Origin of the sequence: Pseudomonas alkylphenolica, assembly GCF_016009175.1 — a bacterium.
Taxonomy (GTDB): Bacteria; Pseudomonadota; Gammaproteobacteria; order Pseudomonadales; family Pseudomonadaceae; genus Aquipseudomonas; species Aquipseudomonas alkylphenolica_B.
The window spans coordinates 114683-171625 of record NZ_JADUCM010000007.1; the positions used below are offsets into that span (position 1 = coordinate 114683).

51 protein-coding genes, 5 tRNA genes and 2 pseudogenes (2 of these 58 only partly in view) are annotated in these 56943 nt (G+C 62.6%); 31 read left to right on the forward strand and 27 right to left on the reverse strand.

Annotation, left to right across the window (positions count from 1 at the left end; genetic code table 11):
• Positions 1–858 carry the 3' portion of a 2-hydroxyacid dehydrogenase gene (locus tag I5S59_RS09395; RefSeq protein WP_197876343.1) on the forward strand. It extends 114 nt beyond the left edge of the window, so 858 of the gene's 972 nt are visible here — the last part of the coding sequence; its start codon lies off the left edge, out of view; it ends in the stop codon at positions 856–858.
• 144 nt (positions 859–1002) lie between these two features.
• Here I5S59_RS09395 and I5S59_RS09400 read toward each other — a convergent pair whose 3' ends face one another.
• Positions 1003–1905, reverse strand: coding sequence for a DMT family transporter (locus I5S59_RS09400; RefSeq protein ID WP_197876344.1), 903 nt, complete (start codon positions 1903–1905; stop codon positions 1003–1005).
• 137 nt (positions 1906–2042) lie between these two features.
• On the opposite strand from I5S59_RS09400, the gene I5S59_RS09405 reads away from it, so the two are divergent.
• Positions 2043–2918 (forward strand): helix-turn-helix domain-containing protein, encoded by an 876-nt coding sequence (locus tag I5S59_RS09405; RefSeq protein ID WP_197876345.1) that lies wholly within the window; start codon positions 2043–2045, stop codon positions 2916–2918.
• Here I5S59_RS09405 and I5S59_RS09410 read toward each other — a convergent pair.
• The 6 genes from I5S59_RS09410 to I5S59_RS09435 form a co-directional block, all read right to left on the reverse strand.
• Complete coding sequence (locus I5S59_RS09410) at positions 2915–5326, reverse strand: TonB-dependent receptor (protein WP_197876346.1); 2412 nt, start codon at positions 5324–5326, stop codon at positions 2915–2917. The genes I5S59_RS09405 and I5S59_RS09410 overlap by 4 nt on opposite strands.
• 103 nt (positions 5327–5429) lie before the next feature.
• Entirely contained in the window at positions 5430–6416 is a 987-nt protein-coding gene (locus I5S59_RS09415; protein ID WP_197876347.1) for a FecR family protein, read from the reverse strand.
• Positions 6413–6994, reverse strand: a complete 582-nt coding sequence (locus I5S59_RS09420; protein WP_197876348.1) for an RNA polymerase sigma factor — start codon at positions 6992–6994, stop codon at positions 6413–6415. Before I5S59_RS09420 ends, I5S59_RS09415 begins: the two co-directional genes overlap by 4 nt.
• A 4-nt stretch (positions 6995–6998) precedes the next feature.
• Complete coding sequence (locus I5S59_RS09425) at positions 6999–7325, reverse strand: DUF3325 domain-containing protein (RefSeq protein WP_197876349.1); 327 nt, start codon at positions 7323–7325, stop codon at positions 6999–7001.
• Positions 7325–8905, reverse strand: coding sequence for a PepSY-associated TM helix domain-containing protein (locus I5S59_RS09430; RefSeq protein WP_197876350.1), 1581 nt, complete (start codon positions 8903–8905; stop codon positions 7325–7327). The genes I5S59_RS09425 and I5S59_RS09430 overlap by 1 nt, the downstream gene beginning before the upstream one ends.
• On the reverse strand, positions 8905–9207 hold the full coding sequence (locus I5S59_RS09435) for a DUF3649 domain-containing protein (RefSeq protein ID WP_197876351.1): 303 nt from the start codon (positions 9205–9207) through the stop codon (positions 8905–8907). The genes I5S59_RS09430 and I5S59_RS09435 overlap by 1 nt, the downstream gene beginning before the upstream one ends.
• A 183-nt stretch (positions 9208–9390) precedes the next feature.
• Here I5S59_RS09435 and I5S59_RS09440 point away from each other — a divergent pair, with 183 nt between their 5' ends.
• The 5 genes from I5S59_RS09440 to I5S59_RS09460 all read left to right on the forward strand — a co-directional run bounded on the left by I5S59_RS09440 (position 9391) and on the right by I5S59_RS09460 (position 14331).
• Entirely contained in the window at positions 9391–9885 is a 495-nt protein-coding gene (locus I5S59_RS09440) for a sigma-70 family RNA polymerase sigma factor (RefSeq protein ID WP_197876352.1), read from the forward strand.
• Entirely contained in the window at positions 9882–10817 is a 936-nt protein-coding gene (locus I5S59_RS09445; RefSeq protein WP_197876353.1) for a DUF4880 domain-containing protein, read from the forward strand. Before I5S59_RS09440 ends, I5S59_RS09445 begins: the two co-directional genes overlap by 4 nt.
• An 89-nt stretch (positions 10818–10906) precedes the next feature.
• Complete coding sequence (fecA, locus tag I5S59_RS09450; protein WP_197876354.1) at positions 10907–13246, forward strand: TonB-dependent Fe(3+) dicitrate receptor FecA; 2340 nt, start codon at positions 10907–10909, stop codon at positions 13244–13246.
• A 178-nt stretch (positions 13247–13424) separates the two neighbouring features.
• Positions 13425–13832, forward strand: a complete 408-nt coding sequence (locus tag I5S59_RS09455) for an HPF/RaiA family ribosome-associated protein (RefSeq protein ID WP_128323815.1) — start codon at positions 13425–13427, stop codon at positions 13830–13832.
• A 208-nt stretch (positions 13833–14040) separates the two neighbouring features.
• Positions 14041–14331 carry a DUF3509 domain-containing protein gene (locus I5S59_RS09460; RefSeq protein ID WP_197876355.1) on the forward strand — a complete coding sequence of 97 codons (291 nt, stop codon included), beginning with the start codon at positions 14041–14043 and terminating at the stop codon, positions 14329–14331.
• On the opposite strand, the gene I5S59_RS09465 is transcribed toward I5S59_RS09460, so the two are convergent.
• Positions 14291–14761 carry a phosphate-starvation-inducible protein PsiE gene (locus tag I5S59_RS09465; RefSeq protein WP_197876356.1) on the reverse strand — a complete coding sequence of 157 codons (471 nt, stop codon included), beginning with the start codon at positions 14759–14761 and terminating at the stop codon, positions 14291–14293. The genes I5S59_RS09460 and I5S59_RS09465 overlap by 41 nt on opposite strands.
• A gap of 171 nt (positions 14762–14932) precedes the next feature.
• The gene (gene hmpA / locus I5S59_RS09470; protein ID WP_128323810.1) at positions 14933–16114 is read right to left on the reverse strand and encodes an NO-inducible flavohemoprotein; all 1182 of its coding nucleotides are present in this window, start codon (positions 16112–16114) and stop codon (positions 14933–14935) included.
• A gap of 153 nt (positions 16115–16267) precedes the next feature.
• On the opposite strand from hmpA, the gene norR reads away from it, so the two are divergent.
• Entirely contained in the window at positions 16268–17821 is a 1554-nt protein-coding gene (norR, locus tag I5S59_RS09475) for a nitric oxide reductase transcriptional regulator NorR (protein WP_197876357.1), read from the forward strand.
• A gap of 79 nt (positions 17822–17900) precedes the next feature.
• On the forward strand, positions 17901–18800 hold the full coding sequence (locus I5S59_RS09480) for a chemotaxis protein (RefSeq protein ID WP_197876358.1): 900 nt from the start codon (positions 17901–17903) through the stop codon (positions 18798–18800).
• Between the two features lie 10 nt (positions 18801–18810).
• Here I5S59_RS09480 and I5S59_RS26715 read toward each other — a convergent pair.
• Positions 18811–19806: pseudogene (locus tag I5S59_RS26715) on the reverse strand (methyl-accepting chemotaxis protein); the annotation flags it as partial.
• Between the two features lie 306 nt (positions 19807–20112).
• Positions 20113–20394: pseudogene (locus I5S59_RS26720) on the reverse strand (PAS domain-containing protein); the annotation flags it as partial.
• A 250-nt stretch (positions 20395–20644) separates the two neighbouring features.
• Here I5S59_RS26720 and I5S59_RS09490 point away from each other — a divergent pair.
• The 7 genes from I5S59_RS09490 (at position 20645) to I5S59_RS09520 (ending at position 30559) form a co-directional block, all read left to right on the forward strand.
• Positions 20645–21811 carry an efflux RND transporter periplasmic adaptor subunit gene (locus I5S59_RS09490; RefSeq protein ID WP_197876360.1) on the forward strand — a complete coding sequence of 389 codons (1167 nt, stop codon included), beginning with the start codon at positions 20645–20647 and terminating at the stop codon, positions 21809–21811.
• Positions 21808–24909, forward strand: a complete 3102-nt coding sequence (locus I5S59_RS09495; RefSeq protein WP_197876361.1) for a multidrug efflux RND transporter permease subunit — start codon at positions 21808–21810, stop codon at positions 24907–24909. Before I5S59_RS09490 ends, I5S59_RS09495 begins: the two co-directional genes overlap by 4 nt.
• Before the next feature lie 9 nt (positions 24910–24918).
• On the forward strand, positions 24919–25593 hold the full coding sequence (locus tag I5S59_RS09500; RefSeq protein ID WP_128323804.1) for a heavy metal response regulator transcription factor: 675 nt from the start codon (positions 24919–24921) through the stop codon (positions 25591–25593).
• Positions 25568–26947: a heavy metal sensor histidine kinase gene (locus tag I5S59_RS09505; RefSeq protein WP_197876362.1), complete on the forward strand. Its 1380-nt coding sequence runs from the start codon at positions 25568–25570 to the stop codon at positions 26945–26947. The genes I5S59_RS09500 and I5S59_RS09505 overlap by 26 nt, the downstream gene beginning before the upstream one ends.
• A gap of 196 nt (positions 26948–27143) precedes the next feature.
• Positions 27144–27368, forward strand: coding sequence for a hypothetical protein (locus tag I5S59_RS09510; RefSeq protein WP_197876363.1), 225 nt, complete (start codon positions 27144–27146; stop codon positions 27366–27368).
• A gap of 205 nt (positions 27369–27573) precedes the next feature.
• Positions 27574–28908, forward strand: a complete 1335-nt coding sequence (locus I5S59_RS09515) for an OprD family porin (protein WP_197876364.1) — start codon at positions 27574–27576, stop codon at positions 28906–28908.
• A 157-nt stretch (positions 28909–29065) separates the two neighbouring features.
• On the forward strand, positions 29066–30559 hold the full coding sequence (locus I5S59_RS09520; RefSeq protein WP_197876405.1) for a sensor domain-containing diguanylate cyclase: 1494 nt from the start codon (positions 29066–29068) through the stop codon (positions 30557–30559).
• Here I5S59_RS09520 and I5S59_RS09525 read toward each other — a convergent pair.
• Positions 30556–31032, reverse strand: a complete 477-nt coding sequence (locus tag I5S59_RS09525) for a PA2169 family four-helix-bundle protein (RefSeq protein WP_197876365.1) — start codon at positions 31030–31032, stop codon at positions 30556–30558. The genes I5S59_RS09520 and I5S59_RS09525 overlap by 4 nt on opposite strands.
• 206 nt (positions 31033–31238) lie before the next feature.
• Here I5S59_RS09525 and I5S59_RS09530 point away from each other — a divergent pair, with 206 nt between their 5' ends.
• On the forward strand, positions 31239–31469 hold the full coding sequence (locus tag I5S59_RS09530; protein ID WP_128323799.1) for a DUF3820 family protein: 231 nt from the start codon (positions 31239–31241) through the stop codon (positions 31467–31469).
• On the opposite strand, the gene I5S59_RS09535 is transcribed toward I5S59_RS09530, so the two are convergent.
• From I5S59_RS09535 to ptsP, 3 genes are read right to left on the reverse strand one after another with little or no spacing between them, the layout of a single operon-like run.
• Positions 31470–33215, reverse strand: a complete 1746-nt coding sequence (locus I5S59_RS09535; protein WP_197876366.1) for a PTS fructose transporter subunit EIIBC — start codon at positions 33213–33215, stop codon at positions 31470–31472.
• Complete coding sequence (gene pfkB / locus I5S59_RS09540) at positions 33212–34162, reverse strand: 1-phosphofructokinase (RefSeq protein ID WP_197876367.1); 951 nt, start codon at positions 34160–34162, stop codon at positions 33212–33214. Before pfkB ends, I5S59_RS09535 begins: the two co-directional genes overlap by 4 nt.
• Positions 34163–37021 (reverse strand): phosphoenolpyruvate--protein phosphotransferase, encoded by a 2859-nt coding sequence (ptsP, locus tag I5S59_RS09545; RefSeq protein ID WP_197876368.1) that lies wholly within the window; start codon positions 37019–37021, stop codon positions 34163–34165.
• A gap of 283 nt (positions 37022–37304) precedes the next feature.
• On the opposite strand from ptsP, the gene cra reads away from it, so the two are divergent.
• Both cra and I5S59_RS09555 read left to right on the forward strand, forming a co-directional pair.
• A complete protein-coding gene (cra, locus tag I5S59_RS09550) occupies positions 37305–38300 on the forward strand; it encodes a catabolite repressor/activator (protein ID WP_197876369.1) in 996 nt (331 codons plus the stop codon).
• A gap of 2 nt (positions 38301–38302) precedes the next feature.
• Positions 38303–39091: a TatD family hydrolase gene (locus tag I5S59_RS09555; protein ID WP_197876370.1), complete on the forward strand. Its 789-nt coding sequence runs from the start codon at positions 38303–38305 to the stop codon at positions 39089–39091.
• A 436-nt stretch (positions 39092–39527) separates the two neighbouring features.
• Here I5S59_RS09555 and I5S59_RS09560 read toward each other — a convergent pair whose 3' ends face one another.
• From I5S59_RS09560 to I5S59_RS09570, 3 genes are all read right to left on the reverse strand, one after another.
• Positions 39528–40169: a c-type cytochrome gene (locus I5S59_RS09560; RefSeq protein ID WP_197876371.1), complete on the reverse strand. Its 642-nt coding sequence runs from the start codon at positions 40167–40169 to the stop codon at positions 39528–39530.
• A 10-nt stretch (positions 40170–40179) separates the two neighbouring features.
• Entirely contained in the window at positions 40180–41418 is a 1239-nt protein-coding gene (locus I5S59_RS09565) for a molybdopterin-dependent oxidoreductase (protein ID WP_197876372.1), read from the reverse strand.
• A 146-nt stretch (positions 41419–41564) separates the two neighbouring features.
• Entirely contained in the window at positions 41565–42167 is a 603-nt protein-coding gene (locus I5S59_RS09570) for a hypothetical protein (RefSeq protein WP_197876373.1), read from the reverse strand.
• Positions 42168–42482: 315 nt separating this feature from the next.
• Between I5S59_RS09570 and I5S59_RS09575 the strand changes: the two genes are divergently transcribed.
• The 5 genes from I5S59_RS09575 to I5S59_RS09595 all read left to right on the forward strand — a co-directional run bounded on the left by I5S59_RS09575 (position 42483) and on the right by I5S59_RS09595 (position 45884).
• Positions 42483–43073 (forward strand): DUF6088 family protein, encoded by a 591-nt coding sequence (locus I5S59_RS09575; protein ID WP_197876374.1) that lies wholly within the window; start codon positions 42483–42485, stop codon positions 43071–43073.
• Positions 43066–44076, forward strand: a complete 1011-nt coding sequence (locus I5S59_RS09580) for a nucleotidyl transferase AbiEii/AbiGii toxin family protein (protein ID WP_197876375.1) — start codon at positions 43066–43068, stop codon at positions 44074–44076. Before I5S59_RS09575 ends, I5S59_RS09580 begins: the two co-directional genes overlap by 8 nt.
• Before the next feature lie 351 nt (positions 44077–44427).
• Positions 44428–44655: a hypothetical protein gene (locus I5S59_RS09585; protein WP_197876376.1), complete on the forward strand. Its 228-nt coding sequence runs from the start codon at positions 44428–44430 to the stop codon at positions 44653–44655.
• Between the two features lie 75 nt (positions 44656–44730).
• Positions 44731–45048, forward strand: a complete 318-nt coding sequence (locus tag I5S59_RS09590) for a DUF3077 domain-containing protein (protein WP_197876377.1) — start codon at positions 44731–44733, stop codon at positions 45046–45048.
• Between the two features lie 212 nt (positions 45049–45260).
• Complete coding sequence (locus tag I5S59_RS09595) at positions 45261–45884, forward strand: hypothetical protein (protein WP_197876378.1); 624 nt, start codon at positions 45261–45263, stop codon at positions 45882–45884.
• Between the two features lie 169 nt (positions 45885–46053).
• Here the strand turns inward: I5S59_RS09595 and I5S59_RS09600 are convergent.
• Positions 46054–46129, reverse strand: a tRNA-Thr gene (locus I5S59_RS09600).
• Positions 46130–46192: 63 nt separating this feature from the next.
• The gene (locus I5S59_RS09605; RefSeq protein WP_197876379.1) at positions 46193–46621 is read right to left on the reverse strand and encodes a pilin; all 429 of its coding nucleotides are present in this window, start codon (positions 46619–46621) and stop codon (positions 46193–46195) included.
• A gap of 220 nt (positions 46622–46841) precedes the next feature.
• Here I5S59_RS09605 and I5S59_RS09610 point away from each other — a divergent pair, with 220 nt between their 5' ends.
• From I5S59_RS09610 to yacG, 4 genes are read left to right on the forward strand one after another with little or no spacing between them, the layout of a single operon-like run.
• Entirely contained in the window at positions 46842–48050 is a 1209-nt protein-coding gene (locus tag I5S59_RS09610; RefSeq protein WP_197876380.1) for a type II secretion system F family protein, read from the forward strand.
• A 2-nt stretch (positions 48051–48052) separates the two neighbouring features.
• Positions 48053–48922 (forward strand): prepilin peptidase, encoded by an 870-nt coding sequence (locus tag I5S59_RS09615; protein WP_197876381.1) that lies wholly within the window; start codon positions 48053–48055, stop codon positions 48920–48922.
• Entirely contained in the window at positions 48922–49545 is a 624-nt protein-coding gene (coaE, locus tag I5S59_RS09620) for a dephospho-CoA kinase (RefSeq protein WP_128323785.1), read from the forward strand. Before I5S59_RS09615 ends, coaE begins: the two co-directional genes overlap by 1 nt.
• The gene (gene yacG / locus I5S59_RS09625) at positions 49542–49748 is read left to right on the forward strand and encodes a DNA gyrase inhibitor YacG (RefSeq protein ID WP_038606928.1); all 207 of its coding nucleotides are present in this window, start codon (positions 49542–49544) and stop codon (positions 49746–49748) included. The genes coaE and yacG overlap by 4 nt, the downstream gene beginning before the upstream one ends.
• Before the next feature lie 3 nt (positions 49749–49751).
• Here the strand turns inward: yacG and I5S59_RS09630 are convergent, their stop codons facing one another.
• A complete protein-coding gene (locus I5S59_RS09630; protein ID WP_197876382.1) occupies positions 49752–50441 on the reverse strand; it encodes an energy-coupling factor ABC transporter permease in 690 nt (229 codons plus the stop codon).
• Between the two features lie 119 nt (positions 50442–50560).
• Here I5S59_RS09630 and I5S59_RS09635 point away from each other — a divergent pair, with 119 nt between their 5' ends.
• The 3 genes from I5S59_RS09635 (at position 50561) to I5S59_RS09645 (ending at position 52911) form a co-directional block, all read left to right on the forward strand.
• The gene (locus tag I5S59_RS09635; RefSeq protein ID WP_038606917.1) at positions 50561–51190 is read left to right on the forward strand and encodes a DUF1780 domain-containing protein; all 630 of its coding nucleotides are present in this window, start codon (positions 50561–50563) and stop codon (positions 51188–51190) included.
• 167 nt (positions 51191–51357) lie between these two features.
• Positions 51358–51531: a DUF3094 family protein gene (locus tag I5S59_RS09640; protein ID WP_128323776.1), complete on the forward strand. Its 174-nt coding sequence runs from the start codon at positions 51358–51360 to the stop codon at positions 51529–51531.
• Between the two features lie 84 nt (positions 51532–51615).
• The gene (locus I5S59_RS09645) at positions 51616–52911 is read left to right on the forward strand and encodes an NAD(P)/FAD-dependent oxidoreductase (protein WP_128323775.1); all 1296 of its coding nucleotides are present in this window, start codon (positions 51616–51618) and stop codon (positions 52909–52911) included.
• A 161-nt stretch (positions 52912–53072) separates the two neighbouring features.
• On the opposite strand, the gene I5S59_RS09650 is transcribed toward I5S59_RS09645, so the two are convergent.
• The 6 genes from I5S59_RS09650 to pgeF form a co-directional block, all read right to left on the reverse strand.
• Positions 53073–53149, reverse strand: a tRNA-Pro gene (locus I5S59_RS09650).
• Between the two features lie 99 nt (positions 53150–53248).
• Positions 53249–53324 (reverse strand) — tRNA-Lys (locus I5S59_RS09655).
• Positions 53325–53329: 5 nt separating this feature from the next.
• Positions 53330–53406: transfer RNA gene (locus I5S59_RS09660), tRNA-Pro, on the reverse strand.
• A 10-nt stretch (positions 53407–53416) separates the two neighbouring features.
• Positions 53417–53492: transfer RNA gene (locus tag I5S59_RS09665), tRNA-Asn, on the reverse strand.
• 295 nt (positions 53493–53787) lie between these two features.
• Positions 53788–56352 (reverse strand): ATP-dependent chaperone ClpB, encoded by a 2565-nt coding sequence (gene clpB / locus I5S59_RS09670; protein WP_197876383.1) that lies wholly within the window; start codon positions 56350–56352, stop codon positions 53788–53790.
• A gap of 125 nt (positions 56353–56477) precedes the next feature.
• Positions 56478–56943 carry the 3' portion of a peptidoglycan editing factor PgeF gene (gene pgeF, locus I5S59_RS09675; RefSeq protein ID WP_197876384.1) on the reverse strand. The gene runs 275 nt beyond the window's last position, so 466 of the gene's 741 nt are visible here — the last part of the coding sequence; the start codon falls outside the window, past its right edge; it ends in the stop codon at positions 56478–56480.

Here is a 56943-nt window from a genome sequence, read left to right on the forward strand (position 1 = left end):
TTCAACGAAGCCTTGCCAGAGGCTCATGGGCTGATCGGCGTGGGGCGCAAGCTCGGTGAAGCGCAACTGGCCACGGCCAGCAAGCTGGAAGTGGTGTCGAGCGTGTCGGTGGGTTACGACAACTACGACCTGAACTACTTCAATGCGCGTGGCATCGCCCTGACCAACACCCCGGACGTGCTGACCGAAAGCACCGCAGACCTGGGCTTCGCCCTGCTCATGGGCAGTGCCCGCCGCGTGGCCGAACTGGATGCCTGGACCAAGGCCGGGCAATGGCAGGCCACTGTCGGCCCGGCGCAGTTCGGCAGCGACGTACACTGCAAGACCCTGGGCATCGTTGGCCTGGGCAACATCGGCGCTGCGATTGCCCGACGTGGCCGTTTCGGCTTCAACATGCCGGTCATCTACAGCGGCAATTCGCGCAAGACCGCGCTGGAGCAAGAACTCGGCGCCCAGTTCCGCAGCCTCGACGCGCTGCTTGCCGAAGCGGATTTCGTCTGCCTGGTGGTGCCGCTTGGCGCGCAGACCAAGCACCTGATCAGCAGCCGCGAACTGCAATTGATGAAACCGAGTGCGTTCCTGATCAACGTGTCCCGTGGGCCGGTGGTCGACGAAGCGGCGCTGGTCGAAGCGCTGCGCAACGGCACGATTCGCGGCGCCGGGCTGGACGTGTATGAGAAAGAGCCACTGGTCGAATCGCCGCTGTTCCAGCTGCCCAATGCCCTGACCTTGCCGCATGTCGGCTCGGCGACTGCCGAAACCCGCGAGGCCATGGCCAACCGTGCCATCGACAACCTGCGCAGCGCCCTGCTCGGTGAGCGCCCGCAGGACCTGGTCAACCCGCAGGTGTGGAAGTAATCTTCGCGGGTAAACCCGCTCCTGTAGGAGCCAGGCTTGCCGGCGAACCAGGCACAGAAGTGTCCCTGATGCACCGCGTCATCGCTTTTCGCGGGCAAGCCACGCTCCTACAGGTTGAGGGGCATCCCAGACCTGTAGGAGCGTCTACCTCAAAACAACGGCAGCACCCGTCACCTTGGCCTTGGGCTTCCTGAACACCAGCACATTGCCCAGCATCACCAGCACCAGCCCGCACAGTGCCGGTGCTGTCCACTGGTAGCCTTCGGCAAACGCCGACACATTCAGCGCCACCAGCGGGAACAGGACGGTGCAATACGCTGCCCGTTCCGGCCCCATGCGCCCGACCAGGGTCAGGTACGCAGTAAAGCCGATCACCGAGCCCGGAATCACTAGGTACAACAGCGAGCCGATGTAGCGCGTGTTCCATTCCATATCAAACGGAATACCGCTGAACACGCAATACACCGCCAGCATCCCGGCTCCGTAGAGCATGCCCCAGGCGTTGGTGGTCATCGGCCGCAAGCCGGCTTTCTGCTGCAGGCTGGAGAGCATGTTGCCCGCCGAGAAGCACAGGGTGCCAAGCAGGGCCAGCGCCAGGCCGATCAAGGTTTCGCGGCTGGCCGCGTGCCCCGACAGTTCAGGCCAGAACAGCAAGCCCAGACCGCCCAGGCCCAGCGCGCCACCGCCCAGCACGTTAGCCGCTATCTTCTGCCCAAAAAACACCCGCGCATTGAGCGCATTCCACAAGGTCGCAGTCGAGAACACCACGGCGATCAAACCGCTGGGAATCCACTGGCTGGCCGTCAGAAAACACATGAAATTGACACAGAACAGGCACAGCCCCTGCGCCAGACAGATGCCGTGGCCACGCCGGTTCATCGGCTGCAAACGACGGCTGAGCAGCAGGATCGCGAACAGGATCAGCCCCGCCAGGGCAAAGCGATAGACAATCGACACCGGAATGGCGACCACGCCCAGTTGCAGTTTCAGGGCAATCCAGGTGGTGCCCCAGATCAATACAGTCAACAGGTACAACGACAGGTTCATGGCAGCACTCCTCGCATCCAGGCTTTCAGTCTGTGGCCGCCGGTGCGATGCCCGCTTGCACATTCTTGCGCTTTTGCGCGGACGGCTGCTGCCGGTACGCGCGCGCCGGAGTAGGATGGGCTTGAGAGGGAGTTCAGATGACGCCGTTGAACCAGCTGCAAGTCTTCAAATCCATGCACGACTCACCCCATGCCCGCCTGGAACACAGCGCGCATCTGGGGGACGGCCTGGCAGCAGCCCTGTGGAACAACCGCCACGACGCCCGTGACTACGAGGCCACCACCCACCACACCCTGTCCTGCTACATCGCCGACGGCACCGGCACCTTTCGCCGCGACCAGCCCGCCCGCAAAGGTTCACCCGACAAGCTGTGCATCATGCCGGCCGGCGCGCCGTCACACTGGGTGGTCAATGGTTCGATTCGCCTGGCGCACCTGTACATCAGCGAAGAACAGTTCGCCCTCGGCTGTGTGCGCCTGCTTGATCGCGAGCCCCGCGAGCTGCAACTGCAGGAAGCAACCTTTCTCGATGACCCCGAACAAGCCCGGCGTTTTCGCCAGTTGATCGCGCTGAACTGGGACGAGCCCGGTGAGCGGCTGCTGACCAGCACCCTGGCCCACGCCATTCTCGACCATGCGGTGCTCAGCCAGGTCGGCCTGCGCAAGGGCCTGCGCCTGAAGGGCGGGCTGGCCGCGCATCAGCGCCGGCAACTGAGCGAATACATCGAAAGCCACCTGGACCAGGCATTGAGCCTGGGTGAGCTGGCAGCGCTGTGCAATTTGTCCGAGTACCACTTTGCGCGGATGTTTCGCGAAAGCTTCGGCCTGCCGCCACACCAGTACCTGCTGGCCCGGCGCCTGGCCACAGCCTGCCAGTTGTTGCGCGGAAGCGACCTGGCGCTGGGCGACGTTGCACTGCATTGCGGGTTTGCCAGCGCCAGCCACTTCAGCAACCGCTTCCGCCAGGCGTTGGGCGCCACGCCCGGTGCCTACCGGGCGGCGTTCCGGCGTTAGAACTCGAGGGTGCTCGACAGGCTGACCTGGCGCGAGTCGCCAATCGACACAAAATTGCGGTTCACCGCCGAGCTGTAGTAGGTCTTGTCGAACAGGTTCTTCACGTTGAGCTGAAAGCGCACCTTGTGCTCATCCAGACGGGTTTCGTAACTGGCGAAGGCATCGGCGACGGTGTACGCCGGCAATTCGAAATCGTTGACCGGATTACCGGCACGTTCACCGACATAGCGCGCACCGCCGCCCACCCGCAGACGATCACCGCCAAGCACGCTGCCGACGTCATACACCACCGACACCGCACCACTGTGGCGCGCCACGTTCTGCAGGCGCTTGCCCTTGAGCTCCGGATCTTCGGTGACCTCGGCATCAATGAAGGCATAGTTGCCGATCAGGCTCCAGCGCTCACTGAGCTGGCCGCTCAGGTCGAGCTCGACACCGCGCGAGCGCACTTCGCCGGCATTGCTGTAGAGGGTGTCGCCACTGGCCTGGTCGAAGTTGGCGACCAGCACGTTGCGTTTGCTGATGTCGAACAGCGCCAGCGTGCCGGTCACGGCGCCCGGCAGGTCGAGCTTGGCGCCCAGCTCCCACGACTTGGCTTCTTCCGGCTCGATCGCCGAGTCCAGCACCAGCCCTCCGGTCAACGGCGCAATGCTCGAGTTGGGTTTGAACGACTCGGTGTAGCTGCCATAGAACGACAGGCTGTCGTCGACCTTGTACGCCAGCCCCAGGCGCGGCACCCAGGTCTGGCCGTTATTGTTGGTGTTGGCGGTGAACGGCCGGCCGCGTCCGGCGATCTGGTCGTACATCTGATAGCGCGCACCGGCCACCAGGATCCAGTGATCATCCAGGTGCACCGAATCCTGGAAAAACAGCGAGTCGCTGCGCAGCTTGTCGGTCTGGGCGCTGTCGCTGTCGCGCACCGTGGTGCCCTCCACTTCGCGACCGTAAATCGGGTCGAGGTAGCTGAAGGTGGTCTTGCTGCTCTGGCGGATCAGGTCGTCGCGATAAATTTTGCGGTACTCGTTGTCATAACCGAACAACACGTCATGTTGCATGCCGGCCAGTTGCAGCGTGCCTTCCAGGCTCAGGGTGACAAAACGGTCGCTGCTCAGGGCACCACGGGTGCCGTCCATGCTGCGGGTCAGGGTACCTTTGGCCGGGTTCACCGCAGTCACCCGCACCTGGCTGGCGTCGTAGGTTTCGCGATTGAAGCTGTAACCGAAGTGCGCCTTCCAGTCATCACTGAGCTGGTGGTCGACTTCCAGCCGGTACAGGTCCGAGCGCCCTTCCATGTCGTTGAACGGCTCGTCCAGGCGGCGGGTACTGGGGATATCCAGCGGATGATTGGTGCGCGGATCGATCGCCGTGCCACGGTCGAAGGGATAGAGAAACTCGCGGTGCTCATACGACAGCACAACCTGGGTGGCCTCCCCGTACCAGGCCAGCGACGGTGCAACCAGCGACTCGCGGTGCACGCCAAAATTGCGCCAGTAGTCTTCGTCTTCGTGATCCAGCACCAGCCGATAGGCAAAGCCGCTGTCGCCCAGGGCACCAGTGCTGTCGAGGCCGCCGCCACTGCCATTCTTGCCGCTGCCGTAACTGGAGCCACGCAGGTTCAGGGCGTTGTAGCCCTGTAGCTGCGGGCGCTTGCTGACCACGTTGACCACCCCGCCCGGGTCCTGAATGCCGTACAACAGCGAAGCCGGCCCCTTGAGCACCTCAACCCGCTCGGTGGTGGCGTTGAGGCTGCGGCCCTGCACCAGCGGCATACCGTCACGCATGATCGAACCGTCGCGGTTGTCACCAAAGCCACGCTTCATCACCGTGTCCTGGGTGCCACCGAAGTTATTGCCCTGGGTGATGCCACTGACGTTGGCCAGGGCGTCATCGAGGTTGCGCGGCGTCTGGTCGACCAGCACCTGGGCCGGCACCACGTTGATCGCCTGCGGGATGTCCTGGATCGCTGCCTGGCTGCGCATCACCGAACTGTTCTGCGGCGGTTGATAGCTGTAGGCGGCATCCGCCCGGGAGCTGACCTGGGTCGCATCAAGGTTCAGCACGCCCTCGCTGGCGGCAGGTTCGACGGTCAGGGTGCGGGCGTTGATGCGCCGGTACACCAGTCCCGACGTACCGAGCAGTTGCTGCAACGCCTGCTCGGCACTGAGCGTACCCCTGAGTGCCGGGGCCTGTATGGCCGGCAGCTCGATGGTGTAGATCACGCTCTGGCCGGTAACCCGGCTGAAATCGTTCAAGGCCTGCACCAAGGGTTTGCCTGGCTGGGCAAAGGTGAACTGCTGCTGTTCAGTCGCCTGGGCAATCAGCGGCAGCCCGCTGCAGGTGACCAGCATCGAGGTGCCAAGCCAGAGGGAGAAGTAGCGTGCGGCAGTAGGGGGTGCCCTGAACGTCATGACCGGTGACCTGTGAAAGAATGAGTGTATGCGAATGAATCGCACTTTCACTCACTACACGGCTGCCGCCCTGGGTTACCTCACCCCCGATTGAAAATATTTTTCAGCGGATTACCGTCACTCGCCCCAACAGGGTGTGACGGCTAAAGCCAAGCACTGCGCCCAGCGAGTCCAGCGCTGCCAACGGCTGGTCGGCAGGGAAGCTGCCGCTGACCGTACGCCTCGCCAGCGCGCCGTCGAGCAGGAGGATGCGCCCCGGGTAGTATCGGGCCAGGTCATCGATCACCACGCTCAGCGGCACCTGGTAATAGTTCAGCCAGCCCTGGCGCCAGGCCAGTTGCGCTTCGCTATCCACCGTCTTGACACTGCCCAGCTGCGTGTCGTGATAGCTCAGGCGCTGGCCGCTCTGCAGAAGCTGCTGCGCCTGCCCGGACACCGCGTTCACCCCGACCCGCCCGGACAACACCGTCACCTGGGCACCGGCCGCCTCGCGGCGCCCCTCGAACTGGGTACCCAGCACGTGCACAGCGCCTTCGCCCGCTTCGACCACGAACGGCTCACCGGTGTGGGTTACCTGGAAAAATGCTGCGCCACGGAGCACCCGCACCTGACGCTGGCCGTGGCTGAACTCAACCGCCACAGCGCTGCCAGCATCCAGGGTCATGCGCGACTGATCGGCCAGGGTAATCTGCTGCACCTGCCCCGCCGCCGTCACATGGTCGGCCTGCAGGTCTTGCAGCCAGTAGGCCGGATGCCAGCCGGCCAAGGTGCCCAGTGCCAGCACCAGGCACGCCACGGCGGCGCAAACGCCACCCCGACGCCAATAGCGGCCGGACTTTGCCTGGTCCATCGTCTGCAGGTAGTGCTGCAGCGTCTGCGCCTCTTGCCCGGCAAGGTGGCGCGCCGGGCCTTCCGTCAGCCGCCACAGGGCCTGGGCCTGGGCATAGGCCTGTGCGTGCGCGGGGTCGGCCAGCAGCCAGCGTTTGAACGCGGCGCTTTCGCCCAGGGCAGGTTGCTCGTTGATCTGGCTCAGCCAGTGCAAGGCGGCCTGTTCCTGCTCGGCAGTCGGCGTGATCGATGGGCGGGTCATGGTGCATTCCCTGGCTGGCGGGCCGCGGCCGGAGCCATGGCGATACTGGCTTTGCACGCGTCCAACGCGCGCATCATGTGTTTTTCCACCGCGCTCTGGGAAATCCCCATGGCCTTGGCTATCTCGGCATACTTGCGGCCGTGCACACGGTTGAGCAGGAAAATCTGCCGGGTGCGCTCGGGCAGCTCACGCAAGGCCGCCTCGATACACTGCAGGTCGTGGTCGACTTCGAAGGCCGTGTGCGGTTCGGCACCGTAGCAATCGTCCAGGCTCCACTGCAAGGTGTCATTGACCCGCTCGCGGGCGCCCTCGCTGCGCAGGTGGTCGATGGCAATGTTGCCGGCACAGCGCAGCAGGTAGGTATCCAGCGCCTCGACCCGCACCTGGGGACGCCGCCAGAAGCGCAGGAACAACTCCTGGATCAAATCCGAGGCCGTGGCACGACAGCCAACCCGACGGCTGACCAGGGCCTCCATGCGCGGGCGCTGGGCCAGGAACACCTGAAGAAAACGCGCACGCCCGCTGGCGCCGTCAACGTCTGCGGCCGGCTCACCCGGCCCCTCGAAAGGTTCGTTCATGCGTTTACCCGGGCAACAGCGCCAGCACCGGCCCGAGAACCAGGCTGAGTGCCGCGAGCCCCAACAGCAGGCGCGGTTGATACGGCAGCATGAATACCCACAGGGTCACGCCTCCCATCAATACCGCGACGAGCTCAACCAGGCCCATCGCCCAGCCGCTGTTGCCCACGGCAAGCCACAGCGCCACCAGCAGCAACGACCAGCCACCGACCTGCAAGGTGCGCAAGCGACGCGCCGGCGGCACACGACCGAGCAGTTCCTTGTAGTGTTTTTCCATACACAGGCACAGGCCGGCAAAGCCGGCAAATCCGAACAGGGCAACTGCAAGCATCAGCCCACCTCGCTTTCAATCAAGGTGCTGCGTGCCATTTTTGCCGGTTTCGCCGCGCGCTTGCTCACCACCGGCGTACGCCACATCTTGCCCGCCGCCCAGGCCAGGAACAGGCCACTGCCCAGCGCGGTCAGGTCGAAGCCGGCCATGGCCCAGTCGCCCGCCGGAATCGAGTGCAACAGGCCCTGGCCAGTGGTGAGCTGGTTGAGCAGCGGCAAACCGGCCCACAGCACCGCCGCCAGGCTCAACTGCTCGGCCCAGGCGCGGCGCCCGGGGCGCAGCATGGCGTGCAGCAGCGACAACACCCAAAGCAGGAAGAAGCACCTGATCTCCCAGTCGGCACGTCCCGCCAGCGCCACCGGCAACAGCCGGTTGGCCCAGAAGAACGCCGCCACGCCCAGCACCAGGCCGCTCATGCTGGCGATGTTCAGCACCTCGACCAGACGCAGTTCGAACGGCTGGGCATCACGCTTGGCATGCTTGAGCTGACGCTTGCCCAGCCACATCACCAGGCCCGTGCCGATCACCGCCGTGCCAGCCAGGCCAAAGAAGAAATACAACCAGCGCAGCCAGGGGCCGGCAAACTCACCCATGTGCAAACCGTACATGCCGCCAGAGATCAGCATCGGCGTCGCCTCAAGGCTGCTTTGCGCCTGCAGCGTGCCGTTGACGCCATCGAACAGCCAGCCACCACCGCGCTGGTGGGCAATCCGCTCGCCGGCATGGCGGCTGAAGCGTACGCGGGCATTCTGGTCACCCGGGTTCTGCACTTCGATCCAGCCGACACGGCTGCCCGGTGATTGCCCCTGCACCTGGGCATAGAGCACCGGCAATGGCATCAGCGGCGCGCTCACACCGGCCGCGCTGACCTCGGCAGGCGCAGCGAACAGATCATTGAAAAAGCCCCGGGTGTCGTTGCCGTAGCTGGCGATGATGCTCGCCGGCATGACCATCGCCATGAATATCACCAGGCTGCTGTAGCTGATCATCAGGTGAAACGGCAGCACCAGCACACCAATCGCGTTGTGGCCGTCGAGCCAGGAGCGCTGGCCCTTGCCGGGGCGAAAGGTAAAGAACTCCTTGAAGATTTTCTTGTGGGTGATGATCCCGGTCACCAGCCCCACCAGCATGATGAAGGCGGCAAACGTGGTCAGCCAGCGTCCCCACGGGTGGGGCATTTCCAGCTGAAAGTGAAACCGGTAGAAGAACTCGCCGCCGCGTGTGTCCCGGGCCTGGATTTCGGCACCGCTGGCGGGGGCGAGGGTCTTGTCGACGAAATCCCTTCGCCCGCCACCGGGTGCACGCCAGCTGACACTCAGCCCGGGCTCGCGGGCATCCGGCAGGCGAATGAACCAGCTTGCCGCCTGCGGGGCATGCAGTTGCAGGTAATCCTGCGCCAGGGCCAGGCTCGCCGGCGCATCCAGCGCACGCACCGGGACTTCGGGCTGGGCCCAGTGGCTGATCTCTTCCTTGAAGTAGGACAGGGTCCCGGTCAGGAAAATCGCGAACAGCAACCAGCCGAAGATCAGCCCGGTCCAGGTGTGCAGCCAGGCCATCGCCTGGCGAAAACCCTCTTTCATCAGTTGCCTGCCCAGTAAGCCAGGCCGTTGATCGCCCCCAGCACCAGGCTCGGCAGCAGCACACCCCACCAGGCATGCCAGGCGCTGCGGCAGGCAAAGCACCAGAGAAACGCCACCAGGTAGAAGAGGAACGACAGCATCATGCCGCTGATTACCGCCTCGGCTTTGGGCATGGGCGCCAGCAAGGTCACGCAGACACTGGCCATGGCCGCCAACACATAGCCGCCCAACACTGCTGCCAGGCAACGCGATGTCACGGCCAGGCGATAACTCACGGGCAGTGCGGCGACTTTAAGGTTCATGGCGTCCATCCATATCGAAGAGACGCCAATAATAATGATTAATATTCTCATAAGCAAAGTTCAGAGTGCTGGCCCGAGTCGACATGACCTCCAGTCACCAAACGTTTGCTGATCGCTTAAAAAAAAAACTACAATGCGAACAATTCTTATTCTGTTGCGCATTGTGGCGCCGGAGTGTTCACGGTGCCCAGCGCCCCTTCTTCCTCGCTTGAAGGCCTTTACCACGCCCATCACAACTGGCTCACCAGCTGGTTGCGACAACGCCTGGGCTGCCCGGACAACGCCGCCGACCTGGCCCACGACACCTTCATGCGCCTGCTGCAGGCGCGGGAAACGCCGGTGCTCAACGAACCACGGGCGTTCCTCACCACTGTCGCCAAGCGGGTGCTGTTCAACCATTACCGGCGTCAGGATGTCGAGCGCGCCTACTACCAGGCGCTGGCCCAGTTACCCGAAGCACTGGCGCCTTCGGAAGAACACCGGGCAATCATCTTCGAAACCCTGCTGGAACTGGACCGCCTGCTCGACGGCCTGGCACCACGGGTCAAGCGCGCTTTCCTGATGGCCCAGGTCGACGGCCTGAGCTATGGCGAAATCGCTGCGCAACTGAACATCTCGCTGGCCACTGTCAAACGCGACCTGAACAAGGCGGCCATGCGCTGTTACTTCGCCCTGTGAACACCTCCCACGCGGAATTTTCCCCGCAGGTGGCCGAGCAGGCCGTGCACTGGCTGATCGAACTGCAAGGTGGCGCACTCGACCCGCGCCAGCAGCAGGCCATGCAACAGTGGCTGCAGGCCCACGAAGAGCACCGCCGCGCCTGGGAGCATATTCAGCGGGTCAACCAGCGCTTGCGGGGCCTGTCCTCGCCGCTGGCCCATGCAGCCTTGCAGGCGCCGCGTTCGGCCAGCCGCCGTCGGGCACTCAAGACCTTGCTGATTCTGGGGGTTGGCGGCGCGGCCGGTTTGACCCTGCAACAGCACAACCCGGTACCGGGCCTGCTCGCCGACTATCGCAGCCCGGTGGGCGAACGCCGCCGCCAGCAACTCGATGATGGCAGCCAGCTGCACCTGAACACCCGCAGCGCCGTTGATGTCCGCTTTGACAGCCAGCAACGGCTGATACGCCTGCTGGACGGTGAAATCCAGCTGAGCGTTGCCGAGGATGCCCGTCCGCTGCACCTGCTCACCGACTTTGGCTTGCTGCAGCTGGGCACAGGCCGCTACAACCTGCGCCAGTTCGAGCGCTACAGCCAGCTCGGGATCTACCAGGGCACCGCCCAGCTCGCCGGCAACCCGCTGGCGGCAGGCTATCAGGCGCGCTTCAATAGCCCGCAGTGGCAGGCCCGGCAAGCGCTCGACAGCAATGCCGGGGCCTGGGTCGACGGCATGCTGGTCGCCTCGCACAGGCGCCTTGACGACTTTCTTGCCGACCTCGGCCGCTACCGCCGTGGCCAGCTCAATTGCGCCCCCGAGGTGGCCGGCCTGCTGATCTCCGGCAGTTATCCACTGGCCGACAGCGAGCGCATTCTCGACCTGCTGGAGATTGCCCTGCCCGTGCGGGTGCGGCGCTTTACCCGCTACTGGGTCACGGTCGAAGCCAGGGCCTGAGTTTTTTTCAAATCTTCTGAGCCGATATTTCATCTCGCGTGACAGAGAAGGCAGAACCCTTTGCGTTGACCTTCTCAAGGACCCCTTGCATGCCCCTTCGCCCGAGTCCACTTGCCCAGTCCCTTCGTGCCGTGCTGTTTGGTGCCGGCCTGAGCTTCGCCGCCGTGCCGGCCCACGCCGACGACAGTGTTGCGCGCAGCTACCAGATCGCACCGATGTCGCTGGAAGCCGCCCTGAACCAGTTCGGTCGCGAGAGCGGTGTGTTGATTTCGTTTGGCTCTCAGGTTACCCAAGGCCTGCAGAGCCCGGGCTTGCACGGCCAGTACAGCGCGCAGCAAGCCCTCGACATTCTGCTTCAAGGCAGCGGCTTGCAAGCCCGTGCTGAAGGCGACAACGCCTACAGCCTGCAACCGGCGACGCCTGCCACTGCGCCGGTAGAGCTGGGCGTGTCGTCGGTGGTCGGTGACTGGCTGGGCGCGGCCCAGCAGGACAATGTGTTCGAACACGCCGGTGCCCGCGATGTGGTGCGCCGTGAAGAATTCGAGCGCAGTGGTGCCACCACCGCCCGTGAAGTCCTCAACCGCATTCCTGGCGTCAACGCCCCGGAAAACAACGGCACCGGCAGCCACGACATGGCGCTGAACTTCGGCATTCGCGGGCTCAACCCGCGCCTGGCATCGCGCTCGACGGTGCTGATGGACGGCATTCCGGTGCCTTTCGCCCCGTACGGCCAGCCGCAGCTGTCGTTTGCGCCCATCAGCATGGGCAACATGGATGCCGTGGATGTCGTGCGCGGCGGTGGTGCCGTGCGCTACGGCCCGCAAAACGTCGGCGGTATCGTCAACTTCGTGACCCGGGCGATTCCCGACGAGCCTACAGTCAAGGCCGGTTTCCAGACCCAGACCAGCCCGTCCTCCAGCCATGACGGTTTCAAGACCAGCGCCAACCTGCTGGCCGGCGGCACCAACGACAACGGCCTGGGCGGCGCCCTGCTCTACTCCGGCACCCGCGGTGGCGACTGGCGCGAGCACAGCGACACGCAGATCGACGACCTGATCCTCAAAGGCAAACTGCAGCTCGACGAAGCCAACAGCCTGCACGCCATGGCCCAGTACTACGAAGGCGAAGCACAGATGCCCGGTGGCCTGAGCGTTGCCGACTACGATGCCGACCCGTACCAGTCGACCCGCTTGCAGGACAAGTTCTGGGGCCGCCGGACCATGTTCAATCTCGGTTACGACTACAAGGAAGATGCCCGCCAGTTCAGCGTCAACAGCTTCTTCACCAAGACCCTGCGCAGCGGCTACCTGGACCAGGGCAACTTTATCTCGCTGTCACCCCGCGAATACTGGGTGCGCGGCATCGAAACCCGCCTGTCGCAGGGCTTTGCCATGGGCGAAAGCTGGCATGAAGTCGGGGTGGGCTACCGCTACATCAACGAGGCCAGCCACGAACTGCGCTACCGCGAACCGCTCAGCGCCGACCAGTTGCCCACCACCGCCAGCCGCAAAGACCGCGACACCCGTGGCAGCACCGACGCCCATGCGATTTTCCTCGATGACCGCATCGACATCGGCCAGTGGACCATCACACCGGGCATCCGCTACGAGATGATCGACTCGGAGCAGACCAACAAGATCAACGGCGTGCGCTACCAGGGCGACTACAACACCGCGTTGCCGGCCCTGAACGTCATGTACCACCTGACCGACAGCTGGAACCTGTATGCCAACACCGAAGGCTCCTTCGGCAGCGTGCAGTACAGCCAGATGCCCAACCGGGTCAGCAGCGGCGAAGTCAAACCGGAAAAGGCGCGTACCTGGGAACTGGGCACGCGCTACGACGATGGCCTGCTGCAGGCCGAAATCGGTGCGTTCCTGATCAACTTCGACAACCAGTACGAAAGCAACCAGACCAATGATTCGGTGATTGCCCGCGGCGAAACCCGTCACCAGGGCATCGAGACCAGCGTCAAGTACGCCCTCGAAGGTTTGAACCCTGCGCTGGCCGGTTTCGACGTTTACGCAACCTACGCCTTTGTTGACGCTAAAATCCGCGAAGACGGGCCGAACAAGGGCAATCGCGTGCCCTTCTCCTCGCGCCACAAAGGCACCTTGGGGGTTGGTTACACCGAGGGCCCGTGGCAGCTCAACCTGGACAGCACCTACCAGAGCGACCAGTTCGCCGACAACGCCAACACCACCCGCGAAAGCGCCGACGGCAGCACCGGCCGCATCCCTGGCTACATGCTGTTCAGCAGCCGTGCCGCCTATGATTTCGGCCCGCAGCTGTCCAACCTGAACGTCGCCGTCGGGGTGAAAAACCTCTTCAATCACCAGTACTACACCCGCTCGTTTGACGACAACAACAAGGGCAAGTACGTGGGTGAACCTCGTACGGTATACCTGCAGACCTCGGTCGCGTTCTGATCCAGCGCATGCAAAAGCCCGGCCGCCGCCGGGCTTTTTGCTACAAGATATTTTTCTTCTTCAAGGGGTTGAAATGTTGCGCCAAGTGCCTGACCTTGTAGTCAAGAGGCGATGAGTTCCACCGGCCGCAACGGCCCCATCGATTCTCTTGCGAGCTAGCTGAATAAGGGATTGAACTATGCAAATCCAAGTCAATAGCGACAACCATATTCAAGGCAACATTCGACTGGAAGAGTGGGTCCGCAGCACACTGGAAAGCACGCTCGAACGATTTGAAGAAGACCTCACCCGCGTTGAGGTCCACCTGCGCGACGAGAACGGCGACAAGCCCGGTCCGCATGACAAACGCTGCCAGATGGAGGCACGCCCAAAAGGCCATCAACCGATTTCCGTGAGCCATAAATCCGCATCGCTCGACCAGGCTGTCGAAGGTGCCGCAATCAAGCTCAACCATGCCCTGGAGCACTTCTACGGCAAACTGCGCAGCAAACGCGCCGTCGCTCAGCAAAGCGTCGACGGCGCCCAGAATGACGGTCTGCTGCAGGAAGAGTTCCTGGAGAACGAGCAAGCTCGCAGCATCAGCTGATAAAAAATAAGCAGAACGCAGACGGTAAAAAGGCGAGCCCAGTGGGCTCGCCTTTTTTTGTAGCTGTACATTCCTGGTGCTGCGACAAGGAGCCAGCCAGCACATGCGCTCGACATCAGTCCTCCCCACAACAGCCATTGAGCAGTCCTGCTGAACCAACCCACCCTCACCCGGTCAATCACTGCATGTCTTTCGCAGGTGAAGCCCCATGATCAATCCTTTCGAGCAGATCAACGACGCTTTCGCACCGCACTATCGCGTCAACCTGAGCATCGAGCGACTGGACGGCAGCATCATGCTGACCCTGTCCAACGAACAAGGGGTGGTGGCCAAGCGGCTGATCAGCCCGGCCCAGCGCAACGACCCCAAACGCCTGCAACATCTGATCGAAAGCGTCCAGTTCGGCATCGCCATCGAGCAGGGCCACAACGCCATGGAAGTGCTAGCCGCCATGCAGGCTACTTCGACTCTTCGATCTCTTTGCCGCTCGCATCGATAGCTTTGGTCGACGGGTATTGGTACGAGGCATAGCGCACCACCAGAATGGCAAATGCCAGCAGCAAGATGCCGCCGCACACATACAGCAGGCCGACATCCGGCGCCTTGTGGTGCGAGACGTCGCCGATCAGCAAACGGGTCAGTGCCGTGATCGCGACATAGAGCAGGAAGCGGATCGGCATGTGGTTGGTCTTGAAGTAGATCCCGACCATGGCCCCGAGCTCGAGGTAGATGAACAGCAACAGGATGTCATCGACGCTGACACCGCCCTTGCTGAGCATGTCGATGAAGGTCGCTACCGCCGCATAGGCGGTGATCGCACCAATCCCGAACAACGCCAGATAGTGAAACGCTTCGACGCAAAGGTTGCCCAGCGAGTCGGCTGAGCCATGCAGGCCTTTGCGCAGTTTGTCAGCCCAATTGATGTTCACGATTTCGGTTTCCTTGATACGGCGAGAAGGATGATGCGGCACGCACATGACGCTTTATCTGCATGCAGTAAAAAGGCCAGGCACCCTGTTTGAGAAGGCGACCAAATGCCGCAAGGCACAGCCATTGCTGGCTGTGCCTTGTCCGTTCACGCGCAGGTGGGAAAAACCGGGTTATTCCAGGGCGCTGGCCGGGCCGAAAAACTCGTAGCGGCTCTGCTGTTCAGGCACACCCAGGCCCTTGAGCTGGCGCTTGATGCTGGCCATGAAGCCTTTGGGGCCCAGGAAGTAGGCATCCAGGTCACGGTCTTGTGGCAGCCACTGGCCCAACTGGTCGGCCGTCAACAGGCCCAGGGCATCACCAGGCTCACTCACGCCGTCGTCTTCGGCGTAGCAGTAGAAGCGCTTGAGTTGCGGATGACGCGCAGCCAGTTCATCCACCCAGTCTCGGAAGGCGTGCACCGCACCGTTGCGTGCGCAGTGGATAAAGTGCACCAGACGACCGCTGTCGAGGGCGGCTTCGAGCATTGGCAGGGTCGGGGTAATGCCCACGCCGCCACTGATCAGCACCAGCGGCTTGTCGCTGGCACTCAAGGTGAATTCACCCGATGGCGGGAACAGGTTGATCGTGTCGCCTTCCTTCATCTGCTCGTGCAGGTAGTTGGAGACCTTGCCGCCGTCTTCGCGTTTGACGCTGATGCGGTACTGGCCGGCATTGCTCAGGGCCGACAGGGAATAGTTGCGGCGCTGCTCCTGCTCATCGATGAACAGTTGCAAACCGATGTACTGGCCCGGCTCGGCCTTGAGAATCGCGCCGCCATCCACCGGGGCAAAGTAGAAGGAAACGATCTCGCTGCTTTCCTCGACGCGCTTGACCAGAGTGAACTGACGCGCACCGCGCCAGCCACCCGGGGCCGCCGCCTTCTGTGCATAGATGTCGCCTTCGGCGCCGATCAGGATATCGGCCAGTTGCTGGTACGCCGCGCCCCAGGCTGCAATCACTTCGGGGGTAGCGATTTCCTTGCCCAGCACCTCTTCGATGGCGCGCAGCAGGCAGCTACCGACGATCGGGTAATGTTCCGGAAGGATCTGCAAGGCCACATGCTTGTTGATGATCTGACCGACCAGGCCACCCAGCTGTTCGAGCTGGTCAATGTGCCGGGCATACATCAGCACGCCGTTGGCCAGAGCCCGTGGCTGGTCGCCGCTGGCCTGGTGGGCCTGGTTGAACAGCGGACGCACTTCGGGGTACTCGCTGAGCATCATCTTGTAGAAGTGGGTGGTCAGCGCTTCACCGCCGCTTTCCAGCAGAGGGACGGTGGCTTTGACGATTGCACGATCCTGGGCATTGAGCATGTATGACTCCTGAGCCTGTGGCTGCTTTATGAATGCAGTTGTTATTTCAGGTTTCGTGCCAACTATTAAATCTTTATAAATCAACAGCTTATAAATTAATTAGTCAAAAAGACCACAAGAGGAATATAGTCATTAAGACCAACAGGAGTCTTTATGACCGCAAAATCCCTGCTCACCGCCTTGCTGCCGCTGGTCAGCGACCTGTCCCGCGACCTGCCCGAGCGCGAACGCTACCGTCGCCTGCTCGAAGCCATGCGCGCCCTGCTGCCCTGCGACGCCGCCGCGCTGCTGCGCCTGGACGGTGAATGGCTGGTGCCGCTGGCCGTCGACGGCCTGAGCACCGACACCCTGGGCCGACGCTTCAAGGTCAGCGAGCACCCGCGCTTCGAGGCAATCCTCAGCAGCAGCGAACCGACCCGCTTTGCCAGCGACAGCGAACTGCCCGACCCCTACGACGGGTTGGTCGAGGGCTTGCACCAGCACCTGGAAGTCCACGACTGCATGGGCTGCCCGCTGTTTGTCGATGAGCAGCCCTGGGGCCTGCTGACCCTCGATGCCCTGGACCCGGAGCAATTCCAACAGGTCGAACTCGATGCCTTGCAGGCCTTTGCCAGCCTCGCGGCCGCCACAGTGAATGTCGCTGAGCGCATCGAACGCCTGGCCCTGCGCGCCAAAGATGAACACGAACGGGCCGAGGTCTACCGCCAGGCCAGCGGCCAGCAACACAAAGAGCTGATCGGTCAGAGTAAAGCCCACAAGCGCCTGCTGGAGGAAATCCAGCTGGTGGGCAGCAGCGACCTGACCGTGCTGATCACCGGCGAAACCGGGGTCGGCAAGGAGCTGGTCGCGCAAGCAATCCATCAAGCCTCCAGCCGTGCCCAGCAACCCTTGATCAGCCTCAACTGCGCGGCCCTGCCCGACACGCTGGTGGAGAGCGAGCTTTTCGGCCATGTGCGTGGCGCCTTTACCGGTGCCGTTGGCGAGCGTCGGGGCAAGTTCGAGCTGGCCAACGGCGGCACGCTGTTTCTCGACGAGGTCGGCGAGTTGTCGCTGACGGTCCAGGCCAAGCTGTTGCGCGTGCTGCAGAGCGGTCAGCTGCAACGCCTGGGTTCCGACCAGGAGCACCGCGTCGACGTGCGCCTGATTGCCGCGACCAACCGCGACCTGGCCGAAGAAGTGCGCGCCGGCCGCTACCGCGCCGACTTCTATCATCGCCTGAGCGTGTACCCGCTGTGGGTCCCGCCGCTGCGCGAACGCGGTCGCGATGTGCTGTTGCTTAGCGGCTACTTTCTCGAACAGAACCGCTCGCGCATGGGCCTGGGCAGCCTGCGCCTGAGTGCAGAAGCCCAGGCCGCCCTGCTGGCCTACGACTGGCCGGGCAACGTGCGTGAGCTGGAGCACCTGATCGGGCGCTCGGCGCTCAAGGCCTTGGGGCAACACCGCCAGCGCCCGAAGATCCTCACCCTGGATGCCCACGACCTCGACCTGCGTCCCGTCGAACCAGCGCCCGGGCAGCAAGCCGCCTTGCCGCCCGCTGCCACGTCGCTGCCCAGCGGCGACTTGCGCCAGGCCCTGGACGACTATCAGCGCCAACTGATCCAGGCCAGCCTCGAGCGCAATGAGCACAACTGGGCCAGCACCGCCCGCGAGCTGGGCCTGGACCGGGCCAACCTCAGTCGCCTGGCCAAACGCCTGGGGCTACGCTGATTTGCCTGAGTGATTAAAGCCTGGGGCTGTCGGGTCGATAACCCGGCATCTCCCCATTCAATCTGTCCTGAAGGTGCCTATGGCCTCGCACAATGCCCGCGCCGACTCGCTGTCGCTGCTGCTGTTCACCCTGCGCAGCGGCAAGCTGATGGCCATTAACCTGCTCAAGGTCAGTGAAATCATCCCGTGCCCGCCGCTGACCAAACTGCCGGAGTCGCACCCGCACGTCAAAGGCGTGGCCACCCTGCGCGGCAATTCGCTGTCGGTCATCGACCTGTCGCGCGCCATTGGCGAGCGGCCGCTTGAAGACCCGCTGGGCGGCTGCCTGATCGTTACCGACATCAGCCGCTCCAAGCAGGGCCTGCATGTGCAGGCGGTAAGCAAAATCGTTCACTGCCTGAGCACCGACATCAAGCCGCCGCCGTTCGGCTCGGGCAACAAGTCGTTCATCACCGGCGTCACCCGCGTCGACAACACCCTGGTGCAGGTGCTGGACATCGAAAAGGTCATCCATGGCATCGCACCGCCAGCGCATGAGCCGATCATCAGCGAATTGAACCCGGACGACGCCGCGGTCCTGGCCGCCACCAACATCCTCGTCGTCGATGACAGCCAGGTGGCCCTGCAGCAGTCGGTGCATACCCTGCGCAGCCTCGGCATCGAATGCCACACCGCGCGCAGCGCCAAGGATGCGATCAACACCCTGCTGGACCTGCAAGGCACCGATCAGGAAATCAACGTGGTGGTCTCGGACATCGAAATGTCCGAGATGGACGGCTTTGCCTTCACCCGTACCCTGCGCGAAACGCCGGATTTCAAGCACCTCTACGTACTGCTGCATACCTCGCTGGACAGTGCGATGAACAGCGAAAAAGCCCGCCTGGCGGGTGCCAACGCGGTGCTCACCAAGTTCTCCTCGCCAGAACTCACCGACTGCCTGATCGTGGCGGCGCGGGCTGTGGCCTACAGCGAAAGCTGAGCCCGCCAGTTCAGTGACAGCGCCGCCAGAACTCGGCGGCGAGGCGGCGCAGGTCTTCGGCCAGCGCCGCGACATCGCTGGCACTGAGGTGACTCTGCTGGCCGACCTGCACCGTGGACTCACTGGCCTGGCGAATGCTGATGATGTTGCGGTTGATGCTCTCGCTGACCTGACTCTGCTGCTCCACCGCGGCCGCGATCTGCACGCTCATCTCGCTGATCTGGTTGACCCGCAGGCTGATACCGTCCAGCGCACTGGCGGCGCGCAGCGCCTGCTCGACACTGTGCCCGGCATGCTCGCTGCTTTGCTGCATCACCTGCACCGCGTCGCGCGCACCGTTCTGCAATACGCTGATCATGCGCTGAATCTCGTGGGTCGACTGCGCCGTGCGCTGGGCCAGGCCGCGTACCTCATCGGCCACCACGGCAAAGCCACGGCCCTGGTCACCGGCCCGGGCCGCCTCGATGGCGGCATTGAGCGCCAGCAGGTTGGTCTGCTCGGCAATCGCGCGGATCACCTCGACCACCCCGGTGATCTCGCTGCTGTGATGCTGCAGGGTGTGGATAACTTCCGTGGCGGTCCCCAGCGAGCTGGCCAGCTCCTGAATCGCACTGCGGTTGAGATCGACCAGCTGATGCCCGGCTCGGGTTTCGCCTTCGGCCTGATCAGCGGCCTGTGACGCTTGCTGGGCATTGCTGGCGACCTGGGCGACGCTGGCAGTCATCTGGTTGATTGCCGTAGCGATCTGGTCCGCTTCGCCCTGCTGCTCAAGGTTGCTGCTGTGGCTGCTTTGCAGCGACTGCGCCAGCGACCCGCTGTGCCCGGCCAGGCGCCTTGAGGTGTCGCCGATGCGCCCGACCACCGCGCCGAGCTGGCCTTTGAGCATGCGCAGGGCGAAGTCGATCTGGCCGATGCCATCGCGCCGGCCTGTGTAAAGGTGCTGGCTCAACGGATTGTCGGCAATACTTTTTGCTTCGGCACACAAGCGCCGAAAGGGTCTGAGCACGGCCATGATCACCACCGCGCTCAAGCCACTGGCGAGCAGCAATTCGATGACTTCTGGCCAAGGTAGCAATGGTGCGAGCAACCGGCTCAGGGCCAACGCCAGCACCACCCCCAAGGTCACACCGGCCCAGAGTTGCGTGCCCAGGCCAAACACAGGCAGACGCTGCCACCACGGCGTTTTGCCGCTGCGCAGCTGTGCATAACAACGCTCGGCCGCCTCGATCTGATCGACCGACGGCTTGGTCCTGACCGACTGGTACTCCACCGTTTGCCCCTGGCTGGCAATCGGTGAAACGAACGCGCTGACCCAATAGTGATCGCCATTTTTGCAGCGGTTCTTCACCAGCCCCATCCACGACCGGCCACTTTTGAGGGTCTGCCACATTTGCGCGAATGCCTGCGACGGCATATCCGGATGGCGCACGATATGGTGCGCGCTGCCCATCAGTTCTTCACGGCTGAACCCGCTGACCGTGACAAAATCATCATTGGCGTAGGTGATCGTGCTGGAAAGGTCAGTGGTGGAAAGGATGTTGGCGTCACCGGGATAATCCACATTGCGACCGGTCACAGGCATATTGCTCTTCATCGGAGGCACTCGTTGTTATTGGGGAGAATCGGCAGGGCATACGATGCTAGTGGCAAATTGACCTGATTCATTGATCCAGCGCAGGATATTGGCAATTTGCCAGTAGCCGACTCCGGTGCAGTCCACTGCCCTTCACACCCACCCGGCAACCTGTCAGCGCTGTCAGTTAGGCGTCACGTTGCTGACCCGGTCGGGCCGCTATAACTGACTTAAACTCACGCTCCTTTTCTGTCGGCGGTGTCCAGCACCTATGCGTATCCCCACCCGTTCCCTCGTGATCTGCGCTGTTCTCCTGGCCCTGGCAGGCACTGCCGCGTGGCTGTTCGAGCGCTCGGGCGAAGAAAAAACCGTGCACCTCAGTGCCATCCCGATCCGCGTCGTCGCCGTCAAGCAACAAGACGTGCCGCGCTTTGCCAGCGCCATCGGGTCGGTGCTGTCGCTGCACAGCGTGGTGATCCGCCCGCAAGTCGAAGGCGTACTGACGCAGCTGCTGGTCAAGGAAGGCCAGTGGGTGAAAGAAGGTGACCTGCTGGCAACCATCGACGACCGCGCCATCCGCGCCAGCCTTGAGCAGGCCAAGGCCCAGCTCGGCCAGAGCCAGGCGCAACTGGGTGTGGCGGGCGTCGACCTCAAGCGCTACCGGGAGCTGAGTATCGACAACGGCGTATCGCGCCAGACCCTCGACCAGCAACAGGCGCTGTTCAACCAGTTGCAAGCCACGGTGCAGGGCAACCAGGCGGCCATTGCAGCTGCCCAGGTGCAGTTGTCCTATACCCGGATTCTGTCGCCGGTGACCGGCCGGGTCGGCATTCGCAATGTCGATGAAGGCAACTTCCTGCGCGTGGCCGACACCCAGGGGCTGTTCAGCGTTACCCAGATCGACCCGATCGGCGTCGAGTTTTCCTTGCCGCAAAACATGCTGCCAACCTTGCAGGGCCTGCTCAAGGCACAGCCGGCTGCGGTGGTGCAGGCCTACCTGGAAGGTGACGGCGACAGCGGCGGCACCTTGCTCGCCGAAGGCCACCTGACCCTGATCGACAACCAGGTCGCGGCCAACACCGGCACCATCCGGGTCAAGGCCGAGTTCGCCAACCCCGGTGCGCGCCTGTGGCCGGGCCAATTGGTAACCCTGAAGCTGCAGACCGCCCTCGACCAGCAGGCGCTGGTAGTCCCACCGCAAGTTGTGCAACGCGGCATCGACGGCCATTACGTTTACCGCCTGGTCGGCGACAAGGTCGAGAGCGTGCCGGTCAAGGTGCTGTACCAGGACAGCGCGCTGAACATCGTTGCCGGTGTAAGCAAGGACGACAAGCTGGTCTCCGACGGCCAGTCGCGGCTCAAGCCCGGTGCCACGGTGGAAGTCGCTGCCGAAACCGCCGCGCCTGAAGACGTTGCCGACCGCCAGGTGCAGCCATGAACGCGCGCGGCTCGATCTCGGCCTGGTGCATCGACCGCCCGGTTGCCACCCTGCTGCTGACCTTCGCCCTGGTGCTGCTCGGCGTTATCGCCTTTCCGCGCCTGCCGGTGGCGCCGCTTCCCGAAGCCGATTTCCCGACCATTCAGGTGACCGCGCAATTGCCCGGTGCCAGCCCAGAGACCATGGCCTCCTCGGTGGCGACCCCCTTGGAGGTGCAGTTCAGCGCCATCCCCGGCATGACCCAGATGACCTCGAGCAGTGCCCTGGGCTCGACCAACCTGATCTTGCAGTTCACCCTGGAAAAAAGCATCGACACCGCCGCCCAGGAAGTCCAGGCGGCGATCAACACCGCCACCGCCCGCCTGCCCCAGGACATGCCCAGCCCACCGACCTGGCGCAAGGTCAACCCGGCCGACAGCCCGGTGCTGATCCTTACCGTCAGTTCGGCACAGATGCCCGCCAACGAACTGAGTGACTACGCCGAAACCCTGCTGGCCCGGCAATTGAGCCAGATCGAAGGCGTCGGCCTGATCAACATTACCGGCCAGTTGCGCCCGGCCATCCGCGTGCAGGCGCAGCCAGAAAAACTTGCCGCCCTGGGCCTGACCCTGGCCGACCTGCGCCAGTCGATCCAGCAAACCAGCCTGAACCTGGCTAAAGGCGCTTTGTATGGCGAGAACAGCGTCTCGACCCTGGCGACCAACGACCAACTGTTTCATCCCGACGAGTATGCGCAACTGATCGTCTCTTACCGCGACGGCGCCCCCGTGCACCTGAAGGATGTCGCCAAGGTCATCTATGGCGCCGAGAACGCTTATGTCAAAGCCTGGTCCGGCGAGCAACAGGGCTTGAACCTGGTGATCTTCCGCCAGCCCGGGGCCAATATCGTCGACACCGTCGACCAGGTCATGGAAGCCTTACCGCGTCTGGAGCAGATGCTTCCGGCTTCGGTCGAGGTGTCGGTACTCAACGATCGCACGCAAACCATCCGCGCCTCGCTGCACGAGGTCGAGATCACCCTGATGATCGCCGTCATCCTGGTGATCGGGGTGATGGCGCTGTTCCTGCGCCAGTGGTCGGCGACGCTGATTGTTTCGGCGGTGCTGGGGGTGTCGCTGGTCGCCAGCTTTGCCCTGATGTACCTGTTCGGCTTCAGCCTCAACAACCTCACCCTGGTGGCCATCGTCATTGCCGTGGGCTTTGTGGTCGACGACGCGATCGTGGTGGTGGAGAACATTCACCGCCACCTGGAAGCGGGCGACGGCAAGCGCGAGGCCGCGATCAAGGGCGCCGGGGAAATCGGCTTTACCGTGGTCTCGATCAGCTTTTCGCTGGTGGCCGCGTTCATTCCGTTGTTGTTCATGGGCGGTGTTGTCGGCCGCCTGTTCAAGGAGTTCGCCCTTACCGCGACCTCGACCATCCTGATTTCGGTGGTGGTCTCGCTGACCCTGGCGCCGACCCTCTGCGCGTTGTTCATGGACCGCCCGGTACACGGCGACGCGCATAAGGTGACCTTCGGCGAGCACTTGCTGGCCGGCTACGAACGCGTGTTGGTCAAGGCCCTGGCGCATCAGCGGATGATGATGGGGATCTTCGGCGTCACCCTGGCACTGGCCGTGGTCGGCTACGTGGCGATCCCCAAAGGGTTCTTTCCGGTGCAGGACACCGGTTTCATCCTCGGCACCTCGGAAGGCGCGGCCGACATCTCCTACCCGGACATGATCAAAAAGCACCAGGCGCTGGCCAAGGTCATCGAGGCCGATCCGGCGGTCAAGGCGTTCTCCCACGCGGTGGGCGTCACCGGCAGCAACCAGACCATCGCCAACGGCCGGTTCTGGATCACCCTCAAGGACCGCGCCGACCGCGATGTCTCGGCCAGCGAGTTCATCGATCGACTGCGCCCGAAACTGGCCAAGGTACCGGGCGTGGTCCTCTACCTGCGTGCCGGGCAAGACATCAACCTGAGTTCCGGCCCCAGCCGCAGCCAGTACCAGTACGTGCTCAAGAGTAACGATGGTGCGGCGCTTAACCTGTGGACCCAACGCCTGACCGAACGCCTGAAGGCCAACCCGGCGTTTCGCGACCTGTCCAACGACCTGCAGCTGGGCGCCAGCGTCACCCGCATCGAGATCGACCGCAAGGCGGCCGCACGCTTCGGCCTGACCACCAACGATGTCGACCAGGCGCTCTACGATGCCTTCGGCCAGCGCCAGATCAGCGAGTTCCAGACCGAGACCAACCAGTACAAGGTGATCCTCGAACTCGACGCCCGCCAGCGTGGCAAGGCCGAAAGCCTCAACTATTTCTACCTGCGCTCGCCGCTGAGTGGCGAGATGGTGCCGCTGTCGGTACTGGCCCACGTCGCGCCGCCCAGCACCGGGCCGCTGTCGATCAGCCACGACGGCCTGTTCCCGGCGGCCAACCTGTCGTTCAACCTGGCTTCGGGCGTGGCCCTGGGCGATGCCGTGCAGATCCTCGAACGCACCCAGCGCGAACTGGGCATGCCCGACTCGATCATCGGCAACTTCCAGGGCGCAGCCCAGGCCTTCCAGAGCTCGCTGTCGAGCCAGCCGTGGCTGATCCTCGCCGCGCTGGTGGCGGTGTACATCATCCTCGGCGTGCTCTACGAGAGCTTCGTCCATCCGCTGACCATCATCTCCACGCTGCCCTCGGCCGGGCTTGGCGCCCTGGCGCTGCTGTGGCTGACCGGCCAGGACTTCAGCATCATGGGCCTGATCGGCATCGTGCTGTTGATCGGTATCGTCAAGAAAAACGGCATCCTGCTCATCGACTTCGCCCTCGATGCCCAGCGCACCCAGGGCATGAGCCCCGAGCAGGCGATCCACCAGGCCTGCCTGACGCGTTTCCGGCCGATCATGATGACCACCCTCGCCGCGTTGCTGGGCGCCGTGCCGTTGATGTTCGGGATGGGCGCGGGGGCCGAGCTGCGCCAGCCCCTGGGTATTGCCGTGGTCGGTGGCCTGCTGGTCAGCCAGGCGCTGACACTGTTCACCACGCCGATCATATACTTGGCCCTGGAGCGCTTGTTCCATCGGCGCCAGGCATCGCAACGCGTGGCGCAGTCCCCTGCCAGTTGAGAGCCGAACATGCGCGTGCTGATTATCGAAGATGAAGAAAAGACCGCCGACTACCTGCACCGCGGTCTCACCGAACAGGGCTTCACCGTGGACCTGGCCCGCGACGGCATCGACGGCCTGCACCTGGCCCTTGAAGGCGACTATGCGGTGATCGTCCTCGACGTCATGCTCCCGGGCCTGGACGGCTACGGTGTGCTGCGCGCCCTACGCGCGCGCAAGCAGACCCCGGTGATCATGCTCACCGCCCGTGAGCGGGTCGAAGACCGTATTCATGGCCTGCGCGAAGGCGCCGACGACTACCTTGGCAAACCGTTTTCCTTCCTTGAACTGGTGGCCCGCCTGCAGGCCCTGACCCGCCGCAGCGGCAGCCACGAACCGGTGCAGATCCAGGTTGCCGACCTTTGGGTCGACCTGATCAGCCGCAAGGCCAGCCGCGCCGGGCAACGCCTGGACCTGACCGCCAAGGAATTCTCGCTGCTCAGCGTGCTGGCCCGGCGCCAGGGCGAGATCCTCTCGAAAACGGCCATTGCCGAACTGGTCTGGGACATCAATTTCGACAGCGACGCCAATGTCGTCGAAGTAGCGATCAAGCGCCTGCGGGCCAAGCTCGACGGCCCCTTCGACACCAAGCTGCTGCACACCATCCGAGGCATGGGCTATGTTCTGGAAAACCGTGCCGACTAACTCCATCGCCCTGCGCCTGAGCGCGCTGTTTACCCTGGTGGCGCTGGGCGTGTTCCTGGTGATCGGCAGTGCCCTGTACAAACAGGTCGACCGTAGCCTCGACCTGCTGCCGGCAGCGGAACTGGAAGCGCGTTTCAGCGTGCTGGAGTCGTCGCTGACCCGCTACGACACCCTCGAGCACTGGGCCAAGATCACCAACAAGCTCAACTTGCTTGGCGAGGAAGACCGGCGCATCCGCTTCTGGGTGGTCAGTGGCAACAGCACCTTCGAATACGGTCAGCCCGACGCTGCCATCCGCGCCTTTGCCAATGGCGCACTGGGCATGCGTGACCTGCGCCTGGCCGAAAGCCCCTACCCCTACAAAGTGCTGGTCAGCGAGCTGCCGGCCATGGGCGCGCGACCGCCGTTGCGCTTTCTGATTGCCATCGACACCGAAACCTTCTGGCAAACCCAGCAGACGTTGCTGGTGGCGATCATCAGCCTGTCGGTGTTCGGCGTGCTGCTGGCGTCCTTGCTCGGCTACTGGGTGGCACGGATCGGTTTGCGCCCGTTGGGTTCGCTTTCGGCCGAAGCGCAAAAACTGGCGCCGCCGCGCTTGAGCGGGCGCCTGCAGCAATCGGCGCTGGCCCCGGAGCTGGCGCAGTTTGCCAGCGCCTTCAACTCCACCCTGGAGCGGGTCGACCAGGCATACTCGCGCCTTGAAGCGTTCAATGCTGACGTGGCACACGAGCTGCGCTCACCGCTGACCAACCTGATCGGCCAGACCCAGGTGGCCCTTACCCGCGGGCGCAGTGCCGAACATTACTTCGAGGTGCTGCAATCGAACCTGGAAGAGCTCGAACGCCTGCGCACCATCATCAACGACATGCTCTTTCTGGCCAGTGCCGACCAGGGCAGCAAGGCCACGGCGCTGACCTGCAGCTCGCTGGCCGAAGAAGTCGCGGCAACCCTGGATTACCTGGACTACATCCTTGAAGACGCCCAGGTGCGTGTCGAGGTCAGTGGTGATGCCCAGGCCCATATTGAAAAGGCCCAACTGCGCCGGGCGCTGATCAACCTGCTGAACAACGCCGTGCAGCACACCGCTGCCCATTCGGTGATTCAGGTGAGCATCGAGCAGCGCGACGGGCAGATCAGCATTGCCGTGAGCAACCCCGGCCCGGCGATTGATGAAGCGCACCTGCCGATGCTGTTCGAGCGCTTCTACCGCGTCGATGCCGCGCGCACCAGCGGCGGCGGCAACCACGGCCTGGGCCTGGCCATCGTCAAGGCGATTGCCTTGATGCACGGCGGCAGCGTGTTCGTGCGCAGCCAGGCCGGTGCCAATACCTTTGGCATGTTGTTGCCGGCCTAACAGCTTCGCGGGTAAACCCGCTCCCACAATTAGCGGTTCCTGTGGGAGCGGGTTTACCCGCGAAGGGCCCCCCACCATCACGACTATTACCTTTGACGCAATAGTACTTCTCGAAAAAGTCACTGTTTCTCGCCGGCAATTCCGACTAATTTAATCAAACCTACTTAACACTTGCATCGCAAGAAGGCTGTATCAAATGTCCAACAGTATGGGTGTTGCCAGCGTATTCGTCCTGTCTTCCCTGTTCTTGTCCCCCCTGGCCATGGCCGAGGAATCTCAGGCGTTCGTCGCTCGTAATGCCGAACTGGCCGCTGTCCACGAACAGGCTCGCGACGCCATTGCCGCGAAGGCTGACCAATCGTCAAAACCCGCAGAACAGACTGCCGCCAAGGGTTTTTCGAGTGACGCAAGCGACAGCTGATAGCCACACCGCAAAACTTTTCGACTCCCCCGGCGACAGCACAGGTGACTTAAGCGCCTGTGCGGTTGTCTTCCAAAACCGCTGCCTATCAGCGGTTTTTTTTGGCGTGTCGAAAAGTGCCAGTCCGCTGGCCCGTTCAATCATAAAAAGATCGTGCTTCGCACAATAAAAACTGCCCCACCTTTACAGCAAGGAGTCCACCCCGGTGAACACAGCTTTACGTTTCACCCCGCTATTCGTTGCATTGTCTGCAACGATCCCCTTCAACGCCCACGCCGAGGACGAAAAGGCCGAGGGATTTATCGAAGGGTCCAGCCTGAACGTGCACGCGCGCAACTATTACCTCAACCGCAATCAGCTCGACCGCGGGGTGCGTGACAACAGGGAATGGGGACAGGGCTTTCTCGGCAAGTTCGAATCGGGCTACACCCAGGGCACCGTCGGCTTCGGCCTCGACGCCCACGCCATGCTCGGCCTGAAACTCGACGGGGGTGGCGGTACCGCAGGCTCGAGCATTCTGCCGATCAACACCAAGGGTGACGGAGAGCTGGGCAAGGCGCCGGATTCGTTTTCGACCGCCGGTGCGGCCGTCAAGCTCAAGGCCTTCGACACCGAACTGAAGGCCGGTGACCTGTTCCTCACCAACCCGGTGATCGCCGGTGGCGAAACACGCATGCTGCCGCAGACGTTTCGCGGCGTCAGCCTGACCAACAACAGCATCGAGGGGCTGATGCTCGAAGGCGGCCAGGCCAGCTTCACCAAGCCATACAACCAGAGCGGCCACCGCCGCATCGACACCTTCTACGGCGCCCTCCCCGATGACCGCGAAAGCCGTCACCTGAACTGGGCCGGCATGGCCTGGAGCGGCGTGCCGAACCTGACCTCGAGCCTGTACGCCTCCGAGCTCAAGGACATCTGGAACCAGTACTACTTCGACCTCGACTACACCTACCAGGTGAACGAGCTGGTCAGCCTCAACCCGGGCCTGCACTACTACCACACCCAGGACACCGGCCAGTCGCTGCTGGGGCACATCGACAACAACACCTACAGCCTGCACTTCACCGTCAACGTCGGCTACAACAGCCTCACCGCGGTATACCAGCGGGTCAACGGCAACACCCCGTTCGACTACATCAACCAGGGCGACAGCGTGTACCTGGACAACTCGCAGATGTACTCGGACTTCAACGGCCCCAACGAGCGCTCGTGGAAACTCAAGTACGCCTATGACTTCGCCGGTGTCGGCGTGCCGGGCCTGACTTCGGTGGTGTCGTACTCGAGCGGCAAGATGGACCTGACCAAGGTCGACCCCAACAGCGTCGGTTATGGCGAACACTGGTACAACGCCGAAGGCAATGACGCCCGCCACTGGGAGCGCGACTTCGACCTGCAGTACGTGTTCCAGGAAGGTAGCCTGAAAGACCTGTCGGTGCTGCTGCGCTGGGCCAGCCACCGCGGTAACCAGGACTACGCGCAAATCGACGCCGATGTCGACGAGTACCGCGTGATCGTTGACTACCCGCTGAACATCTTCTGATCACAGCGCCCCAGGCCGGGCTGGCGTTCGCGCCAGCCCTGTCCGTCGGCTGACGGCCATTAAGTTCTTGTCCGACAATCAGCTGCCCCCTAGAATACGGCCGCCACGTAACCAGGCCGCGACTTTTGCAGAGTCATCGGCAACAGCGACCATGACTTTGCCCACCCGATCCACGCGATCCGCCCTGTATAAGTCTCACCCTGAGCTGATCCTTAACCTGGGCAGTTGCCTTGCGGTGCTCGCCATTGTTGCCATCGTCAGCTTCCTGCTGATGCGCGAGCGCACCAGCGTCGAACAAGCGGCAGCGCGTTCCGCCAGCAACATTGTGCAGCTGATCGAAAGCGACATCGTGCGCAACGTCGAACTCTACGACCACTCCCTGCAAGGGCTGATCTGGGCGATCCAGCGTCCGGAGATACAAGCTATTCCAGCTGCACTGCGCCAACCGATTCTGTTCAACCAGGCGGTTACCGCCCCCGAGCGCGGCGACATTCTCTGGCTCAATGCCCAGGGCGACATCGTCGCCGACTCCACCAGCGCCATCCCGCGCCAGGCCAACTTCGCCGACCGCGCGGACTTCCAGGCCCACCGCGACAACCCCAACCTTGGCCTGTTGATCGGCCAGCCGTTCAAGGCGCGCCTGGGTGATCTGGACTGGTGCATCAGTTTCAGCCGGCGTATTTCCGGGCCCAACGGCGAGTTCAACGGCGTGGCCGCCGGCGCTTTGCGCCGGTCGTATTTCAATGCGCTGTTCGAGCGCCTGGATATCGGCAGCGAAAGCAGCATCAACCTGATGAACACCGAAGGCGCCCTGCTGGCCCGCCAGCCCGCCGCGCCCGACGAGCCGACAATCGGCACCAACTACAGCGACCGGCCCAACTTCCAGCGCATCCGTTCACAAATCAGCGGCACCTTTGCCGGCAACTCCGGCCGCACCGGCAAGCAGCGGCTGTTCACCTTTGCGCGGGTGGGCGAGTTACCCCTGATCGTGATCGTCGCCCGCTCGGCAGACGAAGTGTTCGAGTCGTGGCGGCGCACTGCGCTGTTCGTCAGCGGCGCCACCAGCGTGCTGTGCATCGGCATCCTCTGGCTGACACTGTTGCTGGGCCGCGAATTGCGTCGCCGCCAGGGCGCCGAACAAAGCCTGGCCGCCCTGGCCGCCACCGACAGCCTGACGGGCCTGGCCAACCGTCGGCGCCTGGACCAGGTGCTGCGCCAGGAATGGGCGCGCACGCAACGCTCGGCCAGCCCGATGGCGGTGCTGATGATCGATGTGGATCACTTCAAGGCGTTCAACGAACGCCACGGCCACGCCGGCGGCGATGAAGCCCTGCGCCAGGTGGCGGCGGCGATTGAATGCAGTATCCGCCGCCCGGCAGACCTGGCGGCGCGCTACGGCGGTGAGGAGTTTCTGGTGGTGTTGCCGGAGACTGACCGTCACGGCGCGCAACTGCTGGCCGAGCGTATTCGCCGCAATGTCGAGGCGCTGCCGCCGTTCGGCGGCGACACACAACCGGTCACCGTGAGTATCGGCATCGGCTGCCACACGCCAGGCGCCCAGCACGATCTGGCGACCTTGCTGGGCAACGCGGACGAAGCGCTCTACAGTGCCAAGCGCAATGGCCGCAACCGGGTGGAAACGGCGGCTTAAGCCTGAGCCCGGGCCTGGTTGCGCAGGGCTTTGACCTGGTCGTGATTGCGTTGCACGCCATGGTACTGACGCTCTACCAGGGCAATGACCTCGGTGCCCGGCGCCATGCTCAGCTTGGCGAGTTTCTCCAGCGCATCCTTGTAGGCTTTCAGGGCGTGGTCCTCACCGCGCTCGACTTCATTGAGCACGGCCACCTCATCCTTGCCGGTGAGCATCGACTTGAGGTTGACCCAGCCACGGTGCAGGTCGCCGCTGACGCTGGTCGAGGTTTCCGGGTCGCCGCCCAGGGCACGCACCTGATGCTGCAGTTCGGAAACTGCAGTGCTGCACTCGCCGGTGCGCTGCATGAAGTAGGTTTTCAGCCCAGGATTCTTCACGTCTTCAGCGGCGGTTTTGAAACCTTTCTCGCCGTCTTTGCTGAATTCGATCAGGTCGTTGAGTACCGAGATTACGTCTTTGTTGGGATTGCTCATGACACGTCTCCTTTGCATGAATAAAAAACCATGCAGTACTACCGAGCAGTGTTCGTGCCAGCCCTCAAACCAAAAATATAGTTATGTTTTTCAAAGGCTTAAGAAATATTGAACGATCAGGTTTACCGTGTTCTGCATGAACTGTCCTTTGGCCTTCATGCAGTTTGCATGTATGTTCATGCCTTTCCCGCCCAGATCCACGCCTCATGAATCCGGAACTGCTTGTACTGCTGGTGACCCGCGAAATGCCCTTCGGCAAATACCAGGGCCGGCTGATTGCCGACCTGCCCGGCCACTACCTGGCCTGGTTCGCCCGCCAGGGCTTCCCCAAGGGCGAGCTCGGCGGCCTGCTGGCGCTGATGCACGAGATCGACCACAACGGCCTCGGTGAACTGCTGGTGCCCCTGCGCAAGAAGCACCCGCGACGCCACCCCTGATCAGGCCTTGACCGGCTGCACCGCCAGCTCCACCGCTTCGCTGCGTTTGAGCACGGCGTAGACCACGGCGGTCAGCAGGCTGCCGGCAACGATCGCCAGCAGGTACAGCGCGGCATGGTTGATGGCATTGGGGATGAGCATGACGAACAGCCCGCCATGCGGCGCCATCAGCTTGCAGCCGAAATACATCGACAGCGCGCCGGTCAAGGCGCCACCGGCGATGCTTGCCGGAATCACCCGTAGCGGGTCTTTGGCAGCAAACGGAATCGCCCCCTCCGAGATGAAGCACAGCCCCAGCACGAACGCCGCCTTGCCGGCCTCGCGCTCGCTCTGGGCGAACTTGCGCCGGGCGATGAAGCTGGCGATGCCCAGGCCAATCGGCGGCACCATACCGGCGGCCATGGTCGCCGCCATCGGCGCGTAGCTCTGCGACGCCAGCAGGCCCACCGAGAACGCATAAGCGGCTTTGTTGATCGGCCCGCCGAGGTCGACGCACATCATCCCGCCGAGCAACACACCGAGCAGAATGGCATTCGTGGTGCCCATGCTGTCGAGAAAGTGCGTGAGCCCTTCGAGCATCCCGGCCACCGGTTTGCCGACCACGTAAATCATCACCAGGCCGGTGAACAGACTGGCGAACAGCGGAATGATCAGGATCGGCTTGAGAGCATCCAGGCTGCTGGGCAGGCGCACCCAGCGACTGATGGCCTTGGCGCTGTAACCGGCGAGAAAACCCGCGACGATACCGCCGATAAAGCCCGCGCCCAGGGTACTGGCAAGCAGGCCGCCGATCATCCCCGGCGCCAACCCCGGACGGTCGGCAATCGAGTAGGCGATATAGCCCGCCAGTAACGGCACCATCAGCTTGAAGGCCGCCTCACCGCCAATCTGCATCAACGCTGCCGGCAAGGTGCCGGGCTCTTTGAATGCTTCGATGCCGAAGACAAACGACAAGGCAATCATCAGGCCGCCGGCCACCACCATTGGCAGCATGAACGACACCCCGGTGAGCAGGTGCTTGTACACCCCGGTCTTCTCGCCAGAGGCGCTGGCGCTGGCACTGGCCCCTGCCGCTTGCCCGCTGGCTTCCTCGCGCCCTTCGGCCAGCGCCTTGTTCAGGGTGGCCTGGGCCTGTTTGAGGGCGACACCGGTGCCGCAGCGATAAATGCGCTTGCCGGCAAAACGCGCGGTCGGCACTTCAATGTCGGCGGCCAGCAACACCACATCGGCCTCGGCAATCGCCGCAGGCGGCAACGGATTACGCGCGCCCACCGAGCCCTGGGTCTCTACCGTCAGCTGGTAGCCCAGCTGCTGCGCGGCCTGTTGCAACGCTTCGGCGGCCATGAAGGTATGCGCCACACCGGTCGGGCAGGCGGTGATGGCGACGATCTTCGCGCCTTGCCCGGCAGGTACTGCCGACGTTTGCGCAACAGGCTCATATACCGTCGCCTGCTCGGCGGCCTGGCGCAGAAAGTGCTGGGCATCGGCCAGCGCCTGCGCCGGGGTGCACTGCAGCAGACGCTTGCCGGCGAACCGGCGCAGGTCCAGCGGGCCGGTGTTGACCACCAGCACCCAGTCGGCGGCGGCAATCACCGCCTCCGACAACTGCCCTTGCGGCTGCTGCGGGTCATGAATCTCGACACTGGTGCTCCAGCCGAGGCGCTGGGCAGCGGCTGCCAGCAAACGTGCACTGAGCACGCTGGACACCTGGCCATTCGGGCAGGCGGTGACGATGGCAATGTTCATCTGCGACCCTCTTGTTGTTCTTCGCCCACGCGCACGTCGTGCTGCAGTTGCGCCAGCTGCGCGCGGTCGTTGATGCCAAAGCCGATCTGGGTCACCGCTTGCGCGGCAATCGCGGTGGCCAGGCGCAAGGTCTGCGCCGGGGCATCGCCGTTGAGCAGGCCATGCACCATGCCCGCCAGCAACGAGTCACCCGCCCCTACCGTGCTGGCAACCTTGACCTTGGGCGGTACGGCTGACAGCGCACCATTGCGGCTGAACCAGTTGACCCCGTGCTCGCCCTGGGACACCACCACGTGCTCGACGCCTTGCACGATCAGCGCCTGGGCGGCGGTCTGTTGCTCGGCAAAACCGTGCACCACCTTGCCCAGCACATCACCCAGCTCGTCGGTGTTCGGCTTGACCAGCCAGGGCGCGCTGGCGAGCCCCGCACGCAAGGCTTCACCGCTGCTGTCGAGGGCCACTTTCAGCCCCATGGCCTTGAGCGTTGCCAGCAACTGCTGCAGCCAGCTCGCAGTGATTCCCCGCGGCAAACTACCCGCCACCACTACGGCCTCATGACCGGGCGCCAGTTGCTCAAGGCGCGCCAGCAGTTGCTCACAGGCCGCGGCATCCACCTGCGGGCCCGGCCCATTGATGTCGGTGACACGGCCATCGGCCTCGACCAGCTTGATGTTGCAGCGGGTTTCGCCCGGCACGCGGATAAAGCCATCGGTAAAGCCACGCTGGGCGATCAGACGTTCGAACGGTTGCAGGTTGTCTGCACCCAGAAAGCCCGCGACCGTGACGCTGTGCCCCAGATCAGCCAGCACCTGGGCGACATTCAGGCCCTTGCCCGCCGCATGGCTGTGCTGGGCCTGACTACGGTTGACCTGGCCACTGTGCAGGGCGTCGAGGCTGACGGTGAGGTCGAGCGCCGGGTTTAGGGTAAGGGTGAGGATCTTGGCCATTCAGTTGTTCTCCACCAGCGCCCGTACGGCGCTGGCACTGCCCTGCAGCAAGGCTTGCTGGGCAAGCTGCCGGGCGTGTTCAAAATTCAGTTCGCGCACCTGCGCTTTCACTTCGGCAATGCTGCGCGCCGCTACGCTCAGCTCATCGACGCCCAGCCCCAGCAACACCGCCACCGCTTGCGGGTCGGCGGCCAGCTCGCCGCACACGCCCACCCACTTGCCATGGGCATGGGCGGCGCGCACCGTCATGTCGATCAGTTGCAGCACCGCCGGGTGCAGGCCGTCGGCCTGGGCCGACAGGCTCGGGTGGCCACGGTCGATGGCCAGGGTGTACTGGGTAAGGTCGTTGGTGCCGACGCTGAAGAAGTCCACTTCACGCGCCAGCACCGGCGCCAGCAAGGCCGCCGAGGGCACCTCGATCATGATCCCCAGCTGCAGGTCGCTGACGTGGATCTCCTCACGCAAGCGCTCGACCATTGCCCGCGCCTGCTGCCACTCCTCCAGCTGGCCGACCATGGGAAACATGATCCGCAGCGGACGGTCGTCGGCTGCGCGCAACAACGCCCGCAGCTGGCTCTCCATCACCTGCGGGCGCTGCAGGGTCAGGCGAATGCCGCGCACCCCGAGGAACGGGTTTTCTTCCTGTGCAATCGGCCAGTACGGCAGCGGCTTGTCGCCGCCGACATCGAGGGTACGCACCACCAAAGGCCGACCATCAAGGCCATCGAGCACACGGCGGTACTCGGCCTCTTGCGCGGCTTCGTCCGGAGCTTGCGGATGGGCCATGAACATCAGCTCGGTACGCAACAGCCCGACCCCTTCGGCGCCGTGATCGACCACTGCTTCGATGCCCTTGCTCTCGCCGATGTTGGCGAACACTTCAATCGCATGGCCATCGAGGGTTACCGCAGGTTCCAGGCGATGCGCCCGGGCCTGCTGCAGGCGTTGTTCGCGGCGCTCGCGCTCGGCCAGTGCCCGCTGCCGCGCGGCGGCCGGTGGCGCCACCTGCAAACGACCGCGCTGGCCATCCAGCAACAGCGGCGTGCCCGGTGCGATCAACAACACTGCATCGCCCGCACCGACCACTGCCGGAATGCCCAGCGCACGGGCGACAATGGCGCTGTGCGCGGTGGCACCGCCACGGGCCGTGAGGATGCCGGCAACCCGTGCCGGGTCCAGGCGTGCCACATCCGACGGGCCCACCTCTTCCATCACCAGCACATAGGGCTGCTCCGGGGCCGGCACATCAGCCTCGCCACACAGCTGCGCCAGCACCCGGCGGCCAATGTCACGCAAATCGGCCGCACGCTCGGCGAGCAGTGCATCCTGCAGCGCCTCTTGCTGGCGCGCGGCGTTGTCGATCACCGCCATCCACGCCGCCGGTGCGCTTTCGCCCTGGCGCAAGCGCTGATCCACCTCATCGCCCAGGTCCGGGTCGGCGAGCATTTCCTGATGGGTGACGAAAATTTCGCCAATAGCCTTGGCCTGGCTGCGCTGGATCAGCGCTTCGATTTCACCGTTGACCGTGGCCAGTGCCTGCTGCAGGCGCTGGCGTTCAACGGGCAGCGACTCGCCACGCAACGGGTAGTCAAACTCACGCAGCACCTGCACCTGCGCCGGGCCACTGGCGATGCCCGGTGCCGCTGCCACGCCCTGAATTACCGCGCCCGCCTCCGGAGCCACCAACTCAGGCTCCGGCAGCAATTGCACGGTGGTTTCAACGCTGGCGGCCAGCGGCTCGACTTCTTCGCCCAAGCCGGCTTCGATGGCCGCCAGCAAAGCCGGCAGCGCATCGGCGGCCACACTCGGCTCGGCAATGATTTCCAGTACCTGCCCGCGCCGGGCCCCGAGGCTCAGCAGCTTGCTCAGGCTTTTCGCCGACACCGCCGGTTGGCCGCTGTCGACCAGACGCACACGGATGTCACCGTCAAACGCCTTGGCCAACTGCGCCAGCGCCTGGGCCGGGCGGGCATGCAGGCCATGGGCGTTGGCCAGGCCGATACGGGCACTGGGCCAGTCGCTGGGCAACTCGCCACCGAGCACCTCAAGCACCGCACGGCTGCTGGTGGCCCGGCACAGCTCCTGGCCGCGGCCCTCGATCAACAGTGTGCACAGGCGCTCAAGCAGGGCCTGATGGGCAGCGCCCAAACTGGCCAGGCAAAACACGCCGTGCAAGGGTTGATCGCGATAGCGCAGCGGTTGCTGCGCGGTGACAAACGCAAGGCCTGGCCGGCGCACCGCCTGTTCGCTGTGCAGCCACCACAAGCCTTCGCCCAGCGGCAGCGGCTCGACCTGTTGCAGCACGCCGGCAAAGCCCGCACCGACACAATCGGCACGGTGCAACAGGCGCGCGGCGCGCCACACCAGCTCGTCAAAATCTTCGGCCGGCACGCCCAGACCGATCATCTGTGCATCCAGCGCCAGTTCCTGCGGTGCACCCTGCAGCAGTTTCAACAAGGCCTCGGCAGAACTCGCCCGGCGCAACGCTTCAGCCAGGTCGGTTTCGCCCAGGGCGCGGGTCAGCAGTTGCAGCAGGCGCAGGTGTTCGTCGGAACGGGCGGCAATACCGATGGCCAGGTACACCCGCTGGCCATCGCCCCAGTCGACCCCGTCGGGGAACTGCAACAGGCGCACGCCGGTGGTATACACCAGCTCACGGGTATCCGGGGTACCATGGGGAATCGCAATACCCTGGCCGAGAAAGGTCGAACCCTGCGCCTCACGCGCTTGCAGGCCGGCCAGGTAGCCCTCGGCAACCAGGCCGTCGCGGACCAGGTGCTCGGCCAGAAGCTGCAGCGCCGCCGACTTATCCACAGCCGACTGGCCCATGGATATCTGCTCTACAGTGAGCTCGAGCATGACCTTCTCCTTTGCAGCACCAAGAGGGTGCTGAGGTATTGTTGTGAATTTTTAAGCATAGGGCCAGTTGCGCAGGGCCCACCGCAGGCGTTGGTTCGGCAGAAAAATCGCCTGCTGAAACGTTTAATCTGGAATTGTGAGCACGTTACTCGATAATCTTCGATCAATGAAGCCCCATCTTGTCGGACAATTGCGACAATGGTCGTCTGCGTCTCGATTGCACGATCGGCGACAATTCCCGGTCAGGCTGCGCAAGCAGCCCCGGTATAACAAGGAAAATGCGGTGAAACTCAGCGATATCGCGCGTCTGGCCGGTGTGTCCGTGACCACTGCCAGCTACGTCATCAATGGCAAGGCCGAACAGCAGCGCATCAGCAGCAGCACGGTCGAACGTGTGCGTGCAGTGGTGGAAGCCCATGGCTTTACCCCCAACCCACAGGCGGCCGGCTTGCGTAGCCGTCACACCAAGACCCTGGGGTTCATTCTCCCGGACCTGGAAAACCCCAGCTACGCACGCATTGCCAAGCAACTGGAACAAGGCGCCCGGGCCAAAGGCTACCAGCTGCTGATTGCCAGCAGCGACGACCAGCCCGACAGCGAGCGCCAGTTGCAGCAACTGTTCCGTGCCCGCCGTTGCGATGCACTGTTTGTTGCCAGCTGCCTGCCGGCCGGTGACGACAGCTACCGCGAGTTGCAGGCCAAGGGCCTGCCGATCATTGCCATCGACCGCAGCATGGACCCGGCGCACTTCTGCTCGGTAGTCAGCGATGACCGCAACGCCAGCCTGCAACTGACCCGCAGCCTGCTCGCCACCCAGCCTGCGCACATTGCCCTGATCGGCGCCCGCCCGGAGCTCAGCGTCAGCCAGGCCCGCGCCGGTGGTTTCGACGAAGCGCTGCAAGGCTTTAACGGCACCATCAGCCGCTACCAGGGCGAGGCCTTCAGCCGTGAATGCGGCCAGCGCCTGATGACCCAGCTGATCGCCGAACTCGGCGGCCTGCCGGATGCCTTGCTGACCACCTCCTACGTGCTGCTGCAAGGCGTGTTCGACGTGCTGCAGGCGCGCCCGGCCGACTCGCGCAGCCTGCAGCTGGGCACCTTTGGTGACAACCAGCTGCTCGACTTCCTGCCGTTGCCGGTCAATGCCATGGCCCAGCAACACGGCGTCATGGCCGAAACCGCACTGAAGCTGGCCCTCGCCGCGGTGGAAGATAAGCACTACGAGCCGGGCGTGCATGCCGTGGGTCGAACCTTCAAACAGCGAATCATCAAGGCCTGAACATGCGCCTGATCGACACCCACACTCACCTGGACTTTCCGGATTTCGACCCGGACCGGGCGGCGCTGCTGGCCAACGCCAGGGCGGCGGGTGTCGAGCGCATGGTGGTGCTGGGCGTGTACGAGGATAACTGGCAGCGCGTGTGGGACCTGGTGTGCAGCGACCCGCAGTTGTATGCCGCGTTTGGCCTGCACCCGGTGTACCTCGACCAGCACCGCCCCGAGCACCTGCGTGAGCTGGGCGACTGGTTGAACCGCCTAAAGGGTGAGCGCCAGTTGTGTGCCGTGGGTGAATTCGGCCTGGACTACTACTTGCCGGAACTCGACCGCGAGCGCCAGCAACACTGGTTCGAGGCCCAGTTGCAACTGGCCGTCGACTTCAACCTGCCGGCCCTGCTGCATGTACGTCGCAGCCATGCTGCGGTGATTGCCACGCTCAAGCGTTACAAGCTTGCGCGTGGCGGCATAATTCATGCGTTTGCCGGCAGTGTTGAAGAGGCCCGTGAGTACCACAAGCTGGGCTTCAAACTGGGCCTCGGCGGCGCTGCTACCTGGCCGCAGGCCCTGCGTTTGCACAAGGTATTACCGCAGTTGCCGCTGGAAAGCCTGGTGCTGGAAACCGACGCCCCGGACATGGCCCCCGTGATGTATGCCGGACTGCGCAACAGTCCCGAGCATTTGCCGCAGATTGCCACCGCACTGGCCGAGGTGATCGGGATTGAAGTGGAGCGTCTGGCCGAGGTGAGCACGCGTAATGCGTGTGAGCTGTTTGGTTGGGCGCTGGTCGACTGACCGAGCTCCTGTAGGCCGGATCGCCGCCAAAGCGGGCCTGCTACGCAGTCCATCGCGGATAAATCCGCTCCTACAGGTCAGCGTCTACTCACGGAGCAAGGTGCTTCAGGCCTCGTTGAAACGCATTCGCCCTGCTGGCGTTTCAGCAGGGCGAACTCTTCGCGGGTAAACCCGCTCCCACAGGTCCTGCGGGAATTCTGAAAACCGTGATGTACCTGTGGGAGCGGGCTTGCCCGCGAAGACGCCGGTACAGGCAATGCAGACTTCAGGAAGATCGAACAGAGATCACTGCCGGCAAGACCGTTTCATCGCGTTGAATTCTTCGCAGGTAAACCCGCTCCTACAGGTCCTGCGGGGATTCTGAAAACCGTGATGTACCTGTTGGAGCTGGCGCAGCCTGCGATCGAGCGCGCAGCGGTCGCAAATTCCTTCAGCCCTACTGCTGCAATATAAACGCCGCCATCGCCTGCAAATCCCCCTGACTCAACTGTGTAAACGGCGGCATGGGAATGTTGCCCCATTTACCCGCACCGCCCTGCTGAATGTGCAACGCCACCTTGGCCTGCGCCTGCGCATCGTTAGCGTACCGCGCCGCCACATCACGATACGCCGGCCCCACCACCTTGTGGTCCAGCGCATGGCACGACAGGCAGGCATTGTTCTGCAGCAACGCCATGGCATCCACCTTCGCACCCGGTGCAGGCTCAGCCTTCGCCGGATACGAAGCCGCCTGCACCTCGGCATCGCTCACCTGCGCACTGCCATAGGTGGCCGCCAGATAAGCGCCAATAACGCTCACATCCTGATCGCTGATCGGCGCGCCATACACCTTCTGCATCTTGCCGGCTTCACCCGTCCACTGCGCCAGGCTCATGCCCGGCGGCTGAAAGTTGATGTAGTCGGCCGAATGGCAGGTGGAACACTTCTGCTGAGCCAGCGCGTAGCCCGGCAACTCACTGGCCTTGAACACCGCCGTTTCCGGCGGCAGGGTGATCGACAACGGCGCCGCCTCAAGCGTGGCCACCGCACACAGCTGAACCGCACACAACAGCGCAAACATCGGTTTCATAGGCTTCATGCAGGGCTCCTCAGGCGACTGTCACGTGGGTGGTTTCGACGACGTGACGGCGATAGCCGCCGGGGTTCCAGTCTGCTTTCATCGGCTGCGTTTCGCCCGCCGCATTGGTGGCGCGCACCATCAACTGCGTAGCGCCGTTGTGGCTGAAGGTGATCGGCAGCGTCCACTCGCGAAACGAGAAGCGCCCCAGGTCTTCACCCAGCGCAGCGCGATACCAACGCGCCCCGCCATCAATCGACACCTCCACGTTGTCCACCCCCGCGCCACCGTCGAAGGCAATGCCCTTGAGCAGCACCCCGCTGTTCAGCGGCAACACCGCACCCGCCTGCACACTGGTGATAAAGCTGCGCACCGGCAGCCGTGAAATCGGCCGGGTTTTCGCCGCCGTAGTACCCGGCGAAACACAGAAGCAGTCGTTGTCGGGAACCTGGTACCCCTTGGCCATGAAGAAGCCGTCGAAAGTGTGGTCGAGCACCTCGATCTCGCTCAGGTGCTTGACCCAGTACGTACCGAAATAACCCGGCACCACCAGGCGGATCGGGTAGCCATTGAGAAACGGCAGGTCGGTGCCATTCATTGACCAGGCGATCATCGGCTCGCCGTTCATGGCATGGTTGATGTCCAGCGCCTTGATGAAACTTGGCGTGCTCGGCAGCACCGGCTTGTCGAGGCCACGGAAGGTCACTTGCTGCGCCTGCGCGCCAACCCCGGCCTTTTCCAGCACCGCCTTGAGCGGCACCCCCAGCCAGCGCGCATTGCCCATCGAGCCGTTGCCCAGCTGCGCGCCGAACACCCGTGGCATCGAAAAGCCGCGGCTGTTGCCGGAACACTGATTGACCGCCACCACCTCGACCGGCTCGGCCAGCGCCTTGAGCTCGTCCAGCGACAGCGACAGCGGCGCACCGACCGAACCCTTGACCGTCAGCCGGTAGCTGTCGGGGTCGATGCTGGTTGGAAAGTCGGCCAGGTGATAGCGAACAAAGAACGCGTCATTGGCCGTGATCGGCCCTTCGTTGAACACCGCGAACGGGGTTTCCAGGTGCGGTGGCCGCGTGGTCACCAGGGTTAGCGGACGCTTTTGCGGGTACTGCACCAGCGGGCGCGGCCCGGCGGCAAAGGTCACTTCCTCAGGGTTTGCCTCGGCGGTTTTGGCAAGGCCAGCCAGCGGCGAGGCGGCCACCGCCAGGGCGATGGCATCGCGCAGAACCTGCCGGCGGCCAAGGTGGTTGTTCCCGATAAACCTGAACATGCTGCGGCGCTCCCTGTGACGAAAATCCTGAAAGGCAACTGGCTGCATCCCGCCAGTTTTTTATGAGCGTTTCAGTATCGTCACACGCAGTTTTGTTGCTTCGCATTGAGCGTCAGAGGGTTCGCAATTGATGACAGGCCGGCGGATTAAAACCAGCCAGTGTCGGCTTCCAGCTCTGCCCGGCACTGCTTGAGCTGCGCGCCGTAGTTCTTCGCCTGCTGCTCAACCTTACGGGCCACCTGCATCAGCCACGGCTTGCTCAGGTAGGTACCCCGGCTGAAGCCGCCGCGCCCTTCGTGGTAGGCCAGGTACTGGTTGTAGACGTCCCACTTGGAGATGCCCAGCTGTTTTTGCGTGCCGTCGGTGTACCAGCCGATGAACATCACCGCGTCATCGAAATTGTCGCGCGAGCCGCCGTTGCCGGTGCGGTCTTTGTACTCGCCCCAGACCGGGTCCTGGGCCTGGGCATAGCCGTAGGCCGAACTCACCCGGCCCCACGGGATCACCCATAACAGGTAGTCGCGCGGTGGCAGCGCATCGTGAACGAAGCTGCTTTCCTGCTTCATGATCGCCATTGCCACGTTTTGCGGCGTGCCGAACTTTTGCTGCATCTCCAGCGAGTCTTCGTACCAGTCGGGGTACTCGCGAAAGATATTGCAGAGGTTGTTCTGGTCTCGGGGTGGCGCGGTGGCGCAGCCCGTGAATATCGCCAGGCACAGCATCAGTGCCCAAAAGCGCCCTTGTTTCATCCATCGCCCCAGCAGAAAAATGAGGGCATTACCTGCCCTTCGTATATGGCGCAGCACCTGAGCGGAGCAGGCGCTGCTGACAACCTGTGATGACGGGGGCCTTGGCAGGGTCACCCGTGCAGTGGGGGCGCATTGTAACTAAGTAATGGTGGTGGCTTGTAACAGCGCGTGTGAATTGGCTGCTTCACACCGTTGGGGGCTCTATCTTCTAGATGACCACGCCGCATCCTGGCGATGTGATCGCTCAAAATTTGAACAAATGTCAGAAACAGTGATAGAGTTCTGACATTGCATCAAACCGGTATGGGTGCCGTCATGAAAAAGCTTCCAGAAGTCATCCTCACGCGCAGCAACTCTTTGCCTGAGGGTGAAGTGTTGTCGCCGAAAGAATTCCTTAATCTGGGTAGCCGCGCAGCCATCGACCAAGCGTTCTCGCGCCTGGCCAAGGCCGGTAAGCTCATGCGCATTTGTCGCGGCATGTATGTGGCGCCGGTCAAGAGCCGCTTCGGCACCCGCGCCCCCGAGCCAGAGCGGGTCGTACAGGCGTTGGCGGTAAAAACCAACGAAGCGGTGGCATGGAGCGGAGCCCGGGCAGCCAATAGCCTGGGCTTGACTCAGCAGGTACCTGTTCGGCAGGTATTTCTCACCACCGGCCGTGCCCGAACGTTAAAAATTGGCAAAACCAAAATCCAGATCAACCACGCTCCGCGGTGGATGCTTGCCAGCGCTGGCGCCGGTGAAGCTGTTCGTGCGCTTGCCTGGCTCGGTGAAAAGCAGTCCACCCGCGTCATCCATGAGCTACGCAAGAAACTACCGCAGACAGAATGGGCGCGTCTCATGGGGCTTCGTGCCGTCCTGCCTTCCTGGATGGCAGGCATGATCGGAAAAGAGGCCATCCATGCCTGATCATGTCTTCACGCTGAGTGCAGACGATCAGAGAGAGGTGCTGCTTCAGGCTGCCTCCAATCTGGACCGGCCTGCCTTTCTGCTTGAGAAAGACCTTTGGGTTGTCTGGACTTTGGGGAAGATTTTCTCTACTCAGGCGGGGGACCACCTCACCTTCAAGGGCGGCACCTCCCTTTCCAAGGTCTACCGTTTGATAGACCGGTTTTCGGAAGACATCGACCTTACCTACGATATTCGGCAAATGCTCCCGGGCGCTGAAAGCGAGATTCCTCCGAGCGTGAGCCAGGCCAGAAAATGGACGAAATCCATTCGTGACCTTCTCCCAGTCTGGATTCACGACACCGTTGTGCCTGTGCTGACGGAAGCACTCGTGAAAGAAGGGCTGAACGCTGAGCTAGAGCAGGATAATGACAAGCTCTACCTGCACTACCCCCCACGCACTCCCGCTAGTGAATACGTTAGGCCCAGGGTGATGCTGGAGTTTGGCGCTCGTTCCAGCGGTGAGCCGCACGGGCGCAGGCACGTCACTTGTGACATGGCCAACGCGCAGTTGGAAGGTGTGAGCTTTCCTGAGGCCAATCCTGTGGTGATGGACGTAGCCCGAACGTTCTGGGAGAAAGCCACAGCAGCGCACGTGTACTGTGTTCAGGAACGCTTGAGGACAGAACGATTTGCCCGGCACTGGCACGACCTCGTAGCAATTGGGCAAAGCCAGGCGTTCGCTAAAGTCATTGCCCAACGCGACATTGCAGCCCTTGTCGCCGAACATAAGTCGTGGTTCTTCATCGAGAAGGCAGCAGACGGTAGCGCTATTGATTACCGGCATGCGGTAAGCGGCAATCTACGGCTGGTTCCAGCTGGCGACGCGCTTGAAGAATTGGCCAACGACTACGGGTTGATGCTTGCTGACGGGATGTTCGACAGCCCCCCTCCTCCGTTTGAAGAGCTGATGCGGACATGCGCTGAGCTCGAAGAGCGCATGAACGCTGCCGCGATTATTTGAGGCGTCAGTCGTTGCTGCCCTGAGAATCAGGCGGCCTTCGTGGCTCAAAACATCAGAATTTCCCGATTCCGTGTAGTCCATTTCCGAATCATACTTTTGCGGCTTTCAAGCCATTGCAGTGGTCCCGTCAGGCTTCTAGTCTCGGCCCGTCGTTAGCAACTTTAACGACCGGTTGTGACAGGCCGATACATCAGATTTCGGATCACACGTGCATCGCTTCATGGCGACTGTATGTGGGGCACATTCGTGTGCGCCGAGTTCCGATGTCCTCGGTCTGTCAACCCATGTACAGTTGCCACCCATTTGTTTGACAGCAGAGACGTGGCAGCTCCACCGATGTCGGAGATAGCCATGTTAAAAATCGTTCCAGACCCACCCCTTCACCCCAACCAATCCATCGAAGACATTCTCGTCCAGGTCTCTGAATACCTCGTCTGTGCCATGACCGTGGCGCAACAGACCGTCCTGCTCCATTCCAACGCCTCATGTCAGGTACTGACCCTGGCCTGCGTGCACGAAATCGACCACGCGCGAAACCTGGTCGAAGCGGCGTTGAGCAAGGTTCAGGTACAGCACTGAAACACCTACAGGCGAGCGCCAGCGTTGCTCAGCAAGGCTGGCGCTTGAGGCGTGAAACAGGATGGGAGCGCAATGATGAATAAGGATTCGATTGAAGGTAGCACCGCAGGTTTCAAAACGAGCGGCGTCGGCGTGTTCGGCGAAGGTGCCAGCGGGTTGACGACTGATCGGCTGTTTCGGGTGCAGCCTGGGCATAACGCGGACTTTGTACTGGAGCAGGCGGCGCTGTTGATGGGGTGCGTGAGCAAGCTCAGCCACAACGCGTGGTTTGAGCAGGATGAGGCGATGGTGTGTGCGGCGCACTTTTTGAGCGGGATGGCGAAGGCGCTGGTTGAGGATTTGGCGTTTGGGATGATGGGCGGGGATTTGGGAAAAGGTGCGGCGGCGGATTGAGCGATGCCGAATGCTGTGAGTAACGCGCTTGGGGCGCTGTCTGTCGCCGAGTCTGCAGGAGCTGGTGAAGGCCTGTCTGCCGTCCGCTGATTGCTACAAAAATTGGGGATGAGGAAAAGGCCATGAGCCTTGAACTTTGCGACGGGCAGATAACCCATATACTGCGACATGCATTCGCCGGTCATTAGCTGTTTTGAAAATGGAGTTGATAAATGACGGACACCGTAGAGTGGTGCACTGTCGTCTGGCAGGTGGTGGGCGGCGCATCGACAGAGGCGAGCACAGGGTGGGCGACCTTCGGAGTGGCGACTTTGACGGGTGCATTTGGTGTGTTTGGTATTTGGATTGGTCAGAAAAATCAGGCCCGCTCGCAGGCAAAAAGTGTTCGCGCTGCGTTACTCGCAGAAGTGGCAGCCATTTGTGCGCTACTGAAAACTCGTGGATTTGTGAAGGATTTGCGAGACCGGGCAACGGATCTCAAGCGGTCAAAGAGCATAGCTGAGAAGAAAATGAGAGCTATGGAAGTCGCTACCCATGGCCACATCAACAAGATCTATCAAGCGAATCTGGCTCATCTCGGAGGCTTATCCAGGAGCGAAGCCGATCTAATCGTTCGTTTTCATTACATTTTAGAAGGTGTGTTTGCCGATATCACTCCAGGTGGATTACTGGCAGTTGGAACCAGTAACTCCAGTTCATTCGAGCGCGCTGCCAGCCTGCTGGAGGAAGTGCTCGGGATCGGAGAGAAGCTGTGCATGAGGCAGAAGCCATGTTGGCGTTTGCGATGGCCACGTGGACAAAATGTGGACACTGAAGCCGAAGGAAAGGCGAGCTAAGTGGCCCTTAGAAATACAAAAGCCCCGCATTGTGGGACTTCTAAGTTGGGGTTGGACAGTGAAGTCACGGTGCGTGCCATAGGTATATGGCCATAGACAACAAAGCCCGCACAAGGCGGGCTTTACTGAACGTTCCACCGATAGCCAAAGCCATCGTGAAACCTGTATCTGGTGCCGGAGACAGGAATCGAACCTGCGACCTTCGCGTTACGAGTGCGCTGCTCTACCGACTGAGCTACACCGGCGTGGCACCAACGCTACCACTGCCGGATGCGTTACGCAAATCACTGTTTAATAACAGCTATTGATCACTGTGCGACGGCGCTTTCGGTAGACGTGCAGCCACTTGGGGCGAGGTCGGCTTCCAGTGTTGTGGTGCAGGCCCAGCCGCTGGTCGAGCGGGTCAGGCTGAGGGTTTTGCCCAGGGCGGTGGCCGGGGCGTCGGCCAGGGTGCAGACGATGCTGCCGGCGCCAGTGGCTGCAGTGCCGGTGGCAGTGATGGCGCAGTTGCTGGTGCTCGCCTGGCCGCCCAGCGCGGCGACGTCGGTAACGTCTTTGCCTTCGTTCAGGCGCAGGTCGAAGGGGGTTTTCAGGGCGCTGATTTCGACCAGGGCCGCTGTGGCCTTAGTGCGCACCTGGTGGTTGGTGTACATGGGTAAGGCGATGGTCGCCAGGATGCCGATGATCGCCACCACGATCATCAGTTCGATCAAGGTAATGCCGCGTTGCCCTTTCATGGACGTTCTCCCTCGCAAATTCGGTTCTGGTCGGCGGCGCTCAGGCTCGGGCCGCCAACAGGCGCGCCAGTAGGCCCGAATAGACACCTTTTGTCACCCTGCGCCGGTCATTCGGCGCTGCTCGCTCGACTACTCTAGTGACCAGCGAGCACCCCTGCTCGCGGCGCAGGCCCTTAAGCTGTTTCCGGGTTTGTGCAGGCCTCGCAGCAAGGATGTCGCGATGACCACAAAAACCTACAGCTTCAGTTGGCAAGGCACCACTACCCAAGGCGCGCTGGTCAGCGGCGAAAGCCGCGGGCGCAGCCCTGCCCTGTTGCGTGCCGAGTTGCGTAAACGCGGTATTCGCCCGGTACGCGTCACGCGGGTACGGGCAGGTTTATGGCGCCGGTCGGGGGCGCTCGGCACTCGTGAGTTATGCGAGTTCAGTCGCCAGCTGGCCAGCCTGATCAGCTCAGGCGTGGCGTTGCTGCAAGCGCTTGAGGCGATTGCACAAAGCAGCAGCAACCCGGCACTGGTCAACCTGCTGGGCACGCTGAAAACCGATATCGGTGCCGGGTGTAATCTGGCGCAAGCGTTGCGCCGCCATCCGCGCTATTTCGATGCGCTGTACTGCAACCTGGTGGCCGCCGGCGAGCAATCCGGCAGCCTGGAGACGGTGCTCGATCAGGTCGCCTGCCTGCAGGAGCAGCGCCAGGCCCTGCGCGCCCGCCTGCACAAGGCGATGCTGTATCCACTGATTGTGTTGCTGACCGGGCTGGGCGTGTCGGCGTTGTTGCTGCTTGAGGTGGTGCCGCAGTTTCAGCTGATGTTCAATGGCTTCGGCGCGCAGTTGCCGGCGTTCACCCAACGGGTAATCGGGGTGTCCGAGTGGCTGGGGCAGTACGCGGGCTGGTTGCTGCTGGGCGTGGCTGGAGTTGGCTGGGGGCTGTATCGGGCTTATCAGCGCCAACCGGCTTTTAAAGTGTGGTGCCTGGGCGTGGCGTTGAAGCTGCCGGTGCTTGGGGTGTTGTTGAGCAACGCCGCCCTCGCCCGCTTCGCCCGCACACTGTCGACCTCCTATGCGGCGGGGGTGCCGCTGGTGGAAGCGCTGGGGCCGGTGGCCGCTGCCTGCGGCAATCCATTGTATGAGCGCGCGGTGCTGGCCCTGCGCAAGGCGTTGGCCAGCGGCCAGTCGTTGAGCCAGGCGATGGCCTGCAGCGGGCTGTTCCCGCCATTGATGCAACGGATGTGCGCCATCGGCGAGACAGGCGGTACGCTGGACGATATGCTCGCCAGAGTCGCCAGCCATTACGAAAGTGTGATCGAACGCTTGCTCGATAACCTGGCCAGCTTGCTTGAACCCCTGATCGTGCTGACGCTCGGGCTGCTGGTAGGCAGCCTGGTGATCGCCATGTACTTGCCAATCTTTCAGCTGGGTAGTGTGATCTGAACATGGACCTGATGGATACGCTGGCACGCCAGCCGCTGTTTTACCTCGGTTGCGCCCTGCTGCTGGGGCTGATCGTTGGCAGCTTTCTCAATGTGCTGGTGCACCGCCTGCCGATCATGCTGCAACGCCAGTGGCAGGCCGAGGCGCGCGAGGTGCTGGAGCTGCCCGCAGCAGACGTAGGCGAACGCTACAACCTGCTGCTACCCGCCTCGCAGTGCCCGCACTGCGGCCACCGCATTCGTGCCTGGGAAAACATCCCGGTGCTCAGCTACCTGGCATTGCGTGGACGCTGCAGCCGTTGCCGCAGCGCCATCAGCGTGCGCTACCCGCTGGTAGAGCTGGGCTGCGCGGCCTTGACCGGATTTATTGCCTGGTACCTCGGCCCCACGTCGGCGGCGCTGGCGCTGATGCTGCTCAGCTGGGGGCTGCTAGCCATGAGCCTGATCGACATCGAGCACCGGCTGTTGCCCGATGCCCTGGTGCTGCCGCTGTTGTGGGCGGGGCTGTTCGTTAACGCCTTCGAGCTGTTCGTGCCGCTGCAAGCGGCGCTGTGGGGGGCGATGATCGGTTATTTAAGCCTGTGGTCGGTGTTCTGGCTGTTCAAGATCATCACCGGCAAAGAGGGCATGGGCTATGGCGACTTCAAGTTGCTGGCGCTGATCGGCGCCTGGGGCGGCTGGCAGATTTTGCCGCTGACGTTGCTGCTGTCGTCGGTGCTGGGCGTGGTGATCGGGGTGGTGATGATGCGGGTCAAAGGCCTGAAGGCCGGCACGCCGATCCCCTTTGGTCCTTATCTGGCCATCGCGGGCTGGATCGCACTGCTCTGGGGTGGTCAAATAACCACTTCTTACATCAACCACTTTGGACTGTGATGACCACCGCTGCTTTCACTCCGTGGATTCTCGGCCTCACCGGCGGCATAGGCAGTGGCAAAAGCGCTGCTGCCCAGCGTTTTGTCGAACTGGGTGTGCACCTGGTCGATGCCGATCAGGCCGCGCGCTGGGTGGTTGAGCCTGGCCGCCCGGCGCTGGCGAGCATCGTCGAGCACTTCGGCCCTGGCGTACTGCAAGAGGACGGGCAACTGGACCGCGCCGCCCTGCGACAGCTGATTTTCGCCGACCCCGAGCAACGCCGCTGGCTGGAGGCGCTGCTGCATCCGCTGATCGGCCAGGAGATTTTCAGCTACCTGGCCAAGGCCGAGTCGCCGTATGCGGTGTTCGTGTCGCCGTTGATGGTCGAGTCGGGGCAGTACCAGCGCACCCAGCGCCTGCTGGTGATCGACGCCCCGCAAGAATTGCAGGTGCAGCGCACCTTGCTGCGTGACCAGACCAGCCCTGAGCAAGTGCAGGCCATTCTCAAGGCCCAGGCCAGCCGCGAAGAGCGCCTGCGCCATGCCCACGATGTGCTGGTTAACGACCGCGATCTTGCCTGGCTGCATTCGGAGGTCGACCGCCTGCACCACTTTTACCTGACTTTGCGAGGAGGCCAAGCATGAGCCAACCGATGACCGTTGAATGCCCGACCTGTGGCGCCCCTGTTGAATGGAATGCGGCCAGCACCTTCCGCCCGTTCTGTTCTGACCGCTGCAAGCTGATCGACCTGGGTGCCTGGGCTGCTGAAGAGCACAAAATCCCGGTGGCACCGGATGCCGAAGACGAGCTGTTTTCCGGCGAGCTCGACCCGCGCGCCCACCACTAAGGCTCAGCGCCCGGGGTCGTCGTCCTTCCAGGGTGCCTGCAGGTAGCGGGTGCGGTTGAAGGTTTCCAGCCACTCCGGGCAAAACACCACCAGTGCGCTGACCACCATGCCGTTGATAAAGGCTTCGGGAAAGATGATCAGCCACAGGTAGCCGATAAAGTCCTCGATCCACTCCGGCATCACAAAGCGCTCGTCCATCCACAGCACACCGAGCGCCAGCAGCAGGCACAGCAGTGCCGACAGGGCTGCGGCAAAAAATCCCGAACAGAAAATGTAAACGAAGAGGTTTTTCGGCTGCGCGCGTTCCACCAGGATCGCGCAGACTTCGGTGACCAGCACCGGCAGGCCGATGAACAACAGGCCGTTGACGCCCATGGCGGCCAGGTCCTGACGCCCGAGCAACATCAGGCCGGTTTGCGCGAGCAGCCCGCCGACCAGGGCCAGGGGCCAGTCCAGTAGCAGGGTCACGGCGGTCATGCCGATGAAGTGATAGGACACGCCAGTGTCGAAATCGCGCCGCACCAGCCACAAGGCAAACAGCGCCAGCACTGTGCCGAACAGCAAATGCTGACGGCGGCTGTCGGTGAACAACTCGACCCAGGGCGCACGCCAGATGGCCCACAGCAGCACCGGTACGTAGCCCAGCCAACCGAGCAACAGGGTCTGTTCAGACAACACTTGAGCGCCAATCACCGTGTTCGACCTTTCCTTGTGAGCCTTTGGGCAGTCTACACCGCTGGCTGAAGGCGTCGGCTGACAATAAAGCCAGGCGCACTAACAACTATCACGTTTTGAACGCTAAGCTTGTCCCCATGGATGACTCAGACTACCTGCGCCTGCTCACCATTCAGGCCGAACAAGCCAATGCGTTTCTCTCCAATGCCCGTAAATGGGAACGTGAGCGTTGGGTCTGCCAGCGCCTGCTGCAAGGGTTGAACATTCCTTACCGCAGCGAAGACTTCACCCCTGCCGGCCAGGAGCCGCCCGACGTGCTGTTTCGGGATGCCGCCTTTGAGGTGTTTTTTGTGCTCGACGAAGGCCGCCGGCTCAATGACGAGTGGCGCGAAGAGCTGCAACGCCGGCGCAGTGCCTTTTCCTTGAGCCAGCTGGTGCGCCGCGAAGCGCGGCCACGGCGGATCAGCGCCCAGGAGCTGTTGCAGCGCCTGGCGCCGACCTTGCGCAAAAAGTCGCATAACTATCAGGAACGCGGGCTGGACCTGAGCGAGCTGGACATCATTGCCTTCGCCAGCCTCAAGCGCGAAGTGCTCGACCTCAACAGCCACTTTCCACCGCCCACCGAATACCTGCGCCAAGGCTGGCGTTCGCTGTCACTGGTCGGGCCGACGTTTGCCCGGGTGTTGTTCGCTCACCCGGACGCCCCGGATTTCCTGCGTGGCAACCTGGGGCGCAGCATTGTCTTCGACGTTGGTATCAGCCTGTGAGCTGGCCCCCTGCCAACGCGTAATGGCATAAATTGCGCGGCGGTGATACAAAGCGCAATCATTCGTCATACACGCCGCGCGTGACTGCGCCATGGGCCCTGAGCAAACAACTACAGTAAACCCTGTAGCTTCCCTTCAGTCACAAGCGTCTACCTGACGAGGCCCTCATGACCAGCCGCCTGAATCCCGAAGACCAACGTCGTGTCGATCAATACCTGCAAGCACCCCAACATCAAGTCGAGCGCAAGCCTTTCCGGCCGTGGCTGCTCCTTTGGCTGGTGGTGCTCGTGACTGTTGGCCTGGGCCTGTTGAGCCGCCTCTTGAGTAACCTGGTGCTATGAGCTGCCTTGCGCTCGCCCGAACCGCCCGCCCTGTGCGGCCGCCCACTCGAGACCCGAATTCCGTAAACCTTATGAGATATCTTAATGACTCACCGTATCGTGATTGTCGGCGGCGGCGCTGGCGGCCTGGAACTGGCGACCCGCCTGGGTAAAACCCTGGGCAAAAAAGGCAGCGCCAGCATTACCCTGGTCGATGCCAACCTGACCCACATCTGGAAGCCCTTGCTGCACGAAGTGGCCGCCGGCTCGCTGAACTCTTCGGAAGACGAACTGAACTACGTGGCGCAAGCCAAGTGGAACCACTTCCAGTTCCAGCTCGGCCGCATGAGTGGCCTTGACCGCGAAGGCAAGCAGATCCAGCTGGCCGCTACCCTTGATGAAGAGGGCCGCGAGCTGCTGCCTGCGCGCACCCTGGCGTACGACACACTGGTGATCGCCGTGGGCAGCAACACCAACGACTTCGGCACCCTGGGGGCGGCCCAGCATTGCCTGTTCCTGGATACCCGCAAGCAGGCCGAGCGCTTTCACCAGCAACTGCTCAACCACTACCTGCGCGCCCACGCCGGTGATCAGGCCAACGAGACCATCAGTGTCGCCATCGTGGGTGCCGGTGCTACCGGCGTGGAACTGGCTGCCGAGCTGCACCACGCGGCGCACGAGCTGGCTGCCTATGGCCTGGACCGCATCCAGCCCAAAGACATGCACATCACCCTGATCGAGGCCGGCCCACGGGTGCTGCCAGCGTTGCCGGAGCGTATCAGCGTGCCGGTGCACCAGACCCTGGAAAAGCTCGGCGTGAAGGTGATGACCAATGCTTCGGTCAGCGAAGTGACGGCCACCGAGCTGAAAACCGCCAATGGCGATGTCATCCCGGCGAGCCTCAAGGTTTGGGCGGCAGGCATTCGTGCACCGGGTTTCCTCAAGGACATCGATGGCCTGGAAACCAACCGCATCAACCAGCTGGTGGTTCGCCCTACCCTGCAAACCACCCTGGACGATGACATCTTTGCCTTTGGCGACTGCGCCGCCTGCCCACAGCCGGGCAGCGACCGCAACGTGCCACCACGCGCCCAGGCGGCGCACCAGCAGGCTTCAATGCTGGCCAAGTCGCTGAAGGCGCGCCTGGAAGGCAAGCCGTTGCCGACCTACGCCTACCGTGACTACGGCTCGCTGGTGTCGCTGTCGCGCTTCTCGGCGGTGGGTAACCTGATGGGCAACCTGACCGGTAGCGTGATGCTCGAGGGCTGGCTGGCGCGGATGTTCTACGTGTCGTTGTACCGCATGCACCAGATGGCGCTGTACGGCACCTTCCGCACGCTGATGCTGATGCTGGGCAGCCGGATTGGTCGTGGCACCGAGCCGCGTCTGAAGCTGCACTGATAACGGATCGCAGAGACATTCGCGGGTGAACCCGCTCCCACAGGAGGGGTGCAATGGTTGAGACCAGCACCAGACCTGTGGGAGCGGGTTTACCCGCGAATAAGCTAAACAGCAGAAACGAAAAAAGGGCACCTTTTGCAAGGTGCCCTTTTCTCTGAATATGGTCGGGGTAAGGGGATTCGAACTCCTGACATCCTGCTCCCAAAGCAGGCGCGCTACCGGACTGCGCTATACCCCGGTAAAAAAAAGGCACCAATTAAGGCGCCTTTTTTAATGGCTGGCTGCTAATGGCAAACCAACCTTTTAAGATTTGAACCCAGCGTACCGGACTCAAAAATGGTGGGTCGTGTAGGATTCGAACCTACGACCAATTGGTTAAAAGCCAACTGCTCTACCAACTGAGCTAACGACCCAAAAATGGTCGGGGTAAGGGGATTCGAACTCCTGACATCCTGCTCCCAAAGCAGGCGCGCTACCGGACTGCGCTATACCCCGGTTTGAAATTTGGCTCCGCGACCAGGACTCGAACCTGGGACCCAATGATTAACAGTCATTTGCTCTACCGACTGAGCTATCGCGGAACTATCAATTTCAAGTACTGCAATTTCGAAAACTGTATCACTACCGCTTCGAACCCTTCGACCTTGTGCATCGCTGCGTTCATGTCTCTGAGGCGCGCTATTCTACAACCTTCAAAACCCTTGTCAACCCCTAATTTGCATTCAACTTACTGATTTGCAACTTTTTTTCAGATTCCCGATTTTGCTGGAAACCTGCGGGGTGACATACAGCGGGGCGCACTTTACAAACACTCGAGACAAAATGCAAATAAAAAAGGCCTCGAATTTCGAGGCCTTAGCGTAACCACCCGAAAAATCAGGCGAAGACGATTTCCTCGCCCTCGACCTTGGCGGTAATTCCGGTGCCTGGCAAGAACTTGCCAGCCAGAATCAGCTGCGCCAACGGGTTTTCGATCCAGCGCTGAATCGCCCGTTTCAGCGGCCGTGCACCGTAGACCGGGTCGTAACCGACGGCGATCAGTTTATCCAGCGCTTCGTCGCTCAGCTCCAGGCTCAGGTCGCGCTCAGCCAGACGGCTGCGCAGACGGCCCAACTGGATCTGGGTGATACCCGCGATCTGCTCGCGACCCAGAGGCTCGAACACCACTACTTCGTCGATACGGTTGATGAACTCGGGGCGGAAATGCGCGCCCACGGCGTCCATCACAGCTGCACGTTGCGCTTCACGATCACCGACCAGGTCCTGGATCTGTGCCGAGCCCAGGTTGGAGGTCATCACGATCACGGTATTACGGAAATCCACCGTACGACCGTGGCTGTCGGTCAGGCGTCCGTCTTCCAGTACCTGCAGCAACACGTTGAACACGTCCGGATGGGCCTTCTCGACCTCATCCAGCAGCACAACCGCGTAAGGCTTGCGCCGTACCGCTTCGGTCAGGTAACCGCCCTCTTCGTAACCGACGTAGCCTGGTGGTGCACCGATCAGGCGGGCCACGGAGTGTTTCTCCATGAACTCGGACATGTCGATACGCACCATGGCCTCTTCGGTGTCGAACAGGAACTCGGCCAGCGCCTTGCACAGCTCGGTCTTACCTACCCCGGTCGGGCCGAGGAAGAGGAACGAGCCACTTGGCCGGTTAGGGTCGGACAAACCGGCCCGCGAACGGCGCACGGCGTTGGAGACAGCCACCACGGCTTCTTCCTGACCGATCACACGCTGGTGCAGCAAGCTTTCCATCTTCAGCAGTTTTTCCCGCTCGCCTTCAAGCATCTTGGCCACGGGGATGCCGGTCCACTTCGAGACGACTTCGGCAATCTCTTCTTCAGTCACCTTGTTACGCAGCAACTGGTTTTCGGCCTTGCCGTGCTGGTCGACCATCTGCAGGCTGCGCTCCAGGTCCGGGATCACCCCGTACTGCAGCTCGGCCATGCGGCTGAGGTCGCCTTTGCGCCGTGCGGTTTCCAGCTCCTGGCGCGACTGCTCGATTTTCTGCTGGATCTGGGCAGAACCCTGCACTTCGGCTTTTTCCGAGGTCCAGACTTCTTCCAGGTCAGCGTACTCACGCTCCAGCCGGGCAATCTCTTCGGTCAGCTTTTCCAGGCGCTTGAGCGCGGCTTCATCTTCTTCCTTCTTCAGCGCCTGGGATTCAACCTTGAGTTGAATCAGGCGGCGCTCCAGGCGATCGAGCACTTCGGGCTTGGAGTCGATCTCCATACGAATGCGGCTGGCCGCTTCGTCAACCAGGTCGATGGCCTTGTCGGGCAGCTGCCGGTCGGTGATGTAGCGATGGCTGAGCTTGGCCGCGGCGATGATCGCGCCGTCGGTGATCGCCACCTTGTGGTGTACCTCGTAACGCTCTTTGAGGCCACGCAGGATCGCGATGGTGTCTTCTTCGCTCGGCTCTTCTACCAGTACTTTCTGGAAGCGCCGCTCAAGGGCTGCGTCTTTCTCGATGTACTGACGGTACTCGTTGAGGGTGGTAGCACCCACGCAATGCAGCTCACCACGGGCCAGGGCCGGCTTGAGCATGTTGCCGGCGTCCATGGAGCCTTCGCCTTTACCGGCGCCGACCATGGTGTGCAGTTCGTCGATGAACAGAATGATCTGCCCTTCTTGCTTGGACAGCTCATTGAGCAGGCCTTTGAGGCGCTCTTCGAACTCACCGCGGAACTTGGCACCGGCAATCAGCGCGCCCATGTCCAGCGACAGCAGACGCTTGCCTTTGAGGCCGTCCGGTACTTCACCGTTGATGATGCGCTGGGCCAGGCCTTCGGCAATGGCGGTTTTACCCACACCAGGCTCACCGATCAGCACCGGATTGTTCTTGGTACGGCGTTGCAACACCTGGATGGTGCGGCGGATTTCGTCGTCACGGCCGATCACCGGGTCAAGCTTGCCGTCTTCAGCACGCTTGGTGAGGTCGACGGTGTACTTGTCCAGGGCCTGACGCGACTCCTCAGCGTTGGGGTCGTTGACCGCCTCGCCACCGCGCAGGTTACTGATCGCGTTTTCCAGGGCCTTTTTGGTTACGCCCTGCCCCAGCAGCAATTTGCCGAGCTTGCTGTTCTCGTCCATGGCGGCGAGCAGCACCAGTTCACTGGAGATGAACTGGTCGCCCTTCTGCTGGGCCAGGCGGTCGGCCTGGTTGAGCAGGCGCGCCAGGTCCTGCGACATGTTGACGTCGCCGGTCGGGTTCTGGATTTTCGGCAGTTGGTCGAGCTCTTTGCTCAACGCCTTGCGCAGGCTGTTGACGTCAAAGCCCACCTGCATCAGCAACGGCTTGATCGAACCACCTTGCTGGTCGATCAACGCTTGCAACAGGTGCGCAGGCTCGATGGCGGGATGGTCCATACCAACGGCCAGGGATTGGGAATCGGATAACGCCAGCTGTAATTTGCTGGTCAAACGGTCTATTCGCATAAGTTACCTTCCTTTTATGGGCAGGCCGGAGCGATGGACACACCTGATGAAGATAAACCTGCCTGAGATACCCCATTAGATGAGGGTGATTCTGGAGGATTCAAGCTTAGACGGGTTGATTCAGGTCAGCGCGGATCAAGCCAGATCAGCGAGGCAAAGCGGCCGCCTTGCGGGGTGCGGCGGTAGGAGTAGAAGCGCGGGTCGCTAACGGTGCACTCACCGCCGCCATACACAGCGTTTACGCCATGCGCAGCCAGGCGAATGCGCGCCAGCTTATAGATGTCGGCGATGAACTTTCCAGGTTGCGCACCCGGTACAAATGCCATGGCAGTTTCCGGATGAACGGTCACGAAGGCTTCACGCACTTCGGCGCCCACTTCAAACGCCTGCGGGCCGATAGCCGGCCCGAGCCAGACCATGACGTCGTGCGGCTCAACGTTCAAACGGTCGACCGTGGCTTCCAACACACCATTGGCCAACCCGCGCCAGCCGGCATGTGCGGCTGCAACCCGAGTGCCGGCGCGGTCGCAAAACAGTGCGGGCAGGCAATCGGCGGTCATCACCGTGCAGGCGATGCCCGGGGTGGCCGTC

Coding starts and splice junctions, on each gene's coding strand:
- I5S59_RS09400 (WP_197876344.1), bottom strand. CDS start 1,905: ATGAACCTGTCGTTGTACCTGTTGACTGTATTGATCTGGGGCACCACC.
- I5S59_RS09405 (WP_197876345.1), top strand. CDS start 2,043: ATGACGCCGTTGAACCAGCTGCAAGTCTTCAAATCCATGCACGACTCA.
- I5S59_RS09410 (WP_197876346.1), bottom strand. CDS start 5,326: ATGACGTTCAGGGCACCCCCTACTGCCGCACGCTACTTCTCCCTCTGG.
- I5S59_RS09415 (WP_197876347.1), bottom strand. CDS start 6,416: ATGACCCGCCCATCGATCACGCCGACTGCCGAGCAGGAACAGGCCGCC.
- I5S59_RS09420 (WP_197876348.1), bottom strand. CDS start 6,994: ATGAACGAACCTTTCGAGGGGCCGGGTGAGCCGGCCGCAGACGTTGAC.
- I5S59_RS09425 (WP_197876349.1), bottom strand. CDS start 7,325: ATGCTTGCAGTTGCCCTGTTCGGATTTGCCGGCTTTGCCGGCCTGTGC.
- I5S59_RS09430 (WP_197876350.1), bottom strand. CDS start 8,905: ATGAAAGAGGGTTTTCGCCAGGCGATGGCCTGGCTGCACACCTGGACC.
- I5S59_RS09435 (WP_197876351.1), bottom strand. CDS start 9,207: ATGAACCTTAAAGTCGCCGCACTGCCCGTGAGTTATCGCCTGGCCGTG.
- fecA (WP_197876354.1), top strand. CDS start 10,907: ATGCCCCTTCGCCCGAGTCCACTTGCCCAGTCCCTTCGTGCCGTGCTG.
- I5S59_RS09455 (WP_128323815.1), top strand. CDS start 13,425: ATGCAAATCCAAGTCAATAGCGACAACCATATTCAAGGCAACATTCGA.
- I5S59_RS09460 (WP_197876355.1), top strand. CDS start 14,041: ATGATCAATCCTTTCGAGCAGATCAACGACGCTTTCGCACCGCACTAT.
- hmpA (WP_128323810.1), bottom strand. CDS start 16,114: ATGCTCAATGCCCAGGATCGTGCAATCGTCAAAGCCACCGTCCCTCTG.
- norR (WP_197876357.1), top strand. CDS start 16,268: ATGACCGCAAAATCCCTGCTCACCGCCTTGCTGCCGCTGGTCAGCGAC.
- I5S59_RS09480 (WP_197876358.1), top strand. CDS start 17,901: ATGGCCTCGCACAATGCCCGCGCCGACTCGCTGTCGCTGCTGCTGTTC.
- I5S59_RS09490 (WP_197876360.1), top strand. CDS start 20,645: ATGCGTATCCCCACCCGTTCCCTCGTGATCTGCGCTGTTCTCCTGGCC.
- I5S59_RS09495 (WP_197876361.1), top strand. CDS start 21,808: ATGAACGCGCGCGGCTCGATCTCGGCCTGGTGCATCGACCGCCCGGTT.
- I5S59_RS09500 (WP_128323804.1), top strand. CDS start 24,919: ATGCGCGTGCTGATTATCGAAGATGAAGAAAAGACCGCCGACTACCTG.
- I5S59_RS09505 (WP_197876362.1), top strand. CDS start 25,568: ATGTTCTGGAAAACCGTGCCGACTAACTCCATCGCCCTGCGCCTGAGC.
- I5S59_RS09510 (WP_197876363.1), top strand. CDS start 27,144: ATGTCCAACAGTATGGGTGTTGCCAGCGTATTCGTCCTGTCTTCCCTG.
- I5S59_RS09525 (WP_197876365.1), bottom strand. CDS start 31,032: ATGAGCAATCCCAACAAAGACGTAATCTCGGTACTCAACGACCTGATC.
- I5S59_RS09530 (WP_128323799.1), top strand. CDS start 31,239: ATGAATCCGGAACTGCTTGTACTGCTGGTGACCCGCGAAATGCCCTTC.
- I5S59_RS09535 (WP_197876366.1), bottom strand. CDS start 33,215: ATGAACATTGCCATCGTCACCGCCTGCCCGAATGGCCAGGTGTCCAGC.
- pfkB (WP_197876367.1), bottom strand. CDS start 34,162: ATGGCCAAGATCCTCACCCTTACCCTAAACCCGGCGCTCGACCTCACC.
- ptsP (WP_197876368.1), bottom strand. CDS start 37,021: ATGCTCGAGCTCACTGTAGAGCAGATATCCATGGGCCAGTCGGCTGTG.
- I5S59_RS09555 (WP_197876370.1), top strand. CDS start 38,303: ATGCGCCTGATCGACACCCACACTCACCTGGACTTTCCGGATTTCGAC.
- I5S59_RS09560 (WP_197876371.1), bottom strand. CDS start 40,169: ATGAAGCCTATGAAACCGATGTTTGCGCTGTTGTGTGCGGTTCAGCTG.
- I5S59_RS09565 (WP_197876372.1), bottom strand. CDS start 41,418: ATGTTCAGGTTTATCGGGAACAACCACCTTGGCCGCCGGCAGGTTCTG.
- I5S59_RS09570 (WP_197876373.1), bottom strand. CDS start 42,167: ATGAAACAAGGGCGCTTTTGGGCACTGATGCTGTGCCTGGCGATATTC.
- I5S59_RS09575 (WP_197876374.1), top strand. CDS start 42,483: ATGAAAAAGCTTCCAGAAGTCATCCTCACGCGCAGCAACTCTTTGCCT.
- I5S59_RS09580 (WP_197876375.1), top strand. CDS start 43,066: ATGCCTGATCATGTCTTCACGCTGAGTGCAGACGATCAGAGAGAGGTG.
- I5S59_RS09585 (WP_197876376.1), top strand. CDS start 44,428: ATGTTAAAAATCGTTCCAGACCCACCCCTTCACCCCAACCAATCCATC.
- I5S59_RS09590 (WP_197876377.1), top strand. CDS start 44,731: ATGAATAAGGATTCGATTGAAGGTAGCACCGCAGGTTTCAAAACGAGC.
- I5S59_RS09595 (WP_197876378.1), top strand. CDS start 45,261: ATGACGGACACCGTAGAGTGGTGCACTGTCGTCTGGCAGGTGGTGGGC.
- I5S59_RS09605 (WP_197876379.1), bottom strand. CDS start 46,621: ATGAAAGGGCAACGCGGCATTACCTTGATCGAACTGATGATCGTGGTG.
- I5S59_RS09610 (WP_197876380.1), top strand. CDS start 46,842: ATGACCACAAAAACCTACAGCTTCAGTTGGCAAGGCACCACTACCCAA.
- I5S59_RS09615 (WP_197876381.1), top strand. CDS start 48,053: ATGGACCTGATGGATACGCTGGCACGCCAGCCGCTGTTTTACCTCGGT.
- coaE (WP_128323785.1), top strand. CDS start 48,922: ATGACCACCGCTGCTTTCACTCCGTGGATTCTCGGCCTCACCGGCGGC.
- yacG (WP_038606928.1), top strand. CDS start 49,542: ATGAGCCAACCGATGACCGTTGAATGCCCGACCTGTGGCGCCCCTGTT.
- I5S59_RS09635 (WP_038606917.1), top strand. CDS start 50,561: ATGGATGACTCAGACTACCTGCGCCTGCTCACCATTCAGGCCGAACAA.
- I5S59_RS09640 (WP_128323776.1), top strand. CDS start 51,358: ATGACCAGCCGCCTGAATCCCGAAGACCAACGTCGTGTCGATCAATAC.
- I5S59_RS09645 (WP_128323775.1), top strand. CDS start 51,616: ATGACTCACCGTATCGTGATTGTCGGCGGCGGCGCTGGCGGCCTGGAA.
- clpB (WP_197876383.1), bottom strand. CDS start 56,352: ATGCGAATAGACCGTTTGACCAGCAAATTACAGCTGGCGTTATCCGAT.